At 62.4% G+C, this 42,094-nt stretch carries 41 protein-coding genes; 17 read left to right on the top strand and 24 right to left on the bottom strand.

What is annotated here, in order from left to right; genetic code table 11:
* The 3 genes from PHS32_RS17830 to hyfB form a co-directional block, all read right to left on the bottom strand.
* Nucleotides 1-649 (bottom strand): formate hydrogenlyase (locus tag PHS32_RS17830; RefSeq protein ID WP_301080439.1); only part of this gene is annotated, 649 nt, incomplete at its 3' end.
* On the bottom strand, nt 646-1,596 hold the full coding sequence (locus tag PHS32_RS17825) for an NADH-quinone oxidoreductase subunit H (RefSeq protein WP_301080438.1): 951 nt from the start codon (nt 1,594-1,596) through the stop codon (nt 646-648). The genes PHS32_RS17830 and PHS32_RS17825, both read right to left, overlap by 4 nt.
* Nucleotides 1,593-3,617 carry a hydrogenase 4 subunit B gene (gene hyfB / locus PHS32_RS17820; protein WP_301080437.1) on the bottom strand — a complete coding sequence of 675 codons (2,025 nt, stop codon included), beginning with the start codon at nt 3,615-3,617 and terminating at the stop codon, nt 1,593-1,595. The genes PHS32_RS17825 and hyfB overlap by 4 nt, the downstream gene beginning before the upstream one ends.
* 140 nt (nt 3,618-3,757) lie before the next feature.
* Between hyfB and PHS32_RS17815 the strand changes: the two genes are divergently transcribed.
* The 3 genes from PHS32_RS17815 (at nt 3,758) to nadB (ending at nt 6,409) form a co-directional block, all read left to right on the top strand.
* Nucleotides 3,758-3,964 carry a DUF3460 family protein gene (locus PHS32_RS17815; RefSeq protein WP_301080435.1) on the top strand — a complete coding sequence of 69 codons (207 nt, stop codon included), beginning with the start codon at nt 3,758-3,760 and terminating at the stop codon, nt 3,962-3,964.
* A 61-nt stretch (nt 3,965-4,025) separates the two neighbouring features.
* Nucleotides 4,026-4,823 (top strand): ScpA family protein, encoded by a 798-nt coding sequence (locus PHS32_RS17810; protein WP_301080440.1) that lies wholly within the window; start codon nt 4,026-4,028, stop codon nt 4,821-4,823.
* 11 nt (nt 4,824-4,834) lie between these two features.
* Nucleotides 4,835-6,409: an L-aspartate oxidase gene (gene nadB, locus PHS32_RS17805; RefSeq protein WP_301080434.1), complete on the top strand. Its 1,575-nt coding sequence runs from the start codon at nt 4,835-4,837 to the stop codon at nt 6,407-6,409.
* Between the two features lie 12 nt (nt 6,410-6,421).
* Here nadB and nadA read toward each other — a convergent pair whose 3' ends face one another.
* Nucleotides 6,422-7,561, bottom strand: a complete 1,140-nt coding sequence (gene nadA / locus PHS32_RS17800; protein WP_301080433.1) for a quinolinate synthase NadA — start codon at nt 7,559-7,561, stop codon at nt 6,422-6,424.
* Between the two features lie 9 nt (nt 7,562-7,570).
* Nucleotides 7,571-8,434, bottom strand: a complete 864-nt coding sequence (nadC, locus tag PHS32_RS17795) for a carboxylating nicotinate-nucleotide diphosphorylase (protein ID WP_301080432.1) — start codon at nt 8,432-8,434, stop codon at nt 7,571-7,573.
* Nucleotides 8,435-8,570: 136 nt separating this feature from the next.
* Between nadC and PHS32_RS17790 the strand changes: the two genes are divergently transcribed.
* The 3 genes from PHS32_RS17790 (at nt 8,571) to PHS32_RS17780 (ending at nt 10,037) form a co-directional block, all read left to right on the top strand.
* Entirely contained in the window at nt 8,571-8,840 is a 270-nt protein-coding gene (locus tag PHS32_RS17790; RefSeq protein WP_301080431.1) for a BrnT family toxin, read from the top strand.
* Nucleotides 8,809-9,093, top strand: a complete 285-nt coding sequence (locus tag PHS32_RS17785; protein ID WP_301080430.1) for a BrnA antitoxin family protein — start codon at nt 8,809-8,811, stop codon at nt 9,091-9,093. The genes PHS32_RS17790 and PHS32_RS17785 overlap by 32 nt, the downstream gene beginning before the upstream one ends.
* Before the next feature lie 548 nt (nt 9,094-9,641).
* Nucleotides 9,642-10,037, top strand: coding sequence for a DUF2924 domain-containing protein (locus PHS32_RS17780; protein WP_301080429.1), 396 nt, complete (start codon nt 9,642-9,644; stop codon nt 10,035-10,037).
* 40 nt (nt 10,038-10,077) lie between these two features.
* On the opposite strand, the gene PHS32_RS17775 is transcribed toward PHS32_RS17780, so the two are convergent.
* The 4 genes from PHS32_RS17775 to PHS32_RS17760 form a co-directional block, all read right to left on the bottom strand.
* A complete protein-coding gene (locus PHS32_RS17775) occupies nt 10,078-11,094 on the bottom strand; it encodes an NAD(P)H-dependent glycerol-3-phosphate dehydrogenase (protein ID WP_301080428.1) in 1,017 nt (338 codons plus the stop codon).
* Nucleotides 11,095-11,145: 51 nt separating this feature from the next.
* Nucleotides 11,146-11,613, bottom strand: coding sequence for a protein-export chaperone SecB (gene secB / locus PHS32_RS17770; protein ID WP_301080426.1), 468 nt, complete (start codon nt 11,611-11,613; stop codon nt 11,146-11,148).
* A gap of 71 nt (nt 11,614-11,684) precedes the next feature.
* Entirely contained in the window at nt 11,685-11,945 is a 261-nt protein-coding gene (gene grxC / locus PHS32_RS17765; RefSeq protein WP_301080425.1) for a glutaredoxin 3, read from the bottom strand.
* Nucleotides 11,946-11,992: 47 nt separating this feature from the next.
* The gene (locus PHS32_RS17760) at nt 11,993-12,400 is read right to left on the bottom strand and encodes a rhodanese-like domain-containing protein (protein WP_301080424.1); all 408 of its coding nucleotides are present in this window, start codon (nt 12,398-12,400) and stop codon (nt 11,993-11,995) included.
* A gap of 174 nt (nt 12,401-12,574) precedes the next feature.
* On the opposite strand from PHS32_RS17760, the gene gpmA reads away from it, so the two are divergent.
* From gpmA to moeB, 3 genes are all read left to right on the top strand, one after another.
* On the top strand, nt 12,575-13,318 hold the full coding sequence (gpmA, locus tag PHS32_RS17755) for a 2,3-diphosphoglycerate-dependent phosphoglycerate mutase (protein WP_301080423.1): 744 nt from the start codon (nt 12,575-12,577) through the stop codon (nt 13,316-13,318).
* 100 nt (nt 13,319-13,418) lie between these two features.
* Nucleotides 13,419-14,891, top strand: coding sequence for a S41 family peptidase (locus PHS32_RS17750; RefSeq protein WP_301080422.1), 1,473 nt, complete (start codon nt 13,419-13,421; stop codon nt 14,889-14,891).
* A gap of 8 nt (nt 14,892-14,899) precedes the next feature.
* Nucleotides 14,900-15,652 (top strand): molybdopterin-synthase adenylyltransferase MoeB, encoded by a 753-nt coding sequence (gene moeB, locus PHS32_RS17745; protein ID WP_301080421.1) that lies wholly within the window; start codon nt 14,900-14,902, stop codon nt 15,650-15,652.
* Between the two features lie 10 nt (nt 15,653-15,662).
* Here moeB and PHS32_RS17740 read toward each other — a convergent pair whose 3' ends face one another.
* The 6 genes from PHS32_RS17740 to PHS32_RS17715 form a co-directional block, all read right to left on the bottom strand.
* Nucleotides 15,663-16,154 carry a thermonuclease family protein gene (locus tag PHS32_RS17740; RefSeq protein WP_301080419.1) on the bottom strand — a complete coding sequence of 164 codons (492 nt, stop codon included), beginning with the start codon at nt 16,152-16,154 and terminating at the stop codon, nt 15,663-15,665.
* A 16-nt stretch (nt 16,155-16,170) separates the two neighbouring features.
* Nucleotides 16,171-16,353: a hypothetical protein gene (locus tag PHS32_RS17735; protein ID WP_301080418.1), complete on the bottom strand. Its 183-nt coding sequence runs from the start codon at nt 16,351-16,353 to the stop codon at nt 16,171-16,173.
* A gap of 96 nt (nt 16,354-16,449) precedes the next feature.
* Nucleotides 16,450-17,454 carry a TIR domain-containing protein gene (locus PHS32_RS17730; RefSeq protein WP_301080417.1) on the bottom strand — a complete coding sequence of 335 codons (1,005 nt, stop codon included), beginning with the start codon at nt 17,452-17,454 and terminating at the stop codon, nt 16,450-16,452.
* A gap of 419 nt (nt 17,455-17,873) precedes the next feature.
* On the bottom strand, nt 17,874-21,506 hold the full coding sequence (locus PHS32_RS17725) for a hydantoinase B/oxoprolinase family protein (protein ID WP_301080416.1): 3,633 nt from the start codon (nt 21,504-21,506) through the stop codon (nt 17,874-17,876).
* A complete protein-coding gene (locus PHS32_RS17720) occupies nt 21,503-22,171 on the bottom strand; it encodes an aspartate/glutamate racemase family protein (protein WP_301080415.1) in 669 nt (222 codons plus the stop codon). The genes PHS32_RS17725 and PHS32_RS17720 overlap by 4 nt, the downstream gene beginning before the upstream one ends.
* A gap of 23 nt (nt 22,172-22,194) precedes the next feature.
* Entirely contained in the window at nt 22,195-22,752 is a 558-nt protein-coding gene (locus PHS32_RS17715) for a winged helix DNA-binding protein (RefSeq protein WP_301080414.1), read from the bottom strand.
* Nucleotides 22,753-22,920: 168 nt separating this feature from the next.
* Between PHS32_RS17715 and PHS32_RS17710 the strand changes: the two genes are divergently transcribed.
* The 4 genes from PHS32_RS17710 (at nt 22,921) to crcB (ending at nt 26,230) form a co-directional block, all read left to right on the top strand.
* Nucleotides 22,921-23,907 carry a TRAP transporter substrate-binding protein gene (locus tag PHS32_RS17710; protein ID WP_301080413.1) on the top strand — a complete coding sequence of 329 codons (987 nt, stop codon included), beginning with the start codon at nt 22,921-22,923 and terminating at the stop codon, nt 23,905-23,907.
* Nucleotides 23,908-23,988: 81 nt separating this feature from the next.
* Nucleotides 23,989-24,501, top strand: coding sequence for a TRAP transporter small permease (locus tag PHS32_RS17705; protein ID WP_301080412.1), 513 nt, complete (start codon nt 23,989-23,991; stop codon nt 24,499-24,501).
* Nucleotides 24,502-24,517: 16 nt separating this feature from the next.
* Complete coding sequence (locus PHS32_RS17700) at nt 24,518-25,813, top strand: TRAP transporter large permease subunit (protein ID WP_301080410.1); 1,296 nt, start codon at nt 24,518-24,520, stop codon at nt 25,811-25,813.
* A gap of 33 nt (nt 25,814-25,846) precedes the next feature.
* A complete protein-coding gene (crcB, locus tag PHS32_RS17695; protein ID WP_301080409.1) occupies nt 25,847-26,230 on the top strand; it encodes a fluoride efflux transporter CrcB in 384 nt (127 codons plus the stop codon).
* 62 nt (nt 26,231-26,292) lie between these two features.
* On the opposite strand, the gene PHS32_RS17690 is transcribed toward crcB, so the two are convergent.
* The 7 genes from PHS32_RS17690 to PHS32_RS17660 all read right to left on the bottom strand — a co-directional run bounded on the left by PHS32_RS17690 (nt 26,293) and on the right by PHS32_RS17660 (nt 33,256).
* On the bottom strand, nt 26,293-27,366 hold the full coding sequence (locus tag PHS32_RS17690; protein ID WP_301080408.1) for an ABC transporter substrate-binding protein: 1,074 nt from the start codon (nt 27,364-27,366) through the stop codon (nt 26,293-26,295).
* The gene (locus tag PHS32_RS17685) at nt 27,363-28,523 is read right to left on the bottom strand and encodes an FAD-dependent oxidoreductase (protein ID WP_301080407.1); all 1,161 of its coding nucleotides are present in this window, start codon (nt 28,521-28,523) and stop codon (nt 27,363-27,365) included. The genes PHS32_RS17690 and PHS32_RS17685 overlap by 4 nt, the downstream gene beginning before the upstream one ends.
* On the bottom strand, nt 28,520-29,923 hold the full coding sequence (locus PHS32_RS17680) for an FAD/NAD(P)-binding oxidoreductase (RefSeq protein ID WP_301080406.1): 1,404 nt from the start codon (nt 29,921-29,923) through the stop codon (nt 28,520-28,522). Before PHS32_RS17680 ends, PHS32_RS17685 begins: the two co-directional genes overlap by 4 nt.
* A 62-nt stretch (nt 29,924-29,985) precedes the next feature.
* A complete protein-coding gene (locus tag PHS32_RS17675) occupies nt 29,986-30,297 on the bottom strand; it encodes a (2Fe-2S)-binding protein (RefSeq protein ID WP_301080405.1) in 312 nt (103 codons plus the stop codon).
* Nucleotides 30,294-31,088, bottom strand: coding sequence for an ABC transporter permease (locus tag PHS32_RS17670; protein WP_301080404.1), 795 nt, complete (start codon nt 31,086-31,088; stop codon nt 30,294-30,296). The genes PHS32_RS17675 and PHS32_RS17670 overlap by 4 nt, the downstream gene beginning before the upstream one ends.
* Before the next feature lie 270 nt (nt 31,089-31,358).
* Nucleotides 31,359-32,213: an ABC transporter permease gene (locus PHS32_RS17665; protein ID WP_301080403.1), complete on the bottom strand. Its 855-nt coding sequence runs from the start codon at nt 32,211-32,213 to the stop codon at nt 31,359-31,361.
* Nucleotides 32,210-33,256, bottom strand: coding sequence for an ABC transporter ATP-binding protein (locus tag PHS32_RS17660; protein WP_301080402.1), 1,047 nt, complete (start codon nt 33,254-33,256; stop codon nt 32,210-32,212). Before PHS32_RS17660 ends, PHS32_RS17665 begins: the two co-directional genes overlap by 4 nt.
* Before the next feature lie 174 nt (nt 33,257-33,430).
* Between PHS32_RS17660 and PHS32_RS17655 the strand changes: the two genes are divergently transcribed.
* The 4 genes from PHS32_RS17655 to PHS32_RS17640 all read left to right on the top strand — a co-directional run bounded on the left by PHS32_RS17655 (nt 33,431) and on the right by PHS32_RS17640 (nt 35,846).
* Nucleotides 33,431-34,273 carry an IclR family transcriptional regulator gene (locus PHS32_RS17655; protein ID WP_301080401.1) on the top strand — a complete coding sequence of 281 codons (843 nt, stop codon included), beginning with the start codon at nt 33,431-33,433 and terminating at the stop codon, nt 34,271-34,273.
* 85 nt (nt 34,274-34,358) lie between these two features.
* Nucleotides 34,359-34,586 carry a hypothetical protein gene (locus PHS32_RS17650; RefSeq protein ID WP_301080400.1) on the top strand — a complete coding sequence of 76 codons (228 nt, stop codon included), beginning with the start codon at nt 34,359-34,361 and terminating at the stop codon, nt 34,584-34,586.
* A gap of 2 nt (nt 34,587-34,588) precedes the next feature.
* Nucleotides 34,589-35,074 (top strand): PIN domain-containing protein, encoded by a 486-nt coding sequence (locus PHS32_RS17645; protein ID WP_301080399.1) that lies wholly within the window; start codon nt 34,589-34,591, stop codon nt 35,072-35,074.
* A gap of 52 nt (nt 35,075-35,126) precedes the next feature.
* Entirely contained in the window at nt 35,127-35,846 is a 720-nt protein-coding gene (locus PHS32_RS17640) for a tetratricopeptide repeat protein (RefSeq protein ID WP_301080398.1), read from the top strand.
* A gap of 141 nt (nt 35,847-35,987) precedes the next feature.
* On the opposite strand, the gene PHS32_RS17635 is transcribed toward PHS32_RS17640, so the two are convergent.
* Nucleotides 35,988-38,831 (bottom strand): sulfide/dihydroorotate dehydrogenase-like FAD/NAD-binding protein, encoded by a 2,844-nt coding sequence (locus tag PHS32_RS17635; protein WP_301080397.1) that lies wholly within the window; start codon nt 38,829-38,831, stop codon nt 35,988-35,990.
* Nucleotides 38,828-42,094: 2-oxoacid:acceptor oxidoreductase family protein (locus PHS32_RS17630; RefSeq protein WP_301080396.1), on the bottom strand; the 3,267-nt coding region annotated here is incomplete at its 5' end. The genes PHS32_RS17635 and PHS32_RS17630, both read right to left, overlap by 4 nt.

Genomic DNA, 42,094 nt, shown 5'->3' with positions numbered 1-42,094 from the left:
TCAACGCTTCAAGGTTGTGAATGTCCAGGCTGTCGAACTTCTCGCGAATCTGGAACATGAAGATGCCCAGGATCAGCACCCCCACCAGCACGTCCAGGGCGATGCCGAACTCGACGATCATGGGCATGCCGTTGGTCACCGTGGTGGCCGCAAAAATCAGGCCGTTTTCCATCGACAGAAAACCGATCACCTGCGGTATCGCCTTGGAGCGGGTGATCATCATCATGAAGGACAGCAGCACGCAGGCCAGCGCAATGCCCAGCGAACCGCCGGCCACGGAGCTGGACAGGCGCGAGATCGGCAAGGCCAGACCAAAGGAGAAAATGACCAGCGCTATGCCCACCAGCATGGTGGTGGGAATATTGATCAGCGTTTCGACATCCCACTTCACGTTGAGCTGGCGGATGACACGGAACAGGATCCAGGGGATCAGCATGACTTTCAGCAGCAGTGTCAAAGCGGCGGAAACATAAAGATCGGTCTGGTGCGTGACGTAGCCCAGCAGCACCGAGGCTGCCACCAGCGCCGCGCCCTGCATGGCAAAAAGATTGATCAGGGACACAATGCGCCGCTGCGAAATCATGGAAAACGACAGCAACAGGATCAGCGTTGCGAACAGGTTGATCAACTGCGGCACGTACTTGATCACGACACCCCCAGCAAGATGTTGACGAGCAGGCCGATCACCGCCAGCAAAAAGGCGGTGGCCAGAAATTCGGGCACCCGGAAGATGCGCATCTTGGCGCTGACGGTCTCGATGAAAGCCATCAAGATGCCACCCAGCGCCAGCTTCACGATCAGCACCGGCAGCGCCAGCAGCAACGCCAGCGGCGCGTTCGCCTCGGCGATGCCCCAGGGAAAAAACAAGGCCAGTCCGATGCAGGAATAAGCAAACAGTTTCAGACTCGCCGCCCACTCCAGCAGTGCCAGGTGGCGCGCCGAATATTCCAGGATCAGGGCTTCATGGATCATGGTCAGTTCCAGATGCGTCTCCGGGTTGTCCACCGGCACCCGCGCGTTCTCGGCCAGCGACACCATGGTGAAGGCGACACCGGTCAACACAAAGCTCGGGTAGATCGCCAACTCGCGGTGCGCCAGCGTTTCGACGATGGTGGTGAGCGAAGTCGAGCGTGAAATCATGGAGGCGCAAAAAAGCACCATCAGCAAGGCCGGCTCGGCCAGAAAACCGACCAGCATTTCGCGCCGCGCGCCCAGCGTGCCAAAAGCAGTACCGACGTCCATCGCCGCCAGGGCGATGAAGACGCGCGCCAGGGCGAACAAGCCAACCAGCGCAATGGCGTCGGCGGCCGGCGACAGGGGCAGATCGGTCGACAGGGTCGGCACAATGGCGCTGGCCAGCAGCATGCAGCCAAAGACAATGTAGGGCGTCATGCGGAACAGGGGCGATGCGTGCTCGGCCAGCAGCGATTCCTTGTTGAACAGCTTGTGCAGCATGCGATACGGTTGCAGCAGGCTGGGCGCCGACTTGTTCTGCAAACGGGCGCGCCACTGGTTGACCCAGCCGCTCATCAAGGGCGCCAGCAGCAGCGCCATCGCAATCGCCATCAGTTGGGATACGAGGCCAAGCAAGCTCATTGTTTGACCACCAGAAGCACCGTGATCAAGGTCACGAAGCTGTACATCAGATACACCGCAATGCGTCCCTGTTGCAACAGGCCGATCACTTTCGAGCAACGCTCCACCAGCTTCGCGATGGGCAGATAAAGCCAATGCCACAGCGGGTCTTCCACCGTCACGGCGTAGCGCGGCTGTTCATCGAAGGGCGTCGGCAACTGCCGCTGCATGCGGAACATGGGCTCGAAAATCTGCCGTATCGGTTGTCCAAAACCTTCCGCCGTATCCTGCATGCGGGCGTTTTGCCAGGGGTAGCCGCAGTCCCAGGGGGCGACCCGGCGCAGGCGTCCGTGATAAAGCTTGCGCACCAGCAAGAACGCGATGCCGAAACTGGCCAGCACACCCAGCAGGAAGATCGAAGGTGCATAGCTGGCGCGCTCTATGCTCACCGGCACCAGCAGCCAGCCGTTTTCCGCCACCGCCTGCGCCAGACCGGCCGCTACCAGTAGTTGCGTCACCGGATCGATCACGCTGATGACCTGATTGGGAAACAGCCCCAGCACCACGCAACTGGCCGCCAGCCAGAGCATGCCGATGCGTTCCCAACGACCGGCGTCATGCGCGCGGGCCAATTTTTCTTCCCGCGGCTGGCCCAGGAAAATGACGCCAAAGTACTTGACCATGGTGTAGCCCGACAGCGCGGCAATCAGCGCAATCAGCGCCGCCAGCACCGGCACCAGCATGTTCAGAAAGGAACTCGGCAAGCCGGTGGTGAAGAGGAAACTCTGCAGCAGCAACCACTCGGCGACAAAGCCGCCCAGGGGCGGCAGCCCGGCACAGGCCAGCACACCGATCAGGGTGGGCCAGGCGACCCAGGGCATGTAGCGAATCAGGCCGCCCAGCTTGCCCAGGCTACGCTCGCCGGTGGCATGCAAAACGGCGCCGGTGCTGCAAAACAGCAGACTCTTGAAAAAAGCATGGCTGAGCAGATGGTACAAGGCCGCCGTCAGGGCCAGCGCAGCCAGCGCCTTCATGCCATAGGCCGAGAACAGCAGCGACAGACCGAGGCCGGCGCACATCAAGCCGACGTTTTCAATCGAGGAATAGGCCAGCAGGCGCTTCATTTCCACTTGCACGGTGGAGAAGACCACGCCGAACAGCGCGGTGGCCAGTCCAATCGCCATCAGCAGCACGCCCCACCACCAGATGCGCGTTTGCAGCAAGTCGAACGAGACCCGCAAAATGCCATACAAGGCAATCTTCAGCATCACGCCGCTCATCAGCGCGGAAAAAGGGGATGGCGCCGCCGGATGCGCCTCGGGCAGCCAGGCGTGCAGAGGCAGCAGGCCGGCTTTGGCACCAAAGCCGAACACCGCCAGCACAAAAGCGACGGAGCCCCAGAACGGCGACAGGTGCTGCAAGCGCATGTTGGCGAAGGTGTAGTCGCCGGTGTTGGCTTGCAACACGCCAAAACACAACAGGATGCCCAGTGCACCGATGTGCGCCACCAGCATGTAGAGATAACCGGCGTTGCGAATTTCCGGGATGCGATGGTTCGCCATGACCAGGAAGAACGAGGAGAAAGCCATGGTCTCCCAGACCACCATGAAGACGTAGGCGTCGTCGGCGATCACGACCATGGCAATGCTGGCCAGAAAGACGTGGTATTCGAGACAGATCAGGCCCGGCGGCGTGCCCTCGCCCTTGCGAAAGTAGCCTGCGGCAAACGCCGACACGCCGGCCGAAACACCGCCGATGAGCATCAGAAAGAAACACGACAGACCGTCCAGCCGCAGGTGAAACGGCAGTTGCGGCAGCCCCAGCGGCAGTATCGCCACCTCTGGCGCGCTGCCGGTGGCGCTCAGCGCCAACCCCATCAACAGCAGGGAGAAGAAGCCGCTGGCGGGAAACAGCACGCTGGCCACCAGGCGCAGCCGCTTGAGCGCAAACACACCCAGCACACCGATCCCGAACCAGGCCACAACGACCAACAGAACCCAGTCGAGATGGATCCACGAAGCAGGATGGGAAAAACCGTTCATTCAGGCTCTATCTGTTTCAGCCAGACAGCACATTTGATCGCTCATGCGCATATGTTACAGCCATCATCCGAGGCCCCGAGCAGCATGGCCCCACGGCAGCCCGGGCCGACCCGTTAAAATGCGCCAAAGAGGTTCAGATCATGCATATTTTTTACCGCCCCATGTACTATTCCGAAGCGACCCAGTTCCTCGATGGACTCAAGGCCAAGGATCCGCAACTGGAGGCCAAACAAGCCCAGGGCCGCGCCCTGCTGTGGAACAAGGCGGTGGACCGCGGCGCCTGGAGCGAGTACCGTGCCGCTCAAGTCGCGCAAAAACCCTACGTTTACCAGACCGCACCCGAATAAGCCCTTGGCCACGGTTGCCCTGGACGGGCTTGGCGACCCCTCGACAGCTGATCTGGCCGGCATGCCGGAGGTGATAGACCAGGTGGCTTTGGCGCGCTTGTATGGCGAACCGCTGTTTGCCCTGCCGCAGGATTTGTACATCCCGCCCGATGCGCTGGAAGTCTTCCTGGAAGCCTTCGAAGGTCCGTTGGACCTGCTGCTGTACCTGATACGCAAGCAGAATTTCAATATTCTCGATATCCCGATGGCGGGCCTGACGCGCCAGTACCTGACCTATGTCGAGGAAATTCGCGGTCGCAATCTGGAATTGGCCGCCGAGTACCTGCTGATGGCGGCGATGCTGATTGAAATCAAGTCACGCATGCTGCTGCCGCCGAAAAAAGTGGCCGAAGGCCAGGAAGCCGAGGACCCGCGAGCCGAGCTGGTGCGCCGCCTGCTGGAATACGAGCGCATCAAACTGGCGGCGGCCAGACTCAACGCGGTACCCCAGTTGGGCCGCGATTTTTTGACGGTACAGGTTTACGTGGAGCAATCGCTGCAACTGCGTTTTCCGGAAGTCAACGTGGCCGATCTGGAACAAGCCTGGCGCGACATCCTGCAGCGTGCCAAGCTGGTACAACACCACAAAATCACGCGGGAGGAGCTGTCGGTACGCGAACACATGAGCCTGGTGCTGAAAAAACTTCAGGGCCGACGCTTTGTCGAATTCGAGGAATTGTTTGATGCCGGCAATGGCCCTTCCGTGCTGGTCGTCACTTTCATCGCGCTGCTTGAACTGGCCAAGGAAACGCTGATCGAAATCACCCAGGCCGAAGCGTTTGCCCCGATTTACGTCCGGCTGGCGTATTCACCTGCTTGAGCCCTTATTCCATGAGCCCTTCTTCCCGTCATTTTGATGTCCTGATTGTGGGCAGCGGCCTGGCCGGCCTGAGTGCCGCGCTGCATCTGGCTGCTACCAAGCGCGTTGCCGTCCTGACCAAGCGAACCTTGAGCGACGGGGCCAGCGGCTGGGCCCAGGGCGGCATTGCCGCCGTGCTGGGCCAGGGCGACAGTTTTGCCTCGCATGTAGCCGACACCCTGGTGGCCGGCGCCGGGCTGTGCGACCTGGCCGCCACCCGGCTGGTGGTGGAGCAGGCGCCGCAAGCCATCGCCTGGCTGCAAAAAATGGGCGTGCCGTTCTCGCGCGAGGACGACCACCTGCACCTGACGCGCGAAGGCGGCCATGCCGAGCGGCGCATCGCGCACGTCACCGACGCCACCGGCGCGGCGGTCCAGCAAACGCTGATCGCACACGTCAAGGCCCACCCCAACATCACCCTGCTGGAGCAGCACACGCTGGTGGACCTGATCACCGGCGCCAAGCTGGGCCTGGCGCACAACCGCTGCCTGGGCCTGTACGCGCTGGACAGCGTCACCGATCAGGTGCTGACCTTCAGCGCGCCGCACACCATCCTGGCCACCGGCGGTGCCGGCAAGGTGTATCTGTACACCACCAACCCCGACACCGCCACCGGCGACGGTATTGCGGCGGCCTGGCGCGCCGGCTGCCGGGCGCAGAACATGGAGTTCATCCAGTTCCACCCGACCTGCCTGTACCACCCGCACGCCAAGTCGTTCCTGATCAGCGAGGCGGTGCGCGGCGAAGGCGGCCGCCTGCTGCTGCCCGACGGCACGCGCTTCATGCCGGCGCACGATGCGCGCGCCGAACTGGCGCCGCGCGACGTGGTGGCGCGGGCGATCGATTTCGAGATGAAAAAAGGCGGCCTGGACTGCGTCTACCTGGACATCTCGCACCAGCCGCTGGCCTTCCTGCAGGAACATTTCCCCAACATCTACGCGCGCTGCCTGGAACTGGGCATAGACATTGCCAAACAGCCGATCCCGGTGGTGCCGGCGGCGCACTACACCTGCGGCGGCGTGCTGGTTGACCTGGCCGGCCGCACCGATGTTGAGGGCTTGTATGCGATCGGCGAAACCGCTTGCACCGGCCTGCACGGCGCCAACCGGCTGGCCAGCAACTCGCTGGTCGAATGCATGGTGTTTGCCCAGGCCGCCACACAGGCCATCGCCCAGGCCCCGGCAACGCCAGCAGCGGCGCTGCCGGCGTGGGACGACAGCCGCGTCACCGACGCCGATGAAGCGGTGGTGATCTCGCACAACTGGGACGAACTGCGCCGCTTCATGTGGGACTACGTGGGCATTGTGCGCACCAACAAACGGCTGGAACGCGCGGCTCACCGGATCGCCCTGCTGCAAGGCGAAATCCAGGAGTTCTACGCCAATTTTCATGTCACCAGCGACTTGCTGGAGTTGCGCAACCTGGTGCAGGTGGCGGACCTGATCGTGCGCAGCGCCCAGTCGCGCCACGAGAGCCGCGGCCTGCACTTCAGCCGCGACTACCCGGACCTCGCGGCGGTCGCCTTGCCGACCATTCTGACGCCCTGAGGCGCCGGTTTTTCAGGCGGCACCGATCAACGGTACCAGGCTGCCGGCCGCCTGGCCGCCCTTCAGTGCCGAGGTGAAAGCCAGCATCCGATCGATCGGCAAGCGGGCGCGCGGGATCAGCGCCGGATCGACCTGAATTTCGTTGCTACCGCTCTCCAGCGCCTGGGCCAAACCGGCCAGGCTGTTCATCGCCATCCAGGGGCAATGGGCGCAACTCTTGCAGGTGGCGCTGTTGCCGGCGGTGGGCGCCTCGATGAAGGTCTTGCCGGGGTTGAGCGTGCGCAGCTTGTGCAACATGCCTTTGTCGGTGGCGACGATGAACTCGCTGGCGGCCAGTTCCCGCGCCGCCTGCAGAATGCCCGAGGTGGAACCGACGGCATCGGCCAGCGCCACCACCTCGGCCGGCGACTCGGGATGCACCAGCACCTTGGCCAGCGGATGCTCTTTCTTCAGCGCCGCCAGCTCAAAGGCCTTGAACTCGTCGTGCACGATGCAGGAGCCGTTCCACATCACCATGTCGGCGCCGGTCTCGCGCTGGATGTAGCTGCCCAAGTGCTTGTCGGGCGCCCACAGGATCTTGTGGCCCCGCTCTGTCAGGGCACGCACGATGTCGAGCGCGCAACTCGACGTCACCAGCCAGTCGGCGTGCGCCTTCACCGCGGCGCTGGTGTTGGCGTAGACCACCACGGTGCGCTCCGGGTGGGCGTCGCAGAAGGCGCTGAAGTCGTCCACCGGGCAACCCAGGTCGAGCGAGCAGGTGGCGTCCAGATCGGGCATCAGAATGCGTTTTTCGGGCGACAGGATCTTGGCCGTCTCGCCCATGAAGCGCACGCCCGAGACCAGTAAAGTGGTGGCGGCATGGTCGCGCCCGAAGCGCGCCATCTCCAGTGAGTCGCTGACCAGGCCGCCGGTTTCTTCGGCCAGGTCCTGCAGGTCCGGATGCACGTAGAAATGCGACACCATGACGGCATTTTTAACTTTGAGCAGGCGGCGGATTTGCTCTTTCAGCGCGGCACGTTCAACTGGCGACGGCTCCGCCGGCACGCGCGCCCAGGCATGGCGTGTCGGGCACACAGTGTCCGGTTCGGCAGCCGCGTTCAAGTGCGGCTGTTCGTATTCGACATCCAGCAGCGGGTTAGTGATGGTGTTCAAGAGGGGGTCCTACAACGGTTCGAAGCGCATCGAGAAATCGACCGCCTTCACATCCTTGGTCAGCGCGCCGACCGAGATCCGGTCAACGCCCGTCAGCGCCAGCCGGCGCACGCTCTCCAGCGTGACGCCGCCGGAAATTTCCAGCACGGCGCGACGCTGGTTGATCCGCACCGCCTCCAGCAACTGGGCATCGGGCATATTGTCCAGTAGGATCATGCTGGCGCCGCAGGCCAGCGCTTCGCGCAGTTGCTCCAGCGTCTCGACTTCGATCTCGACAAACTGCGCGCTGCCAGCCACCTGCGCCGCGCGCTGCAACACCGCCGCAATGCCGCCGGCCGCCGCAATGTGGTTTTCCTTGATCAGGATGGCGTCGTACAGGCCGATGCGGTGGTTGGTGCCGCCGCCCATGCGCACCGCGTACTTCTGCGCCAGCCGCAGGCCCGGCAGCGTCTTGCGCGTATCGACAATCTGGGCCCGGCTGCCGCTCACCGCCTGCACGTAGGTCGCGGTCAACGTCGCCACGGCGCTGAACAATTGCAAAAAGTTCAGCGCGGTGCGCTCGGCGCTCAGCAGCGCCCGCGCCGAGCCCTCGATCTCCAGCACCACCTGATCGGCCGCGCAGCGCTGCCCCTCGCCCACTCGCCACGTGATGCTGGCCTGCGGGTCCATTTGCCGCAGCGTGGCCTCGACCCAGGGCGCGCCGCAAATCACGGCGGACTCGCGCGCCAGCACCCGTGCCCGCGCCCGCCGCGCCGGCTCCACCAGAGCGGCCGTCAGGTCGCCACTGCCCACATCTTCCAGCAAGGCGCGCGCCGCATCGGCTTGGGCCAGTTGAGTCACCACTTCGGTCGAAAAATCGAAAATTTTGCTCATGGACTCAAGCATAACGGCATTGGAGAAAGCGCTCCGGCAGCGCCATGCTGGTAGTGGTGTATCTTGTGGCCGAGCATGGGGTTCGTGCTTAGCACTGATGTTTGATGTATGTATATTAGTATGTATAATTTCGCGCATGCGCTTCACTTGGCACGAACCAAAACGCAAGACCAACCTGCAAAAGCACAAGCTTGACTTTGCCGACGCTCAGCAGGTGTTTGAGGGCCCAACGTTGACCGAAGAAGACAAGCGCGACTATCTTGGCCAGCAAAGGTTCAACACGACCGGACTGCTGGGTGCCACGGTAGTTGTCATTTGCCACACCGAGAGCGAAGACGAAATCCACATCATTTCAATGCGCAAGGCAGAAACCCATGAAACTCGCAAATTCTTCTCCTACCTCTGACAAACAACCCCGCTTGCGCGTGGGCCTCAAAGACGCCACGCGCCAGGAATTCGCGGCTGCTGTTAATCAACGCCTGGGCAAACAACGGGTTTCGATCATGTTGGACGCATCGGTCATTGAGTTCTTCAAGGCCAAGGCTGGCCCTCGCGGTTATCAGACCCTGATCAATCAGGCACTGCATCAATCCATGGCCAGCGAGCAGATGGAATCCGTTCTGCGCAAAGTGATTCGGGAGGAGTTGCATCACGCCTGAGCGGGCGTCCATGGCACATCGTTGATCGCGCAGTGTTGGTGCTTATTGATTCCGAAATTCACGACACAGTTTCAACCAAGCCTGCTTGATGCAGATTGCTTTCGCAAGTCAAGAACTGAGGTCCAGGCATGTGTAGGTCGAGGGCGCCGCGGTGGGTGGCTCCGCGAATGTCCTCCAGCCCCTGGCCTCCCCCTTTTGGCAAAACCCCAAGTCCACGCTGCGCCACCCACCCCAGCGCCCTCGGCGGCAGCGGCGGAGGTTTGCGCGAGCCGAGCAGCCACCATGGATCAGGTTGGTGGGGCGCTCAGCGCAGCGGCATAAAGGAGGAGACCGAAGGTCGGGGGACAGCCGCGGAGCTGAGTGCCCCACCAACCTGATCCTCTCCCTATGCTGAACCGGATTTGGCATGTCATCATTTTGGGAAAGATCCATAGAAGATACTGCAAACCATCGTTATCCGACATGGACTTGGACCGCCTGAAAATTGCGCTTGACATGTTTACTAGTTTTGCTACTATTACTCCTTCAAAACAAAAGGAGTAATAGCTATGACCACTATCGATGTAGATTTTGAAGTATTCAAGGAACTCACTGCTCGGCGCCGTTCCGAGGAAATGACAGAGAACGAGGTGCTGCGCGAGGTTCTTGGCTTAACAAAGCCCGCCCTGAGCTCGAAGGCTTTGATAGCAGCAAATACGGGCGGCGTTGCTTGGGTTTCAAAAGGCGTGTCTTTTCCGCACGGCACTGAGTTCCGCGCAACCTATAAGGGGCAACAGTTCACCGCCATTGTTAAGAACGGAGCGCTGGTCATGAATGGAAAGAGGTTCACATCGCCTTCATCTGCTGCCGTTTCAATCACAGGCAATCCAGTGAACGGTTGGCGTTTCTGGGAATGTCTTCCGCCAGGAAGCACCAAATGGAAACTTGCTGCGGATCTTCGATAGCACTCGTGCCCAATGGGTCGGCCATCGATCACCTACCCCCTCACACCAGCTCCGCCGTCGGTCCCCGTCCCATCAGCAGCGCCACGGCTTGTGCCGGCTTGATGGCTCCGTCCAGCAGCGCCACTACGCCTTGCGCGATGGGCATCTCCACACCCAGAGAAGCGGCACGCTGGACCACGGTGCGGGCACAGTAGACGCCTTCGGCGACGTGACCCAGCGAGGCCACCGCCTGTTGCAGGGTTTTGCCCTGGGCCAGCAGCAGGCCGACCTGTCGATTGCGGCTCAAATCGCCGGTGGCGGTCAGCACCAGATCGCCCAGGCCCGACAGGCCCATGAAGGTCTCCGCCTTGGCGCCCAGCGCCACACCCAGGCGCGTCATCTCGGCCAGGCCGCGCGTGATCAGCGCGGCGCGGGCATTGAGTCCCAGGTTCAGGCCGTCGCACAAGCCGGTGGCGATGGCCAGCACGTTCTTGACGGCGCCACCCACTTCGACCCCGATGATGTCCTCATTGGCATAGACACGCAGCGTCGGGCTGTGAAAAGCCGCCACCAGGGCCTCGCGCACCGGAGCATGAACGCTGGCCGCCACCAGGGCGGTCGGCTGGCCGCGCGCCACCTCCAGGGCAAAGCTGGGGCCGCTGAGCACGCCGGCCGCCAAATCGGGCGCGACCTGCGCCTGCACTTCATGGGCCAGCAGTCCGGAAGACCCCGCCGTAGCAGCTTCAAAACCCTTGCACAACCAGGCCAGCGGCAGCCGGCAATCGGCCAGTTGGGTCAGCAGGCCGCGCAGGCCGGCCATGGGGGTGGCAACGATGACCAGATCGGCCCCCGCCACCAGGCTGGCTAGATGATCGGCCTTGACGGCGCTGATGGCCAGCGTGGGCGGCAGCGCAATACCTGGCAGGTAGCGCGCGTTTTCGCGCTGCGCCTGCAGCCTGGACGCCTGTTGGGTATCGCGCGCCCACAGCGTCACGACATGATTGGCACCGGGATTACCCAGCGCGCTGACCGCCAGCGCGGTACCCCAGGCACCGGCCCCGAGCACCACTATTTTCATGGCAGGCAAGCCCTGAATCCGGGGACCAGTAGGCCTAGTGCCGAACCACCCTTACTGGGTCACGGCGGCGGGCGCCGGCTCGGCGGCAGCCGCTTGTTGCTGTTGTTGCTGCTCGTACATCGCCTGGAAGTTGATCTCGGCCAGGTGCACCGGGGGAAATCCGCCACGCTGAATCAGATCCGCGACGTTGCCGCGCAGGTAGGGATAGACGATTTGCGGACAGGCGATGCCCATCACCTGGCTCATCTGCTCGGGCGGCAAATTGCGGATCTCGAAAATGCCGGCTTGCGTTGCCTCGACCAGGAACACCGTCTTTTCCTTGATTTTGGTCTGCACCGTGGCCGTCACGGTAACCTCGAAAATGCCGTCCGCCACCGGGCCGGCATTGACGCCCAACTGGATGTCCACGGTGGGGGATTCCTGCTCCAGCAAAATGGCGGGCGAATTGGGTTGCTCCAGAGACGCACCCTTGAGATAAACGCGCTGAATCTGGAAAACGGGGACTTCTTGATCGGACATGGAACTTCTTTCTAGTCAAAAAAATGGCCCGGGCGCATCCCGGGCGAAATGGGTAAACGGGGGAGATTATCTCAGGCGGCGTTCAGCAACGGCAGCAGACCGCCTTGCGCATCCAGCGCCATCAGATCGTCACAGCCGCCGACATGCGTCTGGCCAATGAAAATCTGGGGCACCGTGCGCCGCCCGGTGATCTCCATCATCTTCAGGCGCTGCGCCGGATCGGTGTCGATGCGGATTTCTTCCAGTTGCACGACGCCCCTGGCCTTGAGAATCTGCTTGGCCTGCAGGCAGTAGGGACAAACTGCGGTGGTGTAAATTTTGACGGTTTGCATGGTCTTCATCAGTTGGGGACAGAGCTAAAGGTCTGTCCCACAAGGTTTCAGGATTTTTCAACCGGCAGGTTGGCCTTCTTCCAGGCGCTCAAACCGCCGCCCAGGGATTGCGCTTGCTCATACCCCAGTTTTTTCGCAGTCGCCACCGCACGGTTGGAACGGGCACCCGACTGGCACACCAGAATCACCGGCAGCGCCTTGTTCTTCACCACACTGGTCAATTTTTCTTCGAGTTGATTCAAAGGAATATTTTTGGCACCGCCGAGGTGACCCTGCGCGAACTCATTGGTCTCACACACGTCGATGACCACCGCTTTCTCGCGGTTGATGAGTTGCACCGCACCTTCCGGCGTCAACGAGCCTCCGCTGGCGCCCTTGAGCACCGGCCAAAACAACATGCCAGCCGAGACCAGCGCGACCGACATCAACATCCAGTTGTCGAGAATAAATTTCACAGATTTCCTTTGTAAATTCCGCAGTCCTTGCGGCATGGACCGCGGCGACACGAAGTGCGCCGGCGCAGCCCCCAACCGATTCGATTAACCGCTCATTTTAGAATAGCGGGCTGATCCGGACCTTCAACCTTCTTTTTGCCCCTGGATCCTCCGACCCTTTCCTTCAATAACACCATGCACAAACTAGTTCTCATCCGCCACGGTGAATCGACCTGGAATCTTGACAATCGCTTCACCGGCTGGACCGACGTCGATTTGACGCCCACCGGCATTGAACAGGCGAAAAATGCCGGGCGCCTGCTCAAAGCCGAAGGTTTCGAGTTTGATGTCGCCTACACCAGTGTTCTGAAACGCGCCACCCGCACCTTGTGGCACGTGCTCGACGAGATGGACCGTACCTGGCTGCCGGTGGTCAACAGCTGGCGCCTCAATGAGCGCCACTACGGCGCCTTGCAAGGCCTCAACAAGGCCGACATGGCCAAGCAGTACGGCGATGCCCAGGTGCTGACGTGGCGGCGCAGCTACGACACCCCGCCGCCGGCGCTGGAGACTACCGACCCACGCTCGGAACGCGGCGACCCGCGTTACGCCAAACTGCCGGCCGGCCAGGTTCCGTTGACCGAATGCCTGAAGGACACCGTGGCACGGGTGCTGCCGTTCTGGAACGAAGCGCTGGCGCCGGCCATCAAAGCCGGCAAGCGGGTGGTGGTGGCAGCGCACGGCAACTCGATCCGGGCGCTGGTGAAGTATCTGGACAACATCTCGGACGCCGATATCGTGGGCTTGAACATCCCCAATGGCATTCCCCTGGTGTACGAACTGGACGACGACCTGAAACCGATCCGTCATTACTACCTGGGCGACGCCGAGGCCGCGGCAAAAGCCGCCGCCGCGGTGGCGGCCCAGGGTAAAGCTTGAGTAAATCGGGAACATGCCCATCGGGAAATACTCCAAGCGTGTATATTGAGCATGAAAGCTCTGTCCCCAACCGTTCTAGGGCAACCAATTAAAGATTTGTATGGGCCAAAAATTGAAAACTGCCGGCTGGATTTCGCTCGGTGTCATGGCCGGTGCCTTGACCACCATTTCGCTCGAAACCGTGGCACGCGGCGCGCTGGCACCGTTGCCGCTGGAAGAGTTGCAGCAGTTGGCGGCCGTCTTCGGCATGGTCAAGAGCAACTACGTGGAGCCGGTCAGTGACAAAAAACTGATCACCGACGCCATCGTGGGCATGGTCTCCAGCCTGGACCCGCATTCGCAGTACCTCGACAAAAAGGCTTTGAAGGAATTCAATGAAGGCACCACCGGCAAATTTGTCGGTGTCGGCATTGAAATCGCGCAGGAAGACGGCGTCATCAAGGTGGTCTCGCCGATCGAGGGTTCGCCGGCATTTCGGGCCGGCATCAAGCCCAACGACTTGATCGTCAAGATCGACGACACCCCGGTCAAGGGACTGGCCCTGAGCGAAGGCGTCAAGCGCATGCGGGGCGACCCCAATACCAAGGTGCTGCTGACCATTTTCCGCAAGTCCGAGAGCCGCACTTTTCCGGTTCTGATCACGCGCGAGGAAATCCGCACGCAATCGGTGCGCAGCAAGGTCATAGAGCCCGGCTACGCCTGGATTCGCCTGAGCCAGTTCCAGGAACGCACGGTGGAAGACTTTGCGCGCAAGATGGAGGAAATCTACAAGCAGGAACCCCATCTCAAGGGCCTGGTGCTGGACCTGCGCAATGATCCGGGCGGTTATCTGGACGCCGCGGTGGCGGTGTCGGCGGCGTTCCTGCCGGAAAACGTGGTCGTGGTCTCGGCCAACGGCCAGTTGGCCGAGAGCAAATTCACGCACCGGGCGGCGCCCGAGTTTTACCATCGCCGCGGTGGTCCCGACCCGCTCAAACGCTTGCAGGAAGTGACCAAGGGGGCGCTCAAGAACGTGCCGCTGGTGGTGCTGGTGAATGAAGGTTCCGCCTCGGCCAGCGAGATCGTCGCCGGCGCCCTGCAAGACCACAAGCGCGCCACCCTGTTGGGCAGTCAGACCTTCGGCAAGGGTTCGGTGCAAACCGCCGTCTGCCTCGATCCGTCGTACCGCATGGACAACTGCCCGACCGCCGGCCTGAAGCTCACCACCAGCCGTTACTACACGCCCAGCGGCAAATCGATCCAGGCCAAGGGCATCGTGCCCGATGTGATGGTGGACGAAACCGAGGAAGGCAATCTGTTTGCCGCGCTGCGCACCCGCGAAGCGGATCTGGAAAAACACCTGGCCAGCGGCCAAGGCGAGGAAAAGAAGGACGAAGCGCGCGAAAAAGCACGCGAGGAAGCCCGCCTCAAGCTGGAGGAAGAACTGCGCAAACCGCAGTCCGAGCGCAAGTTCCCGGAATACGGTTCCGACAAGGATTTCCAGCTGGCGCAGGCCGTCAACCAGCTTAAAGGGGTCCCGGTCATGGTCAGCAAGACCCAGGTTGAGCGCAAGGAAGAAAAGAAGGAAGAATAAGAGCCGGTATGACGGACGACCAGCTGCTGCGCTATTCGCGCCATATCCTGCTCAACGAAATCGGGATTGAAGGGCAGGAGCGAATCCTGGACAGTCACGCCCTGATCGTGGGCGCCGGCGGCCTGGGTTCTCCGGTGGCGCTCTATCTGGGGTCGGCCGGCGTCGGTCAGATCACCGTGGTCGACCATGACATGGTGGACATGACCAATTTGCAGCGCCAGATTGCCCACACCATGGCGCGCGTCGGCCAACCCAAGGTGGCGTCGGCTCAAATCGCCATCGGCGCCATCAATCCCGAGGTGCGGGTCACACCCATCGTGGCGCGCGCCGATGCCGCGCTGCTGGACCAGTTGGTCGCGCAGGCCGACGTGGTACTGGACTGCTGCGACAACTTTGCCACCCGGCAAGCCATCAACGCCGCCTGCGTCAAGCATCGCAAACCGCTGGTCTCGGGTGCGGCGATCCGCTTTGATGGACAGATCAGCGTCTACGACCCGCGCGACGGCAACTCGCCCTGCTATGCCTGCATCTTCTCCCCGGACACGGTTTTTGAAGAAACCCGCTGCGCCACCATGGGCGTGTTCGCGCCACTGGTGGGCATCATCGGCTCCCTGCAAGCGGCCGAGGCACTCAAGTTGCTCAGCGCCGCCGGACAGCCCTTGACCGGCCGCCTGCTGATGCTCGACGGCCGCGCCATGGAGTTCACCGAAGTGCGCATCGCGCGCCAAGCCGGCTGCCCGGTTTGCGGCAAAGCCCACTGAAACCCTGGCATCAGCGCTTGCCGGCGTGACACGCCCCGTGGCGTTTGCGAAAAGCGCGCGGCGACTCGGGCTGCGCTGCGGCAAACAGGCCTTGATGCGATTGCCGTGCAATAGCCTCTTCTGCCGCATACCGCCCCGGCCGGCCGCGCCAGCCGTAGGACCAGGCCTGCCCGGCACGCACCATTTGCGCAGCCAAATCCTGGCCATCGAGTCGAACCGTCGCCAGGCCCCGGCCGTAGCGATCAAAGTAGGCGACGTCCACCGCAACACGCCGGTGCAGCGCCAGTTGCGCCAACAAGTCGCGTGCCGCCTTGCCGCCGTGCTGGCAAATCTCGGGCGCATCCATGCCCGTCAGGCGCAGCTTGCGTGCCGCCCCGCCGCCGTCCGGCTGCACCCACAGCGTGTCGCCATCGGTGACATAGGTGACCTGACCAGCGAAGGTCTCGCGGGCATGGGCGCTGCTTGCCAGACACACCAGCAACAGCAAGCACCTGAGCTTCATGGTTCGTAATATCTGTTCACTGCTGCCAATGTAGCTCGCCAAGGCGGGCCATGCCGGGCGCCTCATACTGCCAAATGCGCAGAAATCGGCTTCCGGCACGACCCACCTTAGCGAGAACGAAGTGCGTAGGATCGCGCACAATTGCGATGACAAAAGTCTTGCCGTTTGCGACTGCTTTGTTGTTGAATGTTTGAATCATGAACTGATGACCTGGCCAGGATAGTCGACATTCAGGATTTCCCATTTACTGCCTGCAGCAGACACGTTGGCGCTTCGCGCGAGTGAGGGGTTCTCATTAGGCGTCGCTGCTCGCTGGTGGGTGCACATACTGGATGAGCGACGTCTTACCTTGGATATGAAGCACCCGTACCTGCATGACTACCCCATTCGAGTCTTCAAGTTCAAACGGCGAGTCAATTTCGAAGTGTGCCGGCTGTTGCTTGCCACCATTTATGGCAATGTTGTCAGCATACAGATACTTGGAGAAGCCTGTATCCAGTATGGGATTCAGGCGACCTTCGAGGCCGGGAATATGGCCTGTGCTGTGGCAAATTACGGAACCTGTGTTTTCCACGGCGGCTACTACCATTCGCAAATCGTCGCCTGGATCCCAAGTTGGAACTATCGAACCAGGGTACTTTGGATGCGCCACCAACAGCTGGTACTTCCTGCGGGTTGGAATGTCGAGTTTGGCAATGCCAGACTGATCTGTTTGAGATTGCTTGGTCGTGTTGTTGTCGGCGATTGCAACAACCATCGCGGCTGGTATCGGCTGTCCTTCCGAATCGATGACTGTCACGGTCGCGTGGACCGGCTCAAGCCTCGGAACTGTTTCGAAGGTGAAAAAAGCCCTTCTGACTGAAGCCGATGGGATGGTCCGTCCCGTGGAGACAAGCTTTCGCTTGATCGTTTCGACGAATGCCTCAGGTGTCTTGGTTTGGAGCGAGATGTAGCCAATTGTCGGGAGCACGCCGGGGATTGGCGTTTCGTCAAATCTTGCGGGAAGAATGTATTCCTGATGCTCTTGAAACGCTCGAGCCTGCATTGCCTGTCGTTCGTGGTTTGTCCACATCTTTCGGGCATAGTGTTCCGAAATGAACATGATTGTGAACAACGCCTTGTCCTGATAGATTTCAGACAGGTAGTCGTACAGGTTCTTGCCCCAGAGACTGGCTTCCTCGAATAAGTCATAGAAGACAGTGACGCCGGAGTCGCGTAAGAGGTTTGCCACGCGGTCGACGTACTCCCTGTCTTCTCCGGCGAACGAGAGAGCGATTTCAAACTGGACGGTGCGTGCCATATGTGTTTGCAACGCTTAACGAATGTACAGAGCAAAGCCTGCTCGTGATACTGGACATCGACTCCTCCTGAAGACGGCTTGTAGCTTTGGTTTCGGCGATTTTCTTGCGTGTTCGTACAAGTATAAAAACTCCGACAAACCCCGCAGATCGTTTCGGTCGATTCTACGTTTCAATCAAGCCAGCCCAAATTAATGGAGAACTCATCTCGAATGTCGGCTCACGCTGCCCTGCCGCCCTTCAAAACCGAAATTCCTACTGCAACAATAGGCAATTCGTGACAAACCGGTCTGGTCACCGCAGTGGCTTGGGCTGTGTTGGCGACCGATTTTCTGCGCATTTGGCAGCATGAGGACGCCGACACAGCCCAAGCCGCTGCGCACCCAACGCCCTATCGTTCTCTAGCGGAATTTGGTCTCAATCAATCAGCGCGGCCAAACCCACCCCCGCCCGGTGTGCAGATCTCGAACACGTCACCAACCTGCATCTCGGCCTGGCCGATATGCGCCAACTCTTCGACCCGTCCGTCGGCACGCAGCACCCGGTTCACGCCGACCTGGCCCGGCTGTCCGCCGGCCATGCCGAAAGCGCCATGCAGCCGTCCGTTGGACAGGATGCTGGCGGTCATGGGCTCCAGGAACCGGGCGCGCCGCACCCCGCCATTGCCGCCGTGCCAATGACCGGCGCCGCCCGAACCGTGCCGGATCTCATAACTTTCCAGCCGCACCGGAAAGCGGAACTCGAACACCTCCGGATCGGTCAGGCGCGAATTGGTCATATGGGTCTGCACCACGTCGGTACCGTTGAAACCATCGCCAGCACCGGAGCCACCCGAGATCGTCTCGTAGTACTGGTAGCGCGCGTTGCCGAAAGTGAAATTGTTCATGGTGCACTGGCTGGCTGCCATGACGCCCAGGGCGCCATACAAGGCGTTGGTGATGCAGCTTGAAGTTTCCACGTTGCCCGCCACCACCGAAGCCGGCGGATTGGGGTTCAGCATGGAGCCGGCCGGAATGATGACTTGAAGGGGTTTCAGGCAACCGGCGTTGAGCGGGATGTCGTCGTCCACCAGGGTGCGAAACACATACAGGACGGCGGCCATGCAGACCGCCGTCGGCGCATTGAAATTGTTGCTCTGCTGGGCCGAGGTGCCGGTGAAGTCGATCACCGCGCTGCGCTGCGCCGCGTCGACCCGAATCGCCACCTGGATCCGGGCACCGTTGTCCAGCGGCAAGGTGAACGCGCCGTCCTTGAGTCGCGTGATCACCCGACGCACCGACTCCTCGGCGTTGTCCTGCACATGGCGCATGTAAGCCTGCACCGTCTCGAGGCCAAATTCGGCCACCATTTTGCGCAGTTCCTGCACCCCTTTTTCATTGGCCGCAATCTGCGCCTTGAGATCGGCCATGTTCTGCTGCGGGTTGCGTGACGGGTATTCACCGCTACTGAGCAGCGCGATCATCTGGGCCTCGCGCAAGACACCGCGGTCCACCAGCTTGACGTTGTTGATCTGCACGCCCTCCTCCTCGATGCGGGTCGAGAACGGTGGCATGGAGCCCGGCGTGGTGCCACCCACATCGGCGTGATGACCGCGTGAGCCGACATAGAAGGTTGGCTTCTCGTTCAGATAAACCGGCGTGATGACCGTGATGTCGGGCAAATGGGTGCCGCCATGGTAGGGGTCGTTGAGCACATAGACATCGCCCGGCTGCATCGTGGCGGCGTTCTCCCGCACCACGGTCTTGATGCTCTCGCCCATGGAGCCCAGGTGCACCGGCATGTGCGGCGCGTTGGCAATCAGGTTGCCCTCGGCGTCGAACAGGGCGCAACTGAAGTCCAGCCGCTCCTTGATGTTGACCGAGTAGGCGGTGTTTTGCAGTTGCAGGCCCATCTGCTCGGCAATGTTCATGAACAGTTTGTTGAAGACTTCCAGCAGCACCGGGTCGACCTGGGTGCCGGCGGCAAATTTCACCGCGCGCGCAAGCTTTCGAACCAGCGCCAGATGGTCGAACTCCGTCAAAGTGGCTTCCCAGCCGGGCTCGATCACGGTGGTGGCGTTCTGCTCGGCAATGATGGCCGGACCGGCGACGACATCGCCCGCTTGCAGGTCTTCGCGCAGCAGCAACGCCGCCTGCAGCCAGCGGCCGTCGCAGTACATGGGCACTGTTTCGCGCACCGCGCCACAGGCCTGCAGATCGCGCGGCGCATGCAAGGTGCGGCGCGGCTCGGCCGGTGCGTCGCCGGCCACGATGGCTTCCACCGAAACCGCCTCCACGACCAGTTCCTTGCCCTGCATCAGGAACGAATAGCGCTGACGGTAGGCGACTTCGAAGGCGGCTGCCATGTCGGCCACAATGGCCGGCGCCGAAGCCGCATCAGCTTGCGGATAGGGCACCAGCAGCGCCGCATCGCTGCCCTCGTAGCGCACATGCGCGCGCCGGTGCGTCGTGATGCCGCCATGGCTGAGCTGCTGGCGTCTGAGTTCGTCCTGGGCTTGCTGCGCCAGGGCATCGAGCTGGGCGGCGATTTGCGGCACTGCCTGGGCCGTCAGTTTGAGCTCCACCGCCTGCTCCCGAATCACCGACTGGTCGGCCAGTCCCATGCCATAGGCCGACAGCACACCGGCCAGCGGATGGACAAAAATGCGCGTCATGCCCAGCGCATCGGCCACCAGGCAGGCATGCTGGCCGCCGGCACCGCCGAAGCACTGCAAGGTGTAGCGCGTCACGTCGTAGCCGCGCGCCACCGAAATCTTCTTGATGGCGTTGGCCATCTGCTGCACCGCAATGCTGATGAAGCCCTGCGCCACGTCCTCCGCGGCACGCCCGGTCTGCGCCGCCAGCGCGGCAAACTTTTCACGCACCACGGCGTCGTCCAGCGCCTCGTTGGCGGCCGCTCCGAAGACCTTGGGAAAATGGCGCGGTACGATTTTGCCGACCATCACATTGGCGTCGGTCACCGCCAGCGGACCGCCGCGGCGGTAACTGGCCGGGCCCGGATTGGCGCCGGCGCTCTCGGGGCCGACCCGAAAGCGCGAGCCGTCAAAAGCCAGAATCGAACCGCCGCCGGCCGCCACGGTGTGAATGCTCATCATCGGTGCCCGCATGCGCACGCCGGCGACCTGTGTTTCGAACTCGCGCTCGAACTCGCCGGCGTAATGCGACACATCGGTGGAAGTGCCGCCCATGTCGAAGCCTATGACTTTCTCGATACCGGCCATCGCCGCCGTGCGTGCCATGCCCACAATGCCGCCGGCCGGGCCGCTCAGAATCGCGTCCTTGCCGGCGAAGGCATGCGCGTCGGTCAGGCCACCACTTGATTGCATGAAGAACAGCTTGACCCCCGGCATCTCGCGCGCCACCTGCTGCACATAACGCCGCAGAATGGGCGACAGGTACGCATCCACCACCGTGGTGTCACCGCGGCTGACGAACTTCATCATCGGGCTGGTTTCATGCGAGGTGCTGATCTGGGTAAAGCCGACCTCGGCGGCAATCCGTTTGGCCGCCAGTTCATGCGCCGTATAGCGATAGCCGTGCAGGAAGACAATGGCCACGCTGCGCAGACCCATTTGGTAATGCGCCAGCAGCTCTTGCTTCAGCAGCGCCGCGTCAAGCGGCTGAACCAGATCGCCATGCGCGCCAAAGCGCTCCCGCGCCTCGATGACGGCGCTGTACAGCAGTTCCGGCAACAGAATATGGCGATCGAAGATATGCGGACGGTTCTGGTAAGCGATGCGCAAGGCATCGCGAAAACCGCGCGTCGTCACCAGCAGCGTCGGCTCGCCCTTGCGCTCCAGCAAGGCGTTGGTGGCCACTGTGGTGCCCATCTTGACGCACTCCACCAGCTCGGGCGTCACCAGCTGACCGGCGGGCAAGCCCAGCAGTTGCCGGATACCGGCCACGGCGGCGTCCTGGTATTGCTCCGGGTTGTCGCTGAGCAGCTTGTGCGTGACCAGCGAACCGTCCGGGCGCTTGCCGACAACGTCGGTGAAAGTGCCGCCGCGGTCGATCCAGAACTGCCAGCGTTTGGGTGCTTCGGTTGCGGTGTTCATGCAATGCTTCTCCATCTCTGTTCCAGCAAGGAAACAATGTGTTCCACCCGTTTGCCGGTGGCAGCGCCAACGGCCTGGGCATAAGGCGGCATGTTGGTGCATTCCAGCACCAGCGTGGTGATTTCGGGGTGGTCCGATAGCAAGGCCAGTGCGCCGTCCACCACGTCTTGTTGGGCCTGCCGAAGATCCATAAAAGACTGGTTGCCGATCAGGCGGCGCTGAAACTCGCAGCCTGCGGCCACGCCACCGACCGGCGTGGCCGGGTCGGCGCCAACGCCCATCAACTGGCTGGCATCCAGCGCCGGCGCGTCAATCGTGAGGACGCCGCAGCGCTGCCCGGCCAGTTCCGGTGCGCTTAGCCACAACAGGCTGGAACTGATCAGCGGCACCGGCACGGCGGCCTGCAACTCGCGCTGGTAGCGCGCCAAAAAACCGCAACTGGTGCTGAGCATGGTGGCGCCCTGCGCCACCAGCTCCTGCGCCGCCGCTACAAAAGGCTGCAGCGCCAGACTGGCGTTGGCACGCACCACTTTTTCCGGGCTGGCACCGCGCACCGTCTGGTAGCGCACCGGGATCTGTAGGCCTGCAAAGGTGGCGGGATTACCGATGTCACCCAAGGGTCGCGGAAAACGCGTATCGAGCATCAGGATACCCAGGAACGACATCAGGCTGCTTCTCCGGCTTGTGCTTACAGACTGGCAGCGGAGCGCGCCGCCTGGTCATAAATGCCCGACAGCAGGCGCAGCAAACGCGCCAGCTCGCCAATATCGCGGTTCAAGGCGTCGTCGGCATTGAGGGCATTGATCAGGCAGGATTCGCGGATTTCGCGGTAGCGCTCCACATGCTTGTGCCCCAATTCGGTCGCCGCATAGGTCACTTCCTTGCCGTTCTTGTGGGACGCCACCACGCCCAGGTTTTGCAGCTTCTTGAGCGCGTAATTGATCAGATGGGTGTCTTCCACGTTCATGATGAAGCAGATGTCGGCCAGCCGCTTGTTGCGGGCGCGGTGCGTCACATGGTGCAGCACCAGCACATCCAACGGCGTCAGATCCTTCAGGCCGGCGGTACTCATGCAATGCACAATCCAGCGCTGAAACGCGTTGCCGGCGACGATCAGACCAAACTCGAACTCGCTCATCTCGGCGCTGCGCGGCGACACCAGGTGCGCCGACGATACGATCGGCGGCTTTTCTGCTGTCAGCGGCGCCGGCAGCGTCGTTGCTTTGGTTTGGATTTTTTTGGTCATGAACCGGCTCCGGGTTGGCACCTTTGTTGCATGACGCAGATTGTAGGTAGTTAGATCACAATTTATCAACAATTTGTTGACATTTAGGGAAAACACTGAGTCCCCGCGATCAAATCGGCCTTACATTCAAGCATCCACTTTGGCCTTCAAAATCAACCGGAGTTTTTTATGAAACGTCGTCTGTTCGCACTCAGCACCACCGCCGCCGCAGTTGCCCTGGCATTGACCTCGGGCCTGGCCTCGGCGCAAACCAAATGGGACCTGCCGGCCGCCTACCCGGCCAGCAATTTCCACACCGAAAACATCATCCAATTCGCCAATGATGTCGAGAAGGCAACCGGCGGCAAGCTGAAAATCACGGTGCACGCCAATGCGTCGCTGTTCAAGGCAACCGAGATCAAGCGCGCCGTGCAAGGTGGCCAAGCCCAGATCGGCGAAGTTCTGCTGGTCAATTTCGAGAACGAAAACCCGATCTACGGCGCCGACGGCATCCCGTTCCTGGCCACCAGCTTTGCCGACAGCATGAAGCTGTACAAGGCGCAAAAACCGGTGCTCGACAAGCTGCTGGGCGCGCAGGGCATGAAGCTGCTCTACACCGTGGCCTGGCCACCGCAAGGCCTGTATGTGAAGAAGGAAATCTCGTCGGTGGCCGACATGCGCGGCGTCAAGTGGCGCGCCTACAGCCCGGCCACCTCCACCATCGCGGCCCTGATCGGCGCCCAACCCGTCACCATCCAGGCGGCGGAAGTGAGCCAGGCCTTTGCCACCGGCGTGGTCGACAGCATGATGAGTTCCGGCTCCACCGGCTATGACAGCAAAATTTACGAATCGGTGAAGTACTGGTACGACACCCAGGCCTGGTTGCCCAAGAACGCCATCATCGTCAACCTGAAAGCCTTCAATGCGCTGGACCCCGCCACACAGGCCGCGGTGACGAAAGCCGCCGCCGACGCCGAAGTCCGTGGCTGGAAACTCAGCGCCGAGAAGAACGAGTGGTACAAGACAGAACTCGCCAAGAAGGGCATGAAAATTTTGCCGCCCAGCGCCAAGCTGGCTGCCGATCTGAAGCAGATGGGCACCATCATGCTGGCCGACTGGGAGAAAAAAGCCGGCCCTGACGGACAGGCCATCATCAAGGCCTTCCGCAGCAAGTAAACAGCCCAGGTTCGCCCCGCGTGCTGACTGCACGTCAGGGGCCCTCTGGCGCTGACCTGATCCACAAACCGACGTCTCAATATGCTCCGATCTACCTTGAACAAGCTCTATGACGCCGCAGCCTGGGCTGCGGCATTGATGATGGTCGGCACGCTGCTGATGGTGCTGCTGGGCATGCTGGATCGCTACGTGTCGATGAACTTTCGCGGCACCGATATGTACGCCGGCTACTGCATGGCGGCGGCCGGCTTTCTGGCGCTGGCGCACACGCTGAAGAAGAACGAGCACATCCGGGTCACGCTGCTGCTCAACGCGGTGCCACCCAAAGCCAAGAGAGTGCTGGAACTGTGGAGCCTGAGCGCCGCCGTGCTGCTATCGGGTCTGTTCTGTTTTTACGCGATCAAACTGTCCTACCAGTCCTGGGATTTCAACGACATCTCGACCGGCAACGACGCCACGCCGCTGTGGCTGCCGCAAATCGGCATGGCGCTGGGTGCCCTGGTCCTGCTGATCGCCTTCGTCGACGAACTGGTGCTGGAATTCCTCGGCCAGCGCCTCACCGTCGACAGCGAAGAAGCCCTGCACAACGAATAACAAGAACGAGAATTTCATGAGTGAACTTTCTGTTACCGCGCTGCTGATCGGCTCGCTGTTCCTGATCCTGGGCAGCGGCGTCTGGATCGGCCTGACACTGACCGGTGTCGCCTGGATTGCGATGGAACTGTTCTCCAGCCGTCCGGCCGGCGAAGCCATGGCCTTGACGATCTGGGGCTCGTCTTCCAGTTGGACCCTGACCGCCCTGCCCTTGTTCATCTGGATGGGCGAAATCCTGTTTCGCACCAAGCTTTCCGAGAGCATGTTCAAGGGCTTGGCGCCGTGGGTCAACTGGCTGCCCGGACGCCTGCTGCACACCAACGTGATCGGCTGCACCATCTTTGCCGCCGTCTCCGGTTCCAGTGCCGCCACCTGCGCCACCATCGGCAAGATGACGCTGCCCGAACTGACCCGGCGCGGCTACCCGCAAGACCAGATCATCGGCTCGCTGGCCGGTGCCGGCACGCTGGGTCTGCTGATCCCGCCGTCCATCATCATGATCGTGTACGGCGTCAGCGCCGAGGTCTCGATCTCGCAACTGTTTGTCGCCGGTGTGCTGCCGGGGCTGCTGCTGGCGTCGCTGTTCAGCGGCTACCTGATTGTCTGGTCGTTGCTCAATCCCGGCAAGATTCCGCCCACCACCGAACAGTTCACCTTCACGCAAAGAGTCTATGAGTCGCGCCACCTGATTCCGGTGGTGGGTCTGATCGGCGCCGTGCTGGGCAGCATCTACGCCGGCGTTGCCACCGCCACCGAGGCCGCCGCCGTGGGCGTCATCGGCTCCTTCATCCTGTCGGCCCTGCAGGGCTCGCTGAACTGGAGCAACTTCAAGGAAGCGCTGATGGGCGCGACCCGGCTGTATTGCATGATCGCCCTGATTCTTGCCGGCGCCGCCTTCCTGACCCTGAGCATGGGCTACATCGGCCTGCCGCGCCATCTGGCCGAGTACGTCTCCTCGCTGGGCCTGAGCCCGTTCCTGCTGATCCTGGCGCTGACCGTGTTCTACTCCATCCTGGGTTGCTTTCTGGACGGCATCTCGATGGTGGTATTGACCATGGGCGTGCTGCTGCCGACGGTGCAGGCGGCGCACATCGACCTGCTCTGGTTCGGCATCTTCATCGTCATCGTGGTCGAGATGGCACAGATCACGCCACCGGTCGGCTTCAACCTGTTTGTGCTGCAAGGCATGACCAAGAAGGAAATCACCTACATCGCCCGGGTCACCCTGCCGTTCTTCTTTTTGATGTGCGCCATGGTGCTGTTGCTGTGGTACTTCCCACAAATGGCGACCTGGTTGCCCGGGAAAATGTAGCGGAGGCAGCGCCACCTTTATGATGGCGTCCTCATGATCTCAGTCCTTGCAATTTGTATCGGCGCCTGTCTCGGCGCCCTGGCCCGCTGGGGCCTGGGGCTGTGGCTCAACCCCGGCGCCACCATTCCTCTTGGCACCCTGGCCGCCAACCTGATCGGCGGCTACCTGGTGGGCGTTTGCGTGGCCGTGTTTCAGGGCTTGCCCAACCTCGACCCGATCTGGCGCCTGACCCTGGTGACCGGTTTTCTGGGCGCCCTGACCACCTTCTCCAGCTTCTCGGCGGAGGTGGTCGGCATGCTGGGCCAGCAGCGCTATGCCCTGGCCCTGGGCACGGCCGCGCTGCACCTGTTCGGCTCGCTGCTGCTGACCGTCGCCGGGATTCAAAGCGTTGCTTTTTTTGCAGCATCCCGCGGCTGATTGAAGCCGGCCAAGACTTCAACCAACTTTCCCGCTTGCGGCGGGCTTCCGTTTGAAGTCTTCTATCGTTCAATGGTCCGGTTCCAGCGCGCATTCCAGGCCGGACGGTTTTCGTTGATGGCATTCCAGTCGACCACCACCGCGGTCTTCATGTAGTCGCCAAACTGTTTCAGCTTGAGCTTGGCATCGTCCCCCACCGCGGGCGCTTTGGGGTTCGACGGAATCTGGTTGCCATGCTGCAATCCGGCGGCTTGCGCGTCGGCTGTCAACAGGTACTCGGCCAGTTTTTGCGCCAGCGCCGGTTCGCTGTTGTTGGCGATCACGCACTCGGCCACCATCAGCACCACCGAGCCTTCCTTGGGCTGCGCGTATTCAACCGAAATGCCTTTTTCCTGCAACGAGGCGACCGAGGTGGGTGTCAGCGGTGCAATCGCGGCCTCGCCGGTTTGCAGCATCTCCGAGAGCTTGGCCGAACTGGGGATGTACTCCAGCACATTGGGACCGATGCTGCTCTTCCAGGCGTTGAAGCCGGGCTCGACATTGGTGTCGGTGCCGCCCTTGATGCGGTTGAACATCAGGAAGCCGTGCAGACCGAACGTCGATGACGAGAGTGACTGGAACACCACTTTACCCTTGAATTTGGGGTCCGCCAGATCCAGCCACGAGGTCGGTGCGGCCCAGCCTTTTTCGCTGAACATCTTTTTGTTGTAGGCCAGGCCCGTCATGCCCATGGTGACACCGGTCGCCATGTCGCCCTTGAAGCGGGCGGTAGGGAACACCTCGCTCAGCGCCGGGCTGGGTTTCATCTTTTCGCACAGGCCAAAACCGATGGCGCGAACCATCACGCCGTCGTCCAGAAACATGACGTGCATCTGCGGCTTGTCCTTGTTGGCCTGGGCCTTGGCCAGAATGTCGGACGAGGTGCCCGGCACCACCACCACCTTGACGTTGTTGGCCTTCTCGAAGGCCGGGAACACATGTTCGGTCCAGGTTTTTTCCATCACGCCACCGTTCATGCCGATGTACAGCGTTTTGGTTTGCGCATTGGCAAGCGGAGCCGCCAAGGCCACGGCAGCGACTGCCAGTGACAGCAGCGAGCGCGCGGCCGGGTTGATGTTTGAAAGTTGGTGTTTCATGGAAAATCTCCTTGGGGTTGAGGTGGCGGGGGAAGGTGCTCTTGAGAGGCGAGGTAGCGGGAAATCGAAAATGCGGAAATCGGCGTGCTGCTGGCGCCGTCCTGCACCAGCTCGGCCAGCGCCGCGCCGACGGCCGGCCCGATCTGAAAGCCGGCCCCGGCAAAACCAAAACCATGGATCAGCCCGGGTGTCGTTGTGCTGAAACCAATAACAGGCTCGCGATCAGGCAGATAGCCTTCGGTGCCGCTCCAACTGCGAATGATGCGGGCATGGCGCAGCGCCGGCAGCAACTCGACGGATTGCGCCAATACCAGTGAGATCGCTTCACGGCTTGGCCGGGCTCGCTGGGCGTCCAGCGCAAAACCGCGCGAGCCACCAATGACGCAATTGCCACGCAGCGCCTGGCGCGCGTAGATGCCGCCGCCTTCAACACCCAGACTCAGGTTCATGAATACGCCCAGCGGCTCGGTCACGGCCATCACCGGGTGTGCCGACACCATGGGCACCGGTTCGCCAAAACGCTCCGCGATGGCGCCGGCCCAGGCGCCGGCGCAGTTGAGCAGAAAACTTGAGCGCAGCTCCAGATCGGTCGCCGTCGTCAGCACGAATTGCTTGCCGTCGTGGGCTATTTCCTGGACCCGGGTCTGTTCCCGAATGTCGGCCCCGGCCCTGGCCGCGGCGCGCGCAAAAGCCGGCGACACCAGGCGCGGGTTGGCGTGCCCATCCTGCGGGCAGTAGGAGCCGCCCATGGCGCGCTCGCCGAGCCAGGGGTACAGCCGGCGCAATGTTGGGGCACCGAGTATTTGCAGGTCCATGCCAAAACCCCGGCTGCGCTGCCGGTAGTCTTCCAGCGACGCCAGATCGGCTTCGCTGCGGGCAATTTTGAGGTGCCCGGAGCGGACGTATTCGCCATCGATGCCAATCAGCTGGGGCAGGCGACCCCAGATCTCGTGGGCGCGCTGCGACAGCGGCAACTGAGCCAGTGAGCGCCCCTGGCGCCGCACGCCGCCGTAGTTGACGCCGCTGGAGCGTGAGCCGCAAAAGTCGCGTTCCAGTAACGTCACCGACATCCCCCTCTGGCGCAGCGCCAGCGCCGCCGAGGCGCCGACGATGCCGCCGCCGATGATGGCCACGTCGCTCAGCAACCGCTCCTTCATGCGGCCTCCTCCTGAGCTATCGCTGCCACCGGCTGAACCAGCGCGAACGGAATCGGCTTGATCGGCGCCTGGCCGCGCAAGCGTCCCACCTGCTGGACCGACTGGCCGCTACAGTGGGCCAGAACTTCGGCGGCCGCGTGCGCGCACATGCGGCCCTGACAACGCCCCATGCCGACCCGGCTCAAGGCCTTGAGCCGGTTGATCTCGGTGGCGCCGGTCGCCTTTGCGGTACGGCGCAAGTCGCCCGCCGTGACCTCTTCGCCGCGGCAAATGACCAAGTCATCCGGTGCCTGCGCGGCCCAGTCGGTGGGCAAGGGAAAGGCGCGCTCCAGGCCGACCCGAAAGCGCTGCGTGCGCGCCAATTGACGTTCCAGCGTGGCCGCGCGGTCCCGGCTGGCGGCGCCAAGACTGATCCTCGCGTCTTGCAGCAAGGCCAGCGCAGCCCGTTCACCGGCCCACTCTGCCGCGTCGGCACCCATGATGCCGGCGCCGTCGCCGGCCAGGTAGACGCCCGCCACGCTGGAGCGCCCGGCCGCGTCGCGCTGGGGCAGCCAGGCCGCTTGCAGCGCATCGAAATGGAAGCGGCAGCCCAGAATGTCGGCCAGTTGGGTCTCCGAACGCAGACCGTAACCCAAACCAATGGCATCGCAGGCCAGCGTCTGCTCGCCTTGCGCACCGTGCCAGACGACACCCGTGACGCGGGTCTGGCCCAGCACCCTGACCGGCCGCACAGCGCCTTGCAGACGCACCCCGTGCGCGCGCAACCAGGCCACGTAATACAAGCCCTTGGCCAGCACCGCCGGTTGCCGCAACAGGGCCGGCAGCGCCGCCATCTGATCGCCCAGGGTGGCGCTGTCGAGCACGGCCACAACATCCGCACCGGCTTTCGCATATTGATAGGCCACCAGGTACAGCAAGGGGCCGGTGCCCATGAACACCACCCGGCTGCCGATGGCACAACCCTGGAACTTGAGCGCCACCTGGGCGCCGCCCAGGCTGTAGACACCGGGCGTGGTCCAGCCCGAAAAAGGCAGCACCCGATCGGTGGCACCGGTGGCCACAATCAGTTGCGCATAGGGTACGGTGGAAGTCCGGCTCTGCTGCAAGACATCCAGCCGGCCGGCCTCGGCATTCCACACCAGCGTGTTGGGACGGTAGTCAACGCTGTTCAGCATCCCGTTCATGGCCTGGTGCACGGCATCGGCACGCGCCGCCTCAAAACCGTAAAGCGATTCCTTCGAGCGTTGGAAGTGCGCCGGTGGCTGGCGGTAGATCTGGCCACCCGCGCGCGCCGCCTCATCGATCAGCAGCGGGCGCAGGCCGTGGCGCAGCAGTGTCTGCGCGGCACGGATACCGGCGGGCCCGGCGCCCACAATGACCGGCTGCAACGCGGCGCTCACTGGAGTACCTTCGTGCTGCGCACAGCGGTGCGAGCTTGCTTGGGGACGGCCCGGCGCGGCGCTCATGTCGTGGCGTCCCGCTGCGTCAACAGCCGCATGCCGGGCTGAATGAAGGTGCAGCAGGCTTGGTAGCGCTCACCGCTCTCGCTGCCAACCCAGCAGTCCTGGCAAGCCCCCATCAGGCAGAAGCCGGCCCGCGCCGCACCACTGAAGTCCGAGTGCCGCAGAACCATGCCGTGCGTCAACAGCGCCGTCATGACCGTGTCACCCGCCAAGGCCTCAAGAGGCTGGCCATCGAGCGTGAACGTGACGCGCTCGCGCTGCGTCTCGCTCAGTCGTTGAAAAAGAGGATTGCTCGTCAGCGCCGCAGTCATTTGCCACCCACCAGAATCTTGTCCAGGCCATACAGCCGGTCCAGCAAAAGCATGACCGCAGCGGTGAAAGCGACCATCAAGGCCGAAGCAGCGGCCATCAGTGGATCGATCGACTCGGTGGCGTACATGTACATGCGCACCGGCAAGGTCACGGTGGCCGGTGCCGTCACAAAAATCGACATCGTCACCTCGTCAAAACTGTTGATGAAAGCCAGCAGCCAGCCGCCCGTGACACCCGGCAGAATCATCGGCAGGGTGACGCGCCGAAACACCGTCAGATCGCCGGCCCCCAGCGACAGCGCGGCCTGCTCGCAACTGCGGTCGGCGCCGCTGGAGGCCGCCACCACCAGTCGCAACACGTAAGGCGTGATCACCACCACATGGGCCAGCACCAGCCAGAAGAAACTGCCGGTGGCGCCGATCAGCGAGAACAGCCTGAGCAACGCCACGCCCAGCACCAGGTGGGGAATGATCAGCGGCGACAGAAACAGCGCGTTCAAGGCGTCGCGCCCGGCGAAGCTGTAACGCGTGATGGCCAGCCCGGACGGCACCGCGATCAAGGTCGCCAGCGTGGCCGAAGACAACGCCAGCCACAAGCTGTTCCAGAACGAGGTGACGAAATCGGGGTGGGCGAACACTGCCTTGAACCAGCGCAGCGAGAGCTGCGTGCTGGGAATCGTCAAGGTATTCTCCGGTGTGAAGGCGACCACGCACACAATCAGCAACGGTGCCAGCATGAAGCTGATCACCAGCGCGTTGAAGAGCAATGCCAGGGGGCCGTTTTTCGACATGGCTAGGGCCTGCTCACACCAATTTCGCAAGTGCGAACGTGAATAAATACGCGCCAATCTAGGCGCGCGACGACGCCCAGACTGGATGTCTGGGCTAGGAGTGCAACAACGAGTGGCGCGTATTTATTCACGTTCCCTCCGGGTTGTGGCCAAAAATTCCACGCGCGGCGTTGCGAAGCCTTGCCGGAGGATGACTCCGGCTGCGTTTCGCGCCTAGCGCATGAAATTTTTGATCCGCAACGCATCTTGTGAAATTGGTGTGAGCAGGCCCTACCCCAGCGCCCTCTTGTAGCGGCCTTCCAGCACGCGGTTGTAGCTCAGCATCACCAGCAGATTGGCCAGCAGCAGCGTCAGCGCCAGCGCTGCGCCCAGTGGCCAATTGAGTTCATGCAGGTACTCGTCGTAGACCACCGTGGCCACCATCTTGAGACGACGGCCGCCCAGCAGACCGGGAATCGCAAAAGCGCTGGCACTCAGTCCGAACACGATCAGGCTGCCGGACAAAATCCCTGGCATCACCTGCGGCAGCACAACGCGGCGCAACGTGGTGAATTGCGAGGCCGAGAGCGACAAGGCGGCGTTCTCGACCCCGGCATCGAGTTTTTGCAAGGAGGTCCAGACCGGGATCACCATGAAGGGCAGCATCACGTGCACCAGCGCAATCACCACCGCCCATTCGGTGTAGAGCAGGCGCAGCGACCCCAGTCCCAGCGCCTGCAAGCCTTGGTTGACCAGACCTTGCGGCCCCAGCAGCATGCTCCAGCCGAACGCCCTGACCACCACCGACACCAGCAAGGGCGCCAGCACCACCAGCAGAAAAATGGAGCGCCAGGGATCACCCATGCGACTCAGCACATAGGCCTCGGGGGCGCCGATGGCCAGACAGATCAAGGTAGTGAGTCCCGAGATCCAGAAGGTGCGCCAGAAAATCCCGTAGTAGTACTCGTCGCTCAGCACGGCAGCGTAGTGCGCCAATGTGAACTCATTCTTGACGCCGGTAGCGTAATCGAACACGTTGAACGACAACACTGCGGTCAACCCCAGCGGCACCAGCAGCAGACAGCCGAACAGCAGCAGTGCCGGTGCCGACAGCGCCCAGGGTGTGGTGCTGGCGCGCAGGCTCATGACAAGACCCGCAGCGAAGGCGCGGCCCAGGCCAGACCGGTGCGCTGCTGCTCCTCCAGCGGCTGGGCGTCGCCATTGGGGCAGGCCACCAGCAACTCGCCAACGGGCGTACCGAGGTGGTAAAGCCATTGGCTGCCAAGAAAGAAGCGCGCCGTGACGACGCCGTCCATCTGCCCTTGCCCAAGCGGCACGAAACTGATTTTTTCGGGCCGCAAACTCAGCACCACCTCGGTACCCTCGCTCAGGCCGGTGCCATCGACCGCCAGTTGCAAACTGCCCAGCGCAATCTGCGCTTGGGGACCGGTGCTGCGCACGCGGCCCGACAGCAGGTTGGCCTTGCCGACAAAGGTCGAGATGAAGCGCGTTTGCGGTTGCTCGTACAACTTGTAAGGCGCATCGATCTGCGTGACGCGGCCGGCTTGCATCACCACCACCCGGTCGCTGATCGACATCGCCTCGGTCTGGTCGTGCGTGACCATGATGGTGGTGGTGCCCACTTTGCGCTGGATTTGCCGCAACTCGAACTGCATCTCCTCGCGCAACTTGGCGTCCAGGTTGGACAGCGGCTCATCCAGCAGCAGCACCGGCGGTGCTATCACCAGAGCCCGTGCCAGCGCCACCCGCTGGCGTTGACCGCCCGACAGCTCGCGCGGATAGCGCATGGCGTGCTCTTCCAGGTGCACCAGCGCCAGCGTCGCATTGACGCGCTGGCGCCGCTCGGCGCTGGCAACGCGCCGCATCTCGAGCCCGAAACTGACGTTGTCGAAGACCGTCATGTGCGGGAACAGCGCGTAGCTCTGAAACACAATGCCCAGGCCGCGCGAGTTGGGTTTGGCGTGGGTGATGTCGCGCCCATCGAGCAGGATCTGCCCGCTGCTGACCTCGGTAAAACCGGCAATCATCTGCAGCGTCGTGGTCTTGCCACAGCCCGACGGACCCAACAAGGACACGAACTCGCCTCTTGCCACGCTCAGGCTCATATGGGCCACCACGGGGGTAGCACCATACAGCTTGGACACATCAGAAAGCGTCAAAAAAGACATCCATCACTCCTTGTCATCACCCGGCAAACAGGGCCTAGCGCGAGACCGTGGCCGGACAATGTGAGTGCAAATGATCTCCTAAAAGATTTAACGCCGTCAACAGGGTATTCCATCAAACGACATAAATTTGTAATATATTCCGATTGTCGGAATACTTATGCAAATGTATTAAATATGATTCCATTAAAAGATAATCTAAAACCCGAAAGCCCTGGCGTTGGCGGACTGGAACGCGCCTTCGCCATCATCCGGCTGCTGGCCGACGCGAAAACGCAGGGCGCGCGCGTCACGCAAATTGCCAAGGCAGTGGGACTGACCCAAGCCACCGTGCACCGCACGCTGCAAGCGCTGATTGCGCAGAACGTGGTGGAGCAGGATCAGCGCAGCAAGCACTACCGTCTCAGCATCGAATTCTTTGTGCTGGCGGCGCGCGCCGGCAATCCGATGAACCTGCGCGACCTCTGCCGCCCGACCCTGCTGCGCCTGTGCGCCAGCCTGGGCGACACCATCTTTCTGCTGGCGCGCAGCGGCTTCGACGCGGTCTGCCTGGACCGCAGCGAGGGACCGTTTCCGATCCGTTCCTTCACCGGCGACATCGGCGGCCGCATTGCGCTGGGCATCGGGCAAGGCAGCCTGGCGATACTGGCATTCCTGCCCGAGGCCGAGCGCGAGGAAGTGATCCGCTTCAACCTGCCGCGGGTACACGAGCTGGGGGTCTTCGACGAGGTCTACCTGCGCACCGAGATCGAGTCCGTGCGCGAGCTGGGCTACGCCGGGCGCAACACCGGTTTGCTGGAGGGCATGGCCGGTGTCGCGGTACCGGTTTGCGACCATGACGGTCGCGCCGTCGCGGCCCTGAGCGTGGGCACCATCTCGGCGCGCCTGAGCCCCGAGCGCCTGCCTACCGTGGTGGAAATGCTCAAGCGCGAAGCACAGGGCATCAGCCCCAAAATCAACCCCTTTGATCCGACCCTGCGCCGCCCGGTGTCAAGCCTGACGGCGCTGCAACCCAATTGATCTGGTTTGATCCGTTTCACTTGCTGTTTTTGATCGCTTCGTGTACACTTCAAGTCTTATCCAGTGCGCACTGCAATTTACTCACATGCTCCGCAATATCACTCTCTCCGCCGACGAACAACTGATCAATCGCGCCCGCGAAAAAGCCGCGGCAGCGCAGACCACGCTGAACGTCGAATTTCGCAATTGGCTGGCCACCTATGCAGGCTCGCAAGACGAGGCTGCTGTGGCCCGTTTTCGAGACGTTATGAAACAGCTCGCCCATGTCGACGCCGGGCGCAGTTTTACACGCACCGAGATGAACGAGCGTTGAACATGGCCAGCTTGATGCAGCCCAAGGCAGGCGAGGTGTTTTTCCTGGACACCAACATCTTTGTCTACGCCCTGCTGGCCAGCGAACCACTGAAGAAGCAGCGCGCACTGCAGTTGATGGAGTTGGCCCTGGCCAGCCATCTGGGTTGCACCAGCTACCAGGTGATTCAGGAATTTGCCAACGTCGCCACCCGAAAATTTGCGCAACGCTGCACTGCCGATGAGTGCAAACAGTTCATAGACGCCGCCATGCAACCCATCAATCGCGTCGGCTCCAGCCCGGAGTTGCTGCATAGCGCACTCGATTTACAGCTTGATACCCGCTACAGTTTTTACGACAGTCTGGTGCTGGCCGCTGCCTTGCAAGCCGGCGCCGATGTACTCTACACCGAAGACCTGCAACACAACCAGTTGGTAGGCGGCACGCTGCGCATCGTCAATCCGTTTTTGCTGGTGGCGAATGAGGCAGAATCAGGCTTGGTTGCATAAATAAAAAAAGCCGATCCACCAAGGATCACCAACAACGCTGCAAGGGAGTCCCATGAAATTCTTCGCACTGCTATTGGCCCTGTTGCTGGCCTGCATCACGCCAGCCCAAGCCATCGACCAGAACACGCTGGAACAAGTCATGGTGCTGGCGAACCGAGGCAATGCCGAGGCGCAATACCACGTTGGCATGCTGTACAACAACGGCATCGGCGGCGCCAGCAAAGACCCCAAGCTGGCTTTTGATTGGTTCCTGAAATCGGCGACCGGCAAAGACCCGCTGGGCGCCTACAAGCTTGGCTGCTATTACGCCGGGCAATTTCCCGGCGCCGCGCCGCTGGACCCACAACAGGCGCTCGACTACAAGCTGTTCTCAGCCGAAGCCGGCTATGCATTGGCGCAATACGATGTGGCCAATACCTACTATCGAAAAGCTGACCACGCACAGGCCGGCAAATGGTGGAAGCTGGCGGCACAACAAGGCTTTGCGCCATCCGCCTTCAACCTCTCGAAGTGGTACCACGACGGCAACGTCGAAGCCAGGGATTTGGCCATGACCTACGCTTGGTTCAAAATTTCACAACTGCTGTCACGCGGCAAATTGACCGACACCGCGCAAGCGAGCCTGGACACGATCGCCGCGCAGATGAGCAGCGAACAGGTGCAGACCGCCGAAAAGTTCGTCAGCGATTGGCGCCCCACGCCCACCGCGCTGACACTCGCGGCCCGCGATGCGCCGGGGCGTATCGAGGCCCTGCTCAAGGCCACCAACTAATGACACCTTCACCGACAGCTTGTCATGCCGGACCCCGAATCAGAGTCCGGGGCGGGCCCAATCCGGCATCCATGGATTGCGGGTGCTGTCACCCAGGACCTGATCCGGGGACGCAATGACAGTGACTGATTTCGCAAAGCCTCACGCAAACCCGTGGCTCACCCTGCTCTCCTGCTCCTGGGTCTTGAACTGATTGAAGCGCGGCAGGAACTTGTCCCAGTCGATGATGTGGCTGTCGAGTTCGGGGCCGTCGACGCAGGCGTGCTTGCGCACCATCTTGCCGGCAATGGTGACCGGCACCATGCAGGCGCCGCACATGCCGGTGGCGTCCACCATGATGGAGTTCAAACTGGCCACGGTCTTCACGCCGTAAGGCTTGGTCAGGTCGCTGACGGCACGCATCATGAGCGGCGGGCCTATGGTCACCACCTCGGCGATTTTGCGGCCCTTCACTGTCATGTTGTCTTTCAGCATGACTTCCAGCGGCGTCGTGACAAAACCCTTGGCGCCAAAGCTGCCGTCGTTGCTGGTGTAGATAACGTCGAGCTGATCGCCAAATTCAGCCTTCAAGGCGGCGACACGTTCTCCGTCCTTGACCCAGAACAGCAAGTCCGAATTGCGGAAACCGGCAATCAACGTCACATGGTTGCCCAGCCGCAAGTGCGCGCGCATGATGGGATAGACCGGCGGCAATCCTAGACCGCCGGCGGTGAACACCACTGTCTGCGGCCCCTCGTAACGGTGCAGCGCGCTGGGCAAGCCCAGCGGTCCGGCGATGCCGGTGAAGGCGTCGCCGACCGCCATTTTGTTGATGGCGATGCTGCTGCTGCCCATGGCTTGCACCACCAGGCAAATGGTGCCTTTTTGCGCATCCCAATCGGCCAGCGTCAGTGGAATCAGCTCGCCCTTGTCCCAGGGCAAGACGCGCACGAACTGCCCGGCTTGCGCCGCCTTGGCAACCAGCGGTGAATGCACGATGAACTCGACAATGCCGTCGGCCAGCTCGATTTTTTCCAGGATCGTTTGCGGTGCGGCGCCGAGCCCGGTGTAATGCTGAGCGCCTCTGACCATGGTCTGAATTTCGTCGGCAGTGAGGTTGATGTCGCCGACAATTTCGCGCGCCGCCGCTTGCCCGTCGCCGGCCGCGCGAATCGCCGTGGAGCCGCCGCGCGTGGCATCGCCGCCGGAGTAAACCCCGGCCAGTGAAGTCTGCTGCGAGCCGTCGGCCACATCGATGGTGCCCCACTTGGTGGTCTTCAGGCTGGGCTCGGATTCGCGGATGATGGGGTTGGGCGTGTTGCCCAGCGCCATGATGACCAGGTCCACCGCCATGGTCTCTACCTTGCCGGTGCTGACCGGGCTGCGCCGGCCGCTGGCATCGGGCTCGCCCAGCGCGATCACATCGAGCTTCGCGTGCGTCACAAAATGGGTTTTGTCGTCGCCGACAAATTCGCTGGGGGCGCGCAACTCCTTCAACTGGATGCCTTCCTCCAGGGCGTGGTGCAACTCTTCAACGCGCACCGGCATCTCGGACTGGGTGCGGCGGTAGACGATGGTGACCAGGCCACCCAGGCGGCGCGCCGTGCGGGCCGCGTCCATGGCCGTGTTGCCGCCGCCGATGACGATCACCCGCTTGCCGCGCGTCTCGGGCAACGGCGTCTCGTAGTCCTGGTGCAAGCCCTGCATCAGGTTCACGCGCGTCAGGAACTCGTTGGCCGACATGACGTTGAGCAGGTGTTCGCCGGCCACGTTCATGAAGCGCGGCAAGCCGGCGCCGGTGCCGATGAAAACCTTCCAGAAGCCGGCTTTTTTCAGGTCCTCGATGGTGGCGGTCTTGCCGACCACAAAGTTGGCAACGAACTTGCCGCCCAGCAGCCGGATCTTGCCGACCACATCGTCGATCAGATCGTTGGGCAGCCGGAACTCCGGGATGCCGTAGCGCAGCACGCCGCCCAGTGCATGGAAGGCCTCGAACACCGTCACCGGGAAGCCCTCGGAGGCCAGCAGGTAAGCGTTGATCAGACCGGCCGGACCGGAGCCCACCACCGCCACCGGCGGCTTGTCGGCCTTGGCCCAGGGGTCCGGCAAATTGGCAAAGCGCGCGGCGATGCTGTCGGCATTGACCAGTTTTTCGCGCTGCGGCAGGTACCACTCGATCTGGCCGATCTCGATCGGCTGTTTCTGGTGCGTGCAGACGCCCTGGCATTGCAATTCCTGCGGGCAAACGCGGCCCGTGACATTGGGCAGCGGGTTGCAATTTTCGATCAACTCCATGGCTTCGCGAAAACGGCCGGTGCCCAGCAATTCCAGCATTTCCGGAATATGAATCTTGACCGGGCAACCGCCTTTGGGTTCGAACTTGCCAGCCACGTGGACGCCGATTTCGCAGGGCTTGTCTTCACACTGTTTGTCGCGCAGCGCTTCCAGCCAGACGAACATCTCGACCTCGCGCGCGCTGTAGCCCAGGTTCATGTAACCCAGGTAGCCCTGGTTCACCAGACCGAAGTCGCGCGAGCGCTCCTCGGCATCGCGCATGTAGGGCGGGATGGCGTTCTCGGCCGGCCAGTTCTCCGACAAGCCCTTGAACATCGGGTAGCGCTCCGACAGGTGACCGTCGATGGCGCGCACGAACTTGCGCTTGAGCTTGAGCGGCACGTTCCAGACAAAGCGCATCAGCACCTTGCTGGCGTCGTCGTCGCGCAGCAGCAAGGCCCACAAGGTACGCGTGAACTCGGCACTGAGTTCGTCCTGCTGAAATTCCCACACCATGGCGTTGCTGCCGTCGGCGATGAACATGTCGCGAAAAGCCTGCGGCTCGGTCAGCAGGCGCCGGCGCAGCAAGGTCAACTGCTGATTGAAGGTCTCGACCTCCAGGCTGCCCTCCAGGGCCTCGATCTGGGAGCGGGTACTTTCCAGCGTGCTGCTGGCACTCAGGTAGCGCTGCAGCGCATCGCCACTGCCGGGGTTCGGGTTGACGCTGCTCATCGAATGATCTCCGCGTCGCAATTGGCGGACACGCGCTTGATGCGGGCCTTCAACTCGGGCGTGACGGTCAGCCGTTCCAGTGCGCCGGGGATCATCCGGGCAACGTCCCGGGACTGGCCGTCGACCACGATCCGGGTCTTCTCGAACAGCTCCGGCAAGTCCTGGTAGCAAGTCTTGCAGTCGGTGCATCTGACCTGGTCGGCAATGTCGTAGCTGACCAGCGCATCGGCAGTCGCCACGGCCGCTCCTGTGGCCGCTGCGGGGCGGTCGGAGATCGCCGTGATCGGTATGACTCGGGACGCAGCCACCGGCGCCTTGCTGGAGGCCGCCAGTTCCGCCATGGCACGGGCAAAAGAGTCCAGCGACGAATCGCGCTGCGTCACCGAATCAAGGTATTGCGCCTGCAAGGTTTCCATGCCCTGGCGATGACTCTCGCCCAGCTTGGCCACATGCTGGCCATCCAGGTATTGCAGCAGATGCCAGTACTTGCGACGCTCCTCCACCAGCGCCACGATGGCCTCGGCCAGCCCGATTTTGATCAGGCGCTTCTTGCCGTCGGTGGACCAGATGAAAGCGGTCTTGCCGGCGCGCTGGGCTTTCGGCAACTCGACATAGGCCTCCACCGGCAGCGCATTGGCAGCGTCGGCGCCCAGTTTGTGGAACTGCTTCTTGAAGCGAATTTCACCGAGCGCGAAATGCGCCGGTGTCAGCGCCATGCTCAGCATCTTGAGCTGGCCCTCGTCGTCGATGTATTCCAGCGTCGTGGTGGCCCAGGTCTTCTCGGGCTCCGGGTTGCCTTCGAGCGAAAACCAGTCGTGCAGCGTGCTGCCGCGGCGCGGATCGTGCACGAATACCGGACTCATGCGGCTCTCCACCGCCAGCCGCGAACGCTCCGACGATGCCGCGTCGCCGATGCCGTGCTCACCCTGGCAAGGGGTGTAGACGTCCAGCACCGCCGGCCCGTCGGTGTAATTCAGGAACTCCATCGTGTTCTTCAGGAAATGCCCTTGCAGCGCGGTGCTGCTGGCGCAGACGAACACGTTGGAATGGAAAGCGGCGATCAGGCCCAGTTCCTTGCGCGACTCGTGCTTGCCGCTGGCGGCACTGCCGAAGCGCGCCAGATCGGAGTCCTGCCCCAGGAAGCTGGAGGTCGAGGCCTGACCACCGGTATTGGAATAGGAGCCGGTGTTGAGCACCAGGACTTTCAGCGGCGTGCCGCTCATCAGGATGCGCGACAGCGCGCCGAAGCCGATGTCGTAGGTGGCGCCGTCGCCACCGACCGTGATCACGGTGGGCATCTGGCCCAACTCATCGACGCTGAACTGCTCCCAGGACAACATGCGCAACTCATGGTCGTGGGTCTTGGCGTCGTAATCGTCGGCCAGTTCCAGCCGGGCCAGGCGCTGCGCCCGCACGTCGCCAACAGTCTGCGCGGCGATGCCCTCGAAAATACCCTTGGCCAGCGGCTGCGCATCCTGGAACAAGCTGTTGACCCAGGGGTCGTTGTAGCAGTTGTACGGGAAGGTCGACGCGTAAACGCTGCTGCAACCGGTGGAGTTGGCGACCACGGCGCCGGCCGGACCGTTGCCGCTGGGGCCGCTCTCGAAGTAGTAGAGCCGTTTTTCCAGAATGGCGACCAGCGCGGCCAGACGTTGCCGGCGCTCGGTGTCGGTGTCGGTGTCGGTGTCGGTGTCGGTGTCGGTGTCGGTGTCGGTGTCGGTGTCGGCCAGCGTCGCCTGCTTGGCGCCCAGGCCGGCAATCAAACGCTCCAGTTCGCGGATATGGTCGCGCTGGCGCTTGCTGGCCAGGGCATGGTTGGTGGCCATCACAAGGCGGATGGCGGTGACCTCGCCGCAGCCGCGGCAAGCCCCATGGCCGCCAGTGGTGGCGTAGTAGTTGGCGCGGTCCAGCAGCAGACGCTTGACCTCACCGTCAGGCTTGATCGCGCCATCGACAAAGCGCGCCGGCGTGTTGGGCAGCTTGCCCATGAACTCGAAACGCTGCTGCAGGGTCTCCAGCACGGCCGCATCCTGCTCGCGCGCCACCAGGGCGCCCGGGCCGCAGACATCCACGCACTCCAGGCAACCGGTGCATTTCCAGGGATCGATGTTGGCGGCGTACAGGCCGCCACTGCCTGGCTTGGCCTTTTCCATGGCATCAAAGAAAGGCCGCGTGCGCGCTACCGGATAGAGCGCCAGCAGCTCGATCAGCTTGTTGAAATTGCGCAGCAGCGTGACGTTGTCGGTTTCCAGATGGGTCGCCGCCTCGGCCACCAACTCGTGGAACGGCCGCGCCTGCTTGCCCTGGCGGTAACTCTCGCGCACCGCCTCGGCCAGCGCATAAACGTGGCCGCGCATCGCCTCGGCTTGCGCCGGCGTGATGTCCAGCTGTTTGATGCCTGCCAGCAGCAACTCGTGAATGTCGTGCACCACGTTGGGAATGGCGGCATCCGGGCAGACCAGAGCGCACTCCATGCAACCGGTGCACAGGTCGGCCTTGAACTCGGGCACGGTGCGGCGGAACAGCCCCTTGTCCTTGGAGCCGGCGCTGCCGGCCGGCATGAACAAGCCGCTGCCGGGCAGCACCGGTGCCTCGCCGATGCTGCCATCGCGGAACGGGTCCAGCACCATGTCGTCGTAATACTGGCGGTCGAACATGCCGGCACAACTCGATGTGCCGACGTTGTGGCAGGCCGCCGCCGACAGCGAAGCGTTGTGAATCACAATCGGAGCCGGTTTCGCCTCGATGCTGGTGAACTGGGCCTGGTCGTAATCGACTTTCTGCGTCGCCTCTATGCCCTCGCGGATCACCGCCATATTGCCGTCGATCACGGCACTGCCCTTGCCGCCGAACTTCTTCGAGATTTGCTGGCGGACTTTTTCCAGGATCACATCCGCCGCAGCCCCGGCCGACACCTGGTGCACATGACCCGCCACTGCGCCAATGAAGGCGATGCCCATCATGCGCGTGGCCAGTTCCGGCGTCGGCGCATTTTTCTTGGCAACGGCAAACGCATCGATGATGAAGAAGCGGATCTTCTTGCTGCGGATGGTGGCCCGGGCCGGCGCCGGCAAACCGGCCCAGACCTCTTCGGCACCGGTATTCGATTGCAGGATAAAGGTGCCGCCAGCCACCATCCCCAGCAGCGGATTGGTGTGGCTGAAGACCTTGTGATCGGGCGCCACCACGACTTCGACGTCCTCCAGTTCGGCATTGGTGATCTTGACCGGCTCCGGGCTCAGGGTAATGTAGTAGTTGGTCGG

Origin of the sequence: Rhodoferax sp., assembly GCF_028714215.1 — a bacterium.
In the GTDB taxonomy this organism is placed as follows: domain Bacteria; phylum Pseudomonadota; class Gammaproteobacteria; order Burkholderiales; family Burkholderiaceae_C; genus Rhodoferax.
This window is presented reverse-complemented; position numbering and strand designations above follow the sequence as displayed.

Coding starts and splice junctions, on each gene's coding strand:
- PHS32_RS17825 (WP_301080438.1), bottom strand. CDS start 1,596: ATGAGCTTGCTTGGCCTCGTATCCCAACTGATGGCGATTGCGATGGCG.
- hyfB (WP_301080437.1), bottom strand. CDS start 3,617: ATGAACGGTTTTTCCCATCCTGCTTCGTGGATCCATCTCGACTGGGTT.
- PHS32_RS17815 (WP_301080435.1), top strand. CDS start 3,758: ATGCATATTTTTTACCGCCCCATGTACTATTCCGAAGCGACCCAGTTC.
- PHS32_RS17810 (WP_301080440.1), top strand. CDS start 4,026: ATGCCGGAGGTGATAGACCAGGTGGCTTTGGCGCGCTTGTATGGCGAA.
- nadB (WP_301080434.1), top strand. CDS start 4,835: ATGAGCCCTTCTTCCCGTCATTTTGATGTCCTGATTGTGGGCAGCGGC.
- nadC (WP_301080432.1), bottom strand. CDS start 8,434: ATGAGCAAAATTTTCGATTTTTCGACCGAAGTGGTGACTCAACTGGCC.
- PHS32_RS17790 (WP_301080431.1), top strand. CDS start 8,571: ATGCGCTTCACTTGGCACGAACCAAAACGCAAGACCAACCTGCAAAAG.
- PHS32_RS17785 (WP_301080430.1), top strand. CDS start 8,809: ATGAAACTCGCAAATTCTTCTCCTACCTCTGACAAACAACCCCGCTTG.
- PHS32_RS17780 (WP_301080429.1), top strand. CDS start 9,642: ATGACCACTATCGATGTAGATTTTGAAGTATTCAAGGAACTCACTGCT.
- PHS32_RS17775 (WP_301080428.1), bottom strand. CDS start 11,094: ATGAAAATAGTGGTGCTCGGGGCCGGTGCCTGGGGTACCGCGCTGGCG.
- secB (WP_301080426.1), bottom strand. CDS start 11,613: ATGTCCGATCAAGAAGTCCCCGTTTTCCAGATTCAGCGCGTTTATCTC.
- grxC (WP_301080425.1), bottom strand. CDS start 11,945: ATGCAAACCGTCAAAATTTACACCACCGCAGTTTGTCCCTACTGCCTG.
- gpmA (WP_301080423.1), top strand. CDS start 12,575: ATGCACAAACTAGTTCTCATCCGCCACGGTGAATCGACCTGGAATCTT.
- PHS32_RS17750 (WP_301080422.1), top strand. CDS start 13,419: ATGGGCCAAAAATTGAAAACTGCCGGCTGGATTTCGCTCGGTGTCATG.
- moeB (WP_301080421.1), top strand. CDS start 14,900: ATGACGGACGACCAGCTGCTGCGCTATTCGCGCCATATCCTGCTCAAC.
- PHS32_RS17740 (WP_301080419.1), bottom strand. CDS start 16,154: ATGAAGCTCAGGTGCTTGCTGTTGCTGGTGTGTCTGGCAAGCAGCGCC.
- PHS32_RS17735 (WP_301080418.1), bottom strand. CDS start 16,353: ATGATTCAAACATTCAACAACAAAGCAGTCGCAAACGGCAAGACTTTT.
- PHS32_RS17730 (WP_301080417.1), bottom strand. CDS start 17,454: ATGGCACGCACCGTCCAGTTTGAAATCGCTCTCTCGTTCGCCGGAGAA.
- PHS32_RS17725 (WP_301080416.1), bottom strand. CDS start 21,506: ATGAACACCGCAACCGAAGCACCCAAACGCTGGCAGTTCTGGATCGAC.
- PHS32_RS17720 (WP_301080415.1), bottom strand. CDS start 22,171: ATGTCGTTCCTGGGTATCCTGATGCTCGATACGCGTTTTCCGCGACCC.
- PHS32_RS17715 (WP_301080414.1), bottom strand. CDS start 22,752: ATGACCAAAAAAATCCAAACCAAAGCAACGACGCTGCCGGCGCCGCTG.
- PHS32_RS17710 (WP_301080413.1), top strand. CDS start 22,921: ATGAAACGTCGTCTGTTCGCACTCAGCACCACCGCCGCCGCAGTTGCC.
- PHS32_RS17705 (WP_301080412.1), top strand. CDS start 23,989: ATGCTCCGATCTACCTTGAACAAGCTCTATGACGCCGCAGCCTGGGCT.
- PHS32_RS17700 (WP_301080410.1), top strand. CDS start 24,518: ATGAGTGAACTTTCTGTTACCGCGCTGCTGATCGGCTCGCTGTTCCTG.
- crcB (WP_301080409.1), top strand. CDS start 25,847: ATGATCTCAGTCCTTGCAATTTGTATCGGCGCCTGTCTCGGCGCCCTG.
- PHS32_RS17690 (WP_301080408.1), bottom strand. CDS start 27,366: ATGAAACACCAACTTTCAAACATCAACCCGGCCGCGCGCTCGCTGCTG.
- PHS32_RS17685 (WP_301080407.1), bottom strand. CDS start 28,523: ATGAAGGAGCGGTTGCTGAGCGACGTGGCCATCATCGGCGGCGGCATC.
- PHS32_RS17675 (WP_301080405.1), bottom strand. CDS start 30,297: ATGACTGCGGCGCTGACGAGCAATCCTCTTTTTCAACGACTGAGCGAG.
- PHS32_RS17670 (WP_301080404.1), bottom strand. CDS start 31,088: ATGTCGAAAAACGGCCCCCTGGCATTGCTCTTCAACGCGCTGGTGATC.
- PHS32_RS17665 (WP_301080403.1), bottom strand. CDS start 32,213: ATGAGCCTGCGCGCCAGCACCACACCCTGGGCGCTGTCGGCACCGGCA.
- PHS32_RS17660 (WP_301080402.1), bottom strand. CDS start 33,256: ATGTCTTTTTTGACGCTTTCTGATGTGTCCAAGCTGTATGGTGCTACC.
- PHS32_RS17655 (WP_301080401.1), top strand. CDS start 33,431: ATGATTCCATTAAAAGATAATCTAAAACCCGAAAGCCCTGGCGTTGGC.
- PHS32_RS17650 (WP_301080400.1), top strand. CDS start 34,359: ATGCTCCGCAATATCACTCTCTCCGCCGACGAACAACTGATCAATCGC.
- PHS32_RS17645 (WP_301080399.1), top strand. CDS start 34,589: ATGGCCAGCTTGATGCAGCCCAAGGCAGGCGAGGTGTTTTTCCTGGAC.
- PHS32_RS17640 (WP_301080398.1), top strand. CDS start 35,127: ATGAAATTCTTCGCACTGCTATTGGCCCTGTTGCTGGCCTGCATCACG.
- PHS32_RS17635 (WP_301080397.1), bottom strand. CDS start 38,831: ATGAGCAGCGTCAACCCGAACCCCGGCAGTGGCGATGCGCTGCAGCGC.